Source organism: Bacteroides luti (genome assembly GCF_900128905.1).
GTDB lineage: Bacteria > Bacteroidota > Bacteroidia > Bacteroidales > Bacteroidaceae > Bacteroides > Bacteroides luti.
This window is the reverse complement of the sequence record NZ_FQTV01000019.1, coordinates 1-57,671: the sequence shown is the minus strand read 5'-3', so window position 1 is coordinate 57,671 and position 57,671 is coordinate 1. Positions and strand designations below refer to the sequence as shown.

At 36.2% G+C, this 57,671-nt stretch carries 46 protein-coding genes, 2 tRNA genes and 1 pseudogene (1 of these 49 running past the window's edge); 25 read left to right on the top strand and 24 right to left on the bottom strand.

Annotated features, from left to right (window positions below):
- The 5 genes from BUC21_RS14555 to rsmI all read right to left on the bottom strand — a co-directional run.
- Positions 1–1,124, bottom strand: partial view of a RagB/SusD family nutrient uptake outer membrane protein gene (locus BUC21_RS14555; protein WP_073403736.1) — the 5' portion only. Its footprint begins 463 nt before the window's first position; 1,124 of the gene's 1,587 nt are visible here — the first part of the coding sequence; its start codon is at positions 1,122–1,124; its stop codon lies off the left edge, out of view.
- A gap of 12 nt (positions 1,125–1,136) precedes the next feature.
- The gene (locus tag BUC21_RS14550) at positions 1,137–4,292 is read right to left on the bottom strand and encodes a SusC/RagA family TonB-linked outer membrane protein (RefSeq protein WP_083547720.1); all 3,156 of its coding nucleotides are present in this window, start codon (positions 4,290–4,292) and stop codon (positions 1,137–1,139) included.
- A gap of 396 nt (positions 4,293–4,688) precedes the next feature.
- Positions 4,689–5,378: a YjjG family noncanonical pyrimidine nucleotidase gene (locus BUC21_RS14545; protein ID WP_073403735.1), complete on the bottom strand. Its 690-nt coding sequence runs from the start codon at positions 5,376–5,378 to the stop codon at positions 4,689–4,691.
- Between the two features lie 76 nt (positions 5,379–5,454).
- On the bottom strand, positions 5,455–6,315 hold the full coding sequence (locus BUC21_RS14540; RefSeq protein WP_073403734.1) for a Cbp1 family collagen-binding glycoprotein adhesin: 861 nt from the start codon (positions 6,313–6,315) through the stop codon (positions 5,455–5,457).
- A 40-nt stretch (positions 6,316–6,355) separates the two neighbouring features.
- The gene (gene rsmI, locus BUC21_RS14535) at positions 6,356–7,030 is read right to left on the bottom strand and encodes a 16S rRNA (cytidine(1402)-2'-O)-methyltransferase (protein WP_073403733.1); all 675 of its coding nucleotides are present in this window, start codon (positions 7,028–7,030) and stop codon (positions 6,356–6,358) included.
- Positions 7,031–7,229: 199 nt separating this feature from the next.
- Between rsmI and BUC21_RS14530 the strand changes: the two genes are divergently transcribed.
- The 5 genes from BUC21_RS14530 to BUC21_RS14510 all read left to right on the top strand — a co-directional run bounded on the left by BUC21_RS14530 (position 7,230) and on the right by BUC21_RS14510 (position 11,428).
- Positions 7,230–7,823, top strand: a complete 594-nt coding sequence (locus BUC21_RS14530) for a thymidine kinase (RefSeq protein ID WP_073403732.1) — start codon at positions 7,230–7,232, stop codon at positions 7,821–7,823.
- Between the two features lie 24 nt (positions 7,824–7,847).
- On the top strand, positions 7,848–8,978 hold the full coding sequence (locus BUC21_RS14525) for an AI-2E family transporter (protein WP_073403731.1): 1,131 nt from the start codon (positions 7,848–7,850) through the stop codon (positions 8,976–8,978).
- Between the two features lie 81 nt (positions 8,979–9,059).
- Positions 9,060–9,132, top strand: a tRNA-Lys gene (locus BUC21_RS14520).
- Between the two features lie 1,289 nt (positions 9,133–10,421).
- Positions 10,422–10,754, top strand: a complete 333-nt coding sequence (locus BUC21_RS14515) for a zinc ribbon domain-containing protein YjdM (RefSeq protein WP_073403730.1) — start codon at positions 10,422–10,424, stop codon at positions 10,752–10,754.
- A gap of 101 nt (positions 10,755–10,855) precedes the next feature.
- The gene (locus tag BUC21_RS14510; protein WP_073403715.1) at positions 10,856–11,428 is read left to right on the top strand and encodes a pentapeptide repeat-containing protein; all 573 of its coding nucleotides are present in this window, start codon (positions 10,856–10,858) and stop codon (positions 11,426–11,428) included.
- A gap of 408 nt (positions 11,429–11,836) precedes the next feature.
- Here the strand turns inward: BUC21_RS14510 and BUC21_RS14505 are convergent, their stop codons facing one another.
- Positions 11,837–14,779: a glycoside hydrolase family 2 TIM barrel-domain containing protein gene (locus tag BUC21_RS14505; protein ID WP_073403713.1), complete on the bottom strand. Its 2,943-nt coding sequence runs from the start codon at positions 14,777–14,779 to the stop codon at positions 11,837–11,839.
- A 485-nt stretch (positions 14,780–15,264) separates the two neighbouring features.
- Here BUC21_RS14505 and BUC21_RS14500 point away from each other — a divergent pair, with 485 nt between their 5' ends.
- Positions 15,265–18,531 carry a SusC/RagA family TonB-linked outer membrane protein gene (locus BUC21_RS14500; RefSeq protein ID WP_073403711.1) on the top strand — a complete coding sequence of 1,089 codons (3,267 nt, stop codon included), beginning with the start codon at positions 15,265–15,267 and terminating at the stop codon, positions 18,529–18,531.
- Positions 18,532–18,557: 26 nt separating this feature from the next.
- Positions 18,558–20,696: a RagB/SusD family nutrient uptake outer membrane protein gene (locus BUC21_RS14495; protein WP_073403709.1), complete on the top strand. Its 2,139-nt coding sequence runs from the start codon at positions 18,558–18,560 to the stop codon at positions 20,694–20,696.
- Between the two features lie 220 nt (positions 20,697–20,916).
- On the opposite strand, the gene BUC21_RS14490 is transcribed toward BUC21_RS14495, so the two are convergent.
- Positions 20,917–21,261, bottom strand: a complete 345-nt coding sequence (locus BUC21_RS14490; protein WP_073403707.1) for a cupin domain-containing protein — start codon at positions 21,259–21,261, stop codon at positions 20,917–20,919.
- 154 nt (positions 21,262–21,415) lie between these two features.
- Between BUC21_RS14490 and BUC21_RS14485 the strand changes: the two genes are divergently transcribed.
- From BUC21_RS14485 to BUC21_RS14465, 5 genes and pseudogenes are all read left to right on the top strand, one after another.
- Positions 21,416–22,336 carry a DsbA family protein gene (locus BUC21_RS14485; protein ID WP_073403705.1) on the top strand — a complete coding sequence of 307 codons (921 nt, stop codon included), beginning with the start codon at positions 21,416–21,418 and terminating at the stop codon, positions 22,334–22,336.
- Positions 22,337–22,609: 273 nt separating this feature from the next.
- Positions 22,610–23,563: a methylenetetrahydrofolate reductase [NAD(P)H] gene (gene metF, locus BUC21_RS14480; RefSeq protein WP_073403703.1), complete on the top strand. Its 954-nt coding sequence runs from the start codon at positions 22,610–22,612 to the stop codon at positions 23,561–23,563.
- Between the two features lie 2 nt (positions 23,564–23,565).
- Complete coding sequence (locus BUC21_RS14475) at positions 23,566–24,690, top strand: DNA polymerase III subunit (protein ID WP_073403701.1); 1,125 nt, start codon at positions 23,566–23,568, stop codon at positions 24,688–24,690.
- Positions 24,691–24,701: 11 nt separating this feature from the next.
- Positions 24,702–25,755 (top strand): annotated as a pseudogene (locus tag BUC21_RS14470) (PSP1 domain-containing protein); the annotation flags it as partial.
- Between the two features lie 252 nt (positions 25,756–26,007).
- Positions 26,008–26,541, top strand: coding sequence for a gliding motility lipoprotein GldH (locus BUC21_RS14465; protein WP_394332765.1), 534 nt, complete (start codon positions 26,008–26,010; stop codon positions 26,539–26,541).
- 19 nt (positions 26,542–26,560) lie between these two features.
- On the opposite strand, the gene rodA is transcribed toward BUC21_RS14465, so the two are convergent.
- The 7 genes from rodA to BUC21_RS14430 all read right to left on the bottom strand — a co-directional run bounded on the left by rodA (position 26,561) and on the right by BUC21_RS14430 (position 34,938).
- Entirely contained in the window at positions 26,561–28,018 is a 1,458-nt protein-coding gene (gene rodA, locus BUC21_RS14460) for a rod shape-determining protein RodA (RefSeq protein ID WP_073403695.1), read from the bottom strand.
- Positions 27,999–29,852: a peptidoglycan D,D-transpeptidase FtsI family protein gene (locus tag BUC21_RS14455; protein WP_073403693.1), complete on the bottom strand. Its 1,854-nt coding sequence runs from the start codon at positions 29,850–29,852 to the stop codon at positions 27,999–28,001. Before BUC21_RS14455 ends, rodA begins: the two co-directional genes overlap by 20 nt.
- Positions 29,853–29,854: 2 nt before the next feature.
- Complete coding sequence (gene mreD / locus BUC21_RS14450; RefSeq protein ID WP_073403691.1) at positions 29,855–30,352, bottom strand: rod shape-determining protein MreD; 498 nt, start codon at positions 30,350–30,352, stop codon at positions 29,855–29,857.
- Complete coding sequence (gene mreC, locus BUC21_RS14445; RefSeq protein WP_073403689.1) at positions 30,349–31,200, bottom strand: rod shape-determining protein MreC; 852 nt, start codon at positions 31,198–31,200, stop codon at positions 30,349–30,351. Before mreC ends, mreD begins: the two co-directional genes overlap by 4 nt.
- 88 nt (positions 31,201–31,288) lie before the next feature.
- Positions 31,289–32,308 carry a rod shape-determining protein gene (locus BUC21_RS14440; RefSeq protein WP_073403687.1) on the bottom strand — a complete coding sequence of 340 codons (1,020 nt, stop codon included), beginning with the start codon at positions 32,306–32,308 and terminating at the stop codon, positions 31,289–31,291.
- Positions 32,309–32,314: 6 nt separating this feature from the next.
- The gene (gene purH, locus BUC21_RS14435; RefSeq protein ID WP_073403685.1) at positions 32,315–33,838 is read right to left on the bottom strand and encodes a bifunctional phosphoribosylaminoimidazolecarboxamide formyltransferase/IMP cyclohydrolase; all 1,524 of its coding nucleotides are present in this window, start codon (positions 33,836–33,838) and stop codon (positions 32,315–32,317) included.
- A gap of 422 nt (positions 33,839–34,260) precedes the next feature.
- Positions 34,261–34,938, bottom strand: a complete 678-nt coding sequence (locus tag BUC21_RS14430; protein ID WP_073403683.1) for a DUF554 domain-containing protein — start codon at positions 34,936–34,938, stop codon at positions 34,261–34,263.
- Between the two features lie 288 nt (positions 34,939–35,226).
- Between BUC21_RS14430 and BUC21_RS14425 the strand changes: the two genes are divergently transcribed.
- Entirely contained in the window at positions 35,227–36,543 is a 1,317-nt protein-coding gene (locus BUC21_RS14425; RefSeq protein WP_073403753.1) for a rhamnogalacturonidase, read from the top strand.
- Between the two features lie 191 nt (positions 36,544–36,734).
- On the opposite strand, the gene BUC21_RS14420 is transcribed toward BUC21_RS14425, so the two are convergent.
- Positions 36,735–36,808: transfer RNA gene (locus BUC21_RS14420), tRNA-Met, on the bottom strand.
- A 189-nt stretch (positions 36,809–36,997) separates the two neighbouring features.
- On the opposite strand from BUC21_RS14420, the gene BUC21_RS14415 reads away from it, so the two are divergent.
- The 4 genes from BUC21_RS14415 to BUC21_RS14400 all read left to right on the top strand — a co-directional run bounded on the left by BUC21_RS14415 (position 36,998) and on the right by BUC21_RS14400 (position 41,903).
- Positions 36,998–37,384, top strand: a complete 387-nt coding sequence (locus BUC21_RS14415) for an START-like domain-containing protein (RefSeq protein ID WP_073403681.1) — start codon at positions 36,998–37,000, stop codon at positions 37,382–37,384.
- A gap of 86 nt (positions 37,385–37,470) precedes the next feature.
- The gene (locus BUC21_RS14410; RefSeq protein WP_073403679.1) at positions 37,471–39,372 is read left to right on the top strand and encodes an LptF/LptG family permease; all 1,902 of its coding nucleotides are present in this window, start codon (positions 37,471–37,473) and stop codon (positions 39,370–39,372) included.
- Between the two features lie 3 nt (positions 39,373–39,375).
- Positions 39,376–40,590, top strand: coding sequence for a bifunctional 3,4-dihydroxy-2-butanone-4-phosphate synthase/GTP cyclohydrolase II (locus BUC21_RS14405; protein WP_073403676.1), 1,215 nt, complete (start codon positions 39,376–39,378; stop codon positions 40,588–40,590).
- A 119-nt stretch (positions 40,591–40,709) separates the two neighbouring features.
- Positions 40,710–41,903 (top strand): pyridoxal phosphate-dependent aminotransferase, encoded by a 1,194-nt coding sequence (locus BUC21_RS14400; protein WP_073403674.1) that lies wholly within the window; start codon positions 40,710–40,712, stop codon positions 41,901–41,903.
- 116 nt (positions 41,904–42,019) lie between these two features.
- Here the strand turns inward: BUC21_RS14400 and BUC21_RS14395 are convergent, their stop codons facing one another.
- Positions 42,020–42,190: a DUF362 domain-containing protein gene (locus BUC21_RS14395; RefSeq protein ID WP_073403672.1), complete on the bottom strand. Its 171-nt coding sequence runs from the start codon at positions 42,188–42,190 to the stop codon at positions 42,020–42,022.
- Positions 42,191–42,391: 201 nt separating this feature from the next.
- On the opposite strand from BUC21_RS14395, the gene porT reads away from it, so the two are divergent.
- On the top strand, positions 42,392–43,093 hold the full coding sequence (gene porT / locus BUC21_RS14390; RefSeq protein WP_073403670.1) for a type IX secretion/gliding motility protein PorT/SprT: 702 nt from the start codon (positions 42,392–42,394) through the stop codon (positions 43,091–43,093).
- Between the two features lie 5 nt (positions 43,094–43,098).
- On the opposite strand, the gene BUC21_RS14385 is transcribed toward porT, so the two are convergent.
- From BUC21_RS14385 to BUC21_RS14375, 3 genes are read right to left on the bottom strand one after another with little or no spacing between them, the layout of a single operon-like run.
- Positions 43,099–46,083, bottom strand: a complete 2,985-nt coding sequence (locus BUC21_RS14385; protein ID WP_073403668.1) for a serine hydrolase domain-containing protein — start codon at positions 46,081–46,083, stop codon at positions 43,099–43,101.
- A gap of 3 nt (positions 46,084–46,086) precedes the next feature.
- On the bottom strand, positions 46,087–46,938 hold the full coding sequence (locus tag BUC21_RS14380) for a bifunctional metallophosphatase/5'-nucleotidase (RefSeq protein ID WP_073403666.1): 852 nt from the start codon (positions 46,936–46,938) through the stop codon (positions 46,087–46,089).
- 9 nt (positions 46,939–46,947) lie between these two features.
- The gene (locus tag BUC21_RS14375; RefSeq protein WP_073403664.1) at positions 46,948–47,727 is read right to left on the bottom strand and encodes a 5'-nucleotidase C-terminal domain-containing protein; all 780 of its coding nucleotides are present in this window, start codon (positions 47,725–47,727) and stop codon (positions 46,948–46,950) included.
- A gap of 162 nt (positions 47,728–47,889) precedes the next feature.
- On the opposite strand from BUC21_RS14375, the gene rplS reads away from it, so the two are divergent.
- Positions 47,890–48,252: a 50S ribosomal protein L19 gene (gene rplS, locus BUC21_RS14370; RefSeq protein ID WP_073403662.1), complete on the top strand. Its 363-nt coding sequence runs from the start codon at positions 47,890–47,892 to the stop codon at positions 48,250–48,252.
- 90 nt (positions 48,253–48,342) lie between these two features.
- On the opposite strand, the gene BUC21_RS14365 is transcribed toward rplS, so the two are convergent.
- The 5 genes from BUC21_RS14365 to efp form a co-directional block, all read right to left on the bottom strand.
- The gene (locus tag BUC21_RS14365) at positions 48,343–49,110 is read right to left on the bottom strand and encodes a UDP-2,3-diacylglucosamine diphosphatase (RefSeq protein WP_073403660.1); all 768 of its coding nucleotides are present in this window, start codon (positions 49,108–49,110) and stop codon (positions 48,343–48,345) included.
- A gap of 9 nt (positions 49,111–49,119) precedes the next feature.
- Positions 49,120–49,431: an iron-sulfur cluster assembly protein gene (locus BUC21_RS14360; protein WP_073403658.1), complete on the bottom strand. Its 312-nt coding sequence runs from the start codon at positions 49,429–49,431 to the stop codon at positions 49,120–49,122.
- A 51-nt stretch (positions 49,432–49,482) separates the two neighbouring features.
- Complete coding sequence (gene radC / locus BUC21_RS14355) at positions 49,483–50,172, bottom strand: RadC family protein (RefSeq protein ID WP_073403656.1); 690 nt, start codon at positions 50,170–50,172, stop codon at positions 49,483–49,485.
- An 86-nt stretch (positions 50,173–50,258) separates the two neighbouring features.
- Positions 50,259–51,248, bottom strand: coding sequence for a glycosyltransferase family 2 protein (locus tag BUC21_RS14350; protein ID WP_073403654.1), 990 nt, complete (start codon positions 51,246–51,248; stop codon positions 50,259–50,261).
- Between the two features lie 67 nt (positions 51,249–51,315).
- Positions 51,316–51,882, bottom strand: coding sequence for an elongation factor P (gene efp / locus BUC21_RS14345; RefSeq protein ID WP_073403652.1), 567 nt, complete (start codon positions 51,880–51,882; stop codon positions 51,316–51,318).
- A gap of 196 nt (positions 51,883–52,078) precedes the next feature.
- Between efp and rpmH the strand changes: the two genes are divergently transcribed.
- The 6 genes from rpmH (at position 52,079) to BUC21_RS14315 (ending at position 56,904) form a co-directional block, all read left to right on the top strand.
- On the top strand, positions 52,079–52,234 hold the full coding sequence (rpmH, locus tag BUC21_RS14340) for a 50S ribosomal protein L34 (RefSeq protein WP_073403650.1): 156 nt from the start codon (positions 52,079–52,081) through the stop codon (positions 52,232–52,234).
- Positions 52,235–52,352: 118 nt separating this feature from the next.
- Positions 52,353–53,012, top strand: coding sequence for a PASTA domain-containing protein (locus BUC21_RS14335; protein WP_073403648.1), 660 nt, complete (start codon positions 52,353–52,355; stop codon positions 53,010–53,012).
- An 11-nt stretch (positions 53,013–53,023) separates the two neighbouring features.
- Positions 53,024–54,106: an RluA family pseudouridine synthase gene (locus BUC21_RS14330; RefSeq protein WP_394332764.1), complete on the top strand. Its 1,083-nt coding sequence runs from the start codon at positions 53,024–53,026 to the stop codon at positions 54,104–54,106.
- Positions 54,103–55,077 (top strand): D-alanine--D-alanine ligase, encoded by a 975-nt coding sequence (locus tag BUC21_RS14325; RefSeq protein WP_073403644.1) that lies wholly within the window; start codon positions 54,103–54,105, stop codon positions 55,075–55,077. Before BUC21_RS14330 ends, BUC21_RS14325 begins: the two co-directional genes overlap by 4 nt.
- A 4-nt stretch (positions 55,078–55,081) precedes the next feature.
- Positions 55,082–56,239 carry a 1-acyl-sn-glycerol-3-phosphate acyltransferase gene (locus BUC21_RS14320; protein ID WP_073403642.1) on the top strand — a complete coding sequence of 386 codons (1,158 nt, stop codon included), beginning with the start codon at positions 55,082–55,084 and terminating at the stop codon, positions 56,237–56,239.
- Positions 56,230–56,904, top strand: coding sequence for a NigD1/NigD2 family lipoprotein (locus tag BUC21_RS14315; RefSeq protein ID WP_073403640.1), 675 nt, complete (start codon positions 56,230–56,232; stop codon positions 56,902–56,904). The genes BUC21_RS14320 and BUC21_RS14315 overlap by 10 nt, the downstream gene beginning before the upstream one ends.
- Positions 56,905–57,671: the final 767 nt, after the last annotated feature.

Below are 57,671 nucleotides of genomic sequence, written 5' to 3'. Positions count from 1 at the left end.
GTTTTAAGATCAGAGAACAAAAACTTTTTCTGACAATAGCTAAAATTAGGTCCTGTTGCTTCATTAGTTGTCAGTTTACCATTCCACCAACTGTCATGACGGAAGTCTGTAACTGGTATTTGTTTATATAACCAGGCACTAATACATTTACGAGATTTCGCTCCATACATACTACCTGTTGTGGGGTCCATGTGTGAAAAGAATGAAGCATAAGCCGTAGATTGATCTGCAATTATCTTAGCGCCCCATAGTACAGAAGAAATTTCGGTACTATTCATACCTTTACTCAAGTCACCTGCAGATGCTAAAGTAAGATTTGGTTTCGTCAACGCAAGTTTAGCCGCTTCGGCAGCATCGGCCCATTTATTTTGAACCAAAGCAACTTTAGCTTTTATGCCGTATGATACATACAAATCAATATTAGAAATAGCCTTTTGCGAAACGCCTCCTTTTTCAGCCTCTTTAAACAATTCAATAGCTTTATTTATATCTGAATTAATCTGGGTATAAACATCTTCAACGGTACCTCTACCCTTTCCTTCAGTAGTGGCTTCTGTTGGTTCTGTATATAAAGGAACTCCCGGAGATTGTTCATGTCCTACATAAGTCTGCTGAAATAATTGGATCAAATTGAAATAACAAAATGCACGCATTGCATAAGCTTGTGCAAACAAATTTGCTTTTTGTTCCGCAAGACCAGATAATGTAGATTCTTTAGCAAGAATGTAATTTACATTACTTATTAATGTATAGTAATAATTCCAAGTTGCATATGATCTCCAATTCTTACTAGTATAGCGGGTACGTGCACTATGATTATAATCATAATAAAACCAACCGCTGCCCATTTCATTTTGAACCATATCATCACCCATCAAGTCTGCAAATAATGCAGTTGACATATTCCCAAAGTTTTGATGCGTGTTGCCATCACTCCATCCAGATGTATAAGTTGCCCGATAAATCCCGTTCATTGCTACTTCACCACCCTGAACACTACTAAAAATTACATTTCCAGAAACAGAATCTGTAGGAGATGTTTCCAAATCATCGCTACTGCATGACGCGAAACCAGTAAGGAGTCCGAGAAACGCAAATGTATTTATTATTATTCTTTTTTTCATAATAATCAAAATTTAAAATTTAACATCAATGCCAATAGATATCGCTTTAGATGGTGTATACACATAATTAGTTGTACCAGACAATGAATATTGAGGATCCATACCATCAAGATGAGAAAAAACTGCAAGATTATCGGCTGTACCAAATATACGTATACTCTCAAAGCCAATCTTTTTCAACAAAGATTTTGGTAAAGTATATCCAACAGTGATATTCTTTATTGAAAAATACGAAGCGTCAAGCATATCTTTATTCGTAACATTAATATTATTATCCCAAGCTAATTTAGGGACGTCAGTAATATCACCAGGGTTTTGCCATCTACGTAACAAGTTCTTATGAAAAGTTGTTCCTTTATATAGAATACCTTTTCCCATAAGGACATTGTAATTTGAATCATAGATTTTACCTCCGATTGAATAAGTGGTAAGAAGAGAGAGATCAAAACCTTTATATTTAAATTCATTATTAAAGCTACCATAAAGATCTGGTATACGATTACCTGCAATCTCACGGTTACTTAGCGCCAATGAGTAGTTTGAAGACTTATATTCTTTAGTAACATTGCCATCAGCATCTTTTTCCTTAATTAAATACAGCTGATTACCAGTAAGAGGGTCAACACCAGCAGAAGTAGGCAGATAGAAAGAATTTATAGCCTCACCTTCTTTCAAAATAATATTTCCACTAATTATTTCTGGTTTATCAGCAAGTTTAATGATCTTATTTTTCACATGGCTGCCCATTGCTGTAAAACTCCATTTAAGCGGAGTATTTTTTAAGACATCAACTTTTACAGAAAGTTCAACACCCGTATTTCTCACTTTACCAATATTATTCCAGTAGCTATCAAATCCTGTTGAAGTAGCTTTAGGCATCTTCATTAATAAATCTTTGGTATTCTTATTAAAATATTCAAAAGTTAAGTATAAACGATCAAAAAGTGTGGCTTCGACTCCAATATTTAAATTGGCATTCTTTTCCCATTTCAATTTTTTGTTTTCTAAAGAAGAAATCATCGCGCCACTAGCACTAGCATTAGGATAGCCAAGGCTATATAAGCTCTGATATGGATAATAACTTGACAGAGCATCATTACCTTGAATACCATAACTAGCTTTCAAAGTTAAATTATTAATCCAGTTTACATCAGAAAGAAAACTCTCTCGGCTGATTCTCCATGAGCCACCAACAGACCAGAAAGTACCCCAACGCTGATCTTCATAAAAGCGAGAAGAACCGTCAGTACGAAAACTTCCACTTAAATAATATTTTTCTTTATAATTATAATTCAAACGACTCAAATAAGAATCTATTGAATAATTATCTTCATAAGAAGTACCATCTGTCAATGTACTTGCAGCTGCCAATTCATAAAGGCCACCAAATGGGAAACCTGTTTTTTGAGCTGATAAGTAATTTGTTTTAAGTGCATAATATTCATGACCAATTAATATATCGAAGGAATGATCATTAAATGTACGGTTATAAGTAAGTAATTGATTGAAAGTATAGCTTAACATTCTGGAAGATTCTTTTGTTAATCGACCACTAACTCCCACAGCATTACCATTATATGGATTTGCATACTCTGCCCCTCTAGCTGAATAGTAATCAAGCCCAAAATTAGTTGTGAAATTAAATCCTTTCAAGAAACCATATTTATCATCATCTGCATGTAATGTTATATAAGTTCTTGCACTCATATTATCAACCAAGGTTTCTGCCTTATCATCATACAATGTTGCAATTGGGTTCCAATTACTCTGATTAACACGATTTGATCCATAATCAAATTGCTTATTTCCATCTGAATTCAAAGCTAAGCCACCATCAGCACTATGCATATATACTGGATAAATTGGAGCCATGAACTGAGCAGAATACCAAACATTACTATTTTGTGTTGTGCCCGCACCAGCTGCATAATTTGATTTATACTGAGCAAATGAAGAGCTTAACCCAGATTTTAACCAATCTTTTGCTTCTGAGTCTACATTCAATCTTCCTGAATAACGTTCAAAGCTTGTTGTTTTCAACAGTCCTCCTTCATTCAAATAGCCCATTGAAGCTAGATATTTTGTTTTCTTGCTGCCGCCTGTAAATGCCAATTGGTATTCTTGTCTTAAAGGACTATCTGCTTGCAATTCATCCATCCAGTTTTCATGATATTTCAAATTTGCACTAGAGTTCAATTTACCTGTACTAGGATCTATTAATTGCGCGATAGGTGAATCATAAGGATTATATTCCTCATTAACGCCAAGAATACCTTCACCACCTGCCATTTTAGCCAAAGCTTGCGTTCCTGCAACAGAAGGAGCAACACCATTGGTATTAATCAGTTCATTTTTATATGCTTCAAATGCCAACTCTAAATATTCCTTCTCGTTTACTGTATTATATCTTTTCAGCGAACGGGAAGTAACACCCCAATTGGCTTTCAAATTCACATCGATTTTATCTCCTTCATTTTTCCCTCTTTTTGTGGTAATCATCACTACGCCATTAGCTCCACGAGCGCCATAAAGTGCACCAGCAGAAGCATCTTTCAACACAGTCATAGACTCTATATCATTAGGATTTATAGAGCTAATATTACCATCAAAAGGAATACCATCTACAACATAAAGAGGATTATTTGAAGCATTAATAGATCCAAATCCACGAATTACAACAGAAGCACCAGATCCAGGTTGTCCAGATCCTGCAGTACTTTGTACACCAGCAACAACTCCATCTAAGGCTTTAGATACGTTGGCCACCACTCGCTTTTCAATTTGATCGTTCTTAATAACCTGAGCCGAACCTGTAAAAGAAGATTTTTTCGCAGTTCCATATGCAACAACAACAACTTCATCTGTTACTTGAGCATTTGATTTTAGTACAATCTTCACATTTTGTTTAATTGCAACTTCTTGAGTAACCATTCCTATATAAGAAATGACTAAGGTTTTAGCAGAGCTGGGGATATTCGATATAGAAAATCTTCCATCTATATCAGATATAGCACCAACAGATGTACCTTTAACTGAAACAGATGCTCCAATAATCGGTTGCCCATCTTCTTCCGAAACAACTATACCCGTAACTCTCTGATTCTGGGCAGTTACCAGACCTATACTTATAAAAATATAAGTCAACAACAACATTAATTTTTTCTTCATAAAATTCTTCTTAATGTTTGATTCAATATTAATATATTTTCACTTTAAAAGTTTACAAATATATTAATAATATATAAACAAACAAGCTATAATTATAAAAAAAGTTTAAATATTTACATTTTAATACTATTACTGATAATAAAAGGCCATTAAAAGATATTAAATCAGCTAATATTTGCAAAACAAGACCACAAGTCTTACTTTTTGAAAGTTATAAAAATAGAATAATTATTATTATAAGGATATTATAAAATTAATATGCACCTAAGTATGGCTTTTTACAAATAAAAGAAGTATAATCAATTCAAAAAAAGATTGCATAAAAAAAAATATGCATAAAAAAAATCCTTCTTTTAAAAAGAAGGATAGTAACAAGTATAAATAATAAATTTGTGATTATATGAATAGAGGAATCTCAGACAGTGAATTTATCAAATAGGTGGGCTGAAAAGGATATTCATCTTTATGAATATTATTATAAAACATCTGATGCATACCAATCCCTTTTGCACCAACAATATCAGCATCCCAGCTATCTCCTATCATCAGTGATTCCTCGAGTTGAGATTGGGTGGAAGACAATGCAAAATTAAAAATCTCGGGATACGGTTTATGAACATGAATGTCTTCTGAAAGGATGACTTTCTCAAAATAATGAAAAATACCGGATGATCGCATCTTCTGAAACTGAAGCTCACGAAATCCATTTGAAAGAATAAAGAGACGATACCTGGACGACAAATAGTCAAGAGTTTCTTTTGCATAAGGAACCAGCCCGCTCTTAGTAGGTATTACAGAAAAGAAATCGTCAGAATACTTTTTAGCAAGTTTTTCATCGGGTACACCAACTGCTTCGAGGGGAAAAAGGAAACGCTGACGGTTTAACTCCTCCTTACTTATTTTACCATCACCATACTCAATCCAGAGTTCACTGTTCCTTTTTTGGTATAGTTCATAAAAATGATCGAAAGAATCAAAATAACGTTCAAATCCATACTTATCATACATCTCTTGAAAAGTATCGTTGGCATTGGCCTTAAAATTCCAAAGTGTATCGTCTAAATCAATAAATATACTTTTATACATAAAATAATGGGTGATTCAAAAAAAGGGGATTGTGCAATAACACAGTCCCCTAAATATTCTGTTTAAACTGAAGATATTACTTTACCTGAATTACCAGATACTTAGATACACTCCAGAATTCTTTTGGATTAGTAATTTGCAAAGTCAACTGTCCTTTTTCATCTTTTACTAATGAATAAGAGTTTGCTGGGTGATTAGTCAGAAGGTCTGCACGTTTTGAATAAAGCTTAATTTCTTTTGTAGTACGGATGTCTATTTCAGTAAAGTAGTCTTTATTAAAATCAGCAGTTTTAAGAACTTCGCCACTCTTAAGAATCTTCTGAGCTTTTAATTCTGATTTAGTACCAAATACAAACCAAGCTGTATTGATTGTTTTATCTTGTTCAGAAAGAGTCTTGGTCTTAGCTGTAGTTTCTTCAGTAAGAGTCTGAACGTTAGCGCTCAATCCGGTAACAGCTTCATCCAGTTCCTGAATACGAATGTTTTTAGCTGCAAGTTCTGTTTGCAGTTCTTCAATTTGCTTTGTTTTTTGTTCTAATTCTGCTGTCAATCCTTCAACTGCTTTCTTCAACTGAGCAGAGCTATATTTACTGTTCTTTAGTTGAGATTGAAGTTTTGCGATCTGAGCTCTGCTAGCTTCCATTGTCTTTGATATAAACTGAATATCAGAAGCAATTTGTTCTTTTGCAGAAGCAGGATTTTCCGAGAGTTTTCCCTTTTGTAAGTCTACGCGGTTTTCAGCTGCATTAATCTGACGAAAGCCTTCCTGAATTTCATTAAAAGTTCCCATCATCTCATCCAACTCATTATTACGCTGAGTCAATTGCATTAAAAGAGAATCATTTTCAGACTTAAGCTTGTCATTTTCTACATTTTTTTTGCCATCACAAGAAGCCAACATGGCTACGCATAAAGATAAAAATAATAGTTTTTTCATACGTCTTTTGTTTTTTAGTGAAGCTATTTTATTTAAATTTCTAATCGTCAAGACCTGCTAGCACAATAACTATTTCGCCACGAGGGTCAACGTTTGTAAAGTGTTCAATTAATTCGGCCAATGTTCCACGAACTGTTTCTTCATGTAATTTAGATATTTCTCTCGAAACAGAAGCTTTTCTCTCTATTCCAAAATATTCTCCAAACTGCGTTAGTGTTTTGAGCAGGCGATGTGGCGATTCATAAAAAATCATTGTACGAGTTTCACTCTGCAAAGACTTTAATCTGGTCATTCGCCCTTTCTTCTGAGGAAGAAATCCTTCAAAGCAAAAACGCTCATTGGGAAGTCCTGAAGAAACAACTGCCGGAACAAAAGCTGTTGCTCCGGGAAGACATTGAACTTCTATATCATTTTTAATACATTCCCTGACTACTAAAAAGCCAGGATCGGATATACCTGGAGTTCCTGCATCGGAAATCAACGCAACAGTTTCTCCACCCTTTATTCTATTAACAACGCTTTCCACCATTTTATGTTCATTAAACTTATGGTGAGACTGCATGGCGTTCTTTATTTCAAAGTGTTTAAGTAATATACCTGAGGTACGTGTATCCTCGGCTAAAATCAGATCTGCTTCTTTCAAGACTTTAATCGCTCTGAAAGTCATATCCTCTAAATTACCGACTGGTGTTGGTACAACATACAATTTTGCCATGTTCAAATATATATGATTACATTTTTCACTCCTCAATTAATAACAAGAGAAGTCAATCTTAATTTTATCATTTGCATATCAGCACAAATGTTCGATTGTCTCGCAAATGTAGAAAAAATAATATGCAAAACACAAAAAATGTATTATTTTTGTAGACAATTAGTAAACTAACACTAAAATTTTAATAAGTCAAGGCAAAATGGTAATATTTTCCGAAGATCATATATTAGAAACACGAAAGAGAGGCCGGATTGAGGTTATTTGCGGTTCAATGTTCTCTGGCAAAACAGAAGAATTAATCCGCAGATTAAAAAGAGCCAAATTTGCCAGACAAAGAGTTGAGATTTACAAGCCAGCAATCGACATCCGATATTCTGAAGAAGATGTAGTTTCTCACGACAGTAATTCTATATCCTCCACTCCTATTGAATCTTCTGCCAGCATTTTACTTTTTTCTTCAGACATTGACGTAGTAGGTATTGATGAAGCACAATTCTTTGATAAAGGGCTTGCTGATGTTTGCAGTAAATTAGCGGATAGTGGCGTAAGAGTTATCATCGCAGGATTAGATATGGATTATAAAGGAGTACCATTTGGTCCGATGCCCGATTTGTGCGCCATTGCCGACGAAGTTACAAAAGTGCACGCTATCTGTGTAAAATGCGGCCAGCTTGCATACATATCACACCGTATCGTTAAAAACGACAAACGTGTTTTATTAGGGGAAAAAGATGAATATGAACCTCTTTGCAGGGAATGTTACAATAAAGCTCTGAAGGAAAGTACAGATTAGACCTTAAATTTAATAACTTAAGATATGCTTGAAAAGAAAATCACATTCGATAGTTTTATTCGTTTTATCTTTGGGGTAGCCATAGTTGTTGGAATCTTTTATTTGCTCGATAAATTGAGTGCAGTATTACTTCCTTTCTTTATAGCTTGGCTTATAGCGTACTTCATGTATCCGTTAGTGAGATTCTTTCAATACAAGTTAAAACTAAAATACAGGGTTTTAGCTATTATATGTGCCTTATTGACTGTAGCTTCCGTTATAACAGGCATCATTACTTTGCTTGTACCGCCAATGATAGAAGAATTCGGGAAAGCAAACAACCTGATTATGACTTACATATCCAATGAATCGAACATTAATGTCTTTCCGCAGAGAATCGCTGATTTTATAAATGAGAATCTTGATGTTAAGGAGCTTAATAAAATATTCAGTACGGAGAACATTACCAACCTTACAAAGAATGCACTTCCCAAACTTTGGAATTTATTATCTGAATCATTGGATATTCTGTTCAGCGTTATCGCTTCTTTTATTATTCTTCTATATACGGTCTTTATACTTCTTGATTATGAAGCAATAGCAGAAGGCTGGATAGAATTTATACCAAGCAGATACAGACGATTTGCATCCAGTGTAATTACTGACCTTAAAAATGGTATGAACCGTTACTTCAGAGGACAGGCTTTGGTTGCTATGTGTGTTATGATACTCTCCGGAATAGGATTTCTTATTATTGGGTATCCATTAGCATTGGGGCTTGCTCTTTTAATTGGCGTGTTATCTATGGTGCCTTACATGAAGGTTATTGCGCTGTTCCCGGCACTTATACTAGGATTACTGAAAGTAGCAGATACGGGAGAAAGTATCTGGGTTGTTTTAGGATCGGCATTATTAGTTTTTGCAATTGTGCAGGCTGTAGAAGATTCTTTTATCGTTCCTAAAGTTATGGGAAGAGTTACAGGACTTAATCCTGCTGTTATTTTACTCTCTCTTTCCATTTGGGGATCATTGCTGGGAATACTAGGTATGATCATTGCATTGCCAACAACATCTCTTATACTATCGTATTATAAAAGATTCGTAATACACCGTGAAAAAATTATCAACCCTGAAAGCTCTGATAATCAGAACAAAAAGGAAAACATCAAAAAATAACTAGAAAATTAATACACGAAAAGTTTGGAGCGTAAAGAAAAAGCCGTATCTTTGCACCCGCTAAAGAGAACTAAACGAAATGATTCGCTAGCTCAGCTGGTAGAGCACAACACTTTTAATGTTGGGGTCTTGGGTTCGAGCCCCAAGCGGATCACAAGAAAGAACGAAAGTTCATCTCGATGTAGGAAACTCCTTGAATCATTGATTCAGGGAGTTTTTATTTTATACCTACCCCCCTATCCTGCTTATACAACTATCTAACTTTTTAAAACAAAAGTTATCAATGAAATTTTAACAGGTTACACAAAATAAAAACCTTCTCAAGAAAATTAAAAATCCACAAATTGATCTAGCAATCTAGCACCACCCAAATAACAAACTAACTATAAACATATTACCACCGCTAGATCAAACCAAATTGATCTAGCAGTGATCTAGCGATCTAGCGCTTTGGCGGTTAAATCATATACAATCCAAACAACCTATCACAGAAAAACAATTGATAAACAGCACTTTAGACAACCAATATTAGGATCAACAATAAACGCAGTCAACCAGAATAAGGACGAGACAAACTGCTAGATTGCTAGATCAGCGCTAGATCAAATTATTTTGATCTAGCACTTCTATCGCACTTATAAACAACAACTTAAAAGCTTACTGCTAGATTGCTAGATCAATTTCGCAAAATTGAAATTTATGTAGTGGTTTTGCAGGTTATCAAATGCCACTTCGGTTTTCCGGAAAGATGCAGCGGGAGGTTACTTAAACTCCCGAATGGCTTTTTATATCTCAGGCGGGAGGTTGATGTAATGTTGTACAAAACAATTATATCTTCTGTACAAAAGAATTAATTGTTTTGTACAGAAGAATACATTCTTTTGTACAAGAACACACAAACATCCGGAATAGTTTTTAAAAAGACAAACCGGAGTTTTACCAAACTCCGGCGAGTCATATCTTAAAACAACATGTAAACTCGCACCCGTGATTCTATAAATACACCAACTATTCGGTAAATGCTTCTCCATGAAAAAACGGCAAAGGCGACGTTATTGCAAAACTCCGCAAGGCGTGTGATGAGTATGGGCTGAAACCAGGTCTTTATCTTTCTCCTTGGGATAATTAGTAATAGCGGTTTCAGAAGTGTTATTTTGCTTTCAATGTACAAGACTACACCTACATTAGGGCTCCCATATTACACTAAGAAACCTCTTTTAATTATATAAGTTTGGCTAATTGAAAGGAATGTTGTAGTTTTGAACCCGAAATGCCAAGCAGACAAAATTATTTTTTAGTAGTTTAGAAAGCAACCCATAGTCAAAGGCATAAACCCTTCAAGCAAGAATTCCAAACGGATTGCTCGGTGGAAGAGACAACAGAGGCTGTCTCTTTTTTTTAATCCGCATTTTAATTTTAATATATAAATTCAATCAAAAACAGATGAACGAAATTCCAAATTGTCCGAACTGCCAGGGTGAAAACACCTACTTTGACGGTTCCCTTTACGTATGTCCCGACTGTTCCCACGAGTTCAACGCAGAAAGCGCTGCGACGGAAACAACTCCCGATGTACCCCGCGACAGCAATGGGGCCGAACTGATGGATGGCGATTCTGTAACTGTAATCAAGGATCTTAAAGTAAAAGGATCATCAATGGTCATTAAAAGAGGGACAAAAGTTAAAAGCATTCGCCTGACAGAAATCCCTGAAGAAGTTGACTGTAAAATAGATGGAAGCAGTATTGTACTAAAGACTTGCTTCCTGAAAAAATAAGCGACAACTTACAAAAGTATCAAACGACTATCAAGACGCAAGTATCTGATAGTCGTTTTTCTTTATTACCTTTGTGCACTTAGGTATTTAACTAAAGATTTATGGCAAACCTGATTTTTGAGAACAAAGAGTTCAAAGGTATTAACGGCCTGAATGAACAGCTGGCAATAGGAGAATATTCAGATTGCAACTTTATTAATTGCATTTTCGCCAATGCCGATTTATCAAATATTGCTTTTATTGATTGTCAGTTCAGTAATTGCGATCTCAGTATGGCAACCATCAGAAACACGATATTCAGAGATGTAAAGTTTTTAAATAGTAAGCTGGTTGGATTAAACTTTGAAGAGTGCAACAACTTTCTGATCTCCTTTTCTTTTGAAGAATGCATCCTTCATTTAGCCTCTTTTTACAAACTAAAGTTGAAAGCTACAAATTTTATAAATTGCGATTTACAGGAGGTAGATTTTACCGAGACTGAGCTGAGCAATTCTATTTTCAAGAACTGCAACCTCAGCAGAACAATCTTTTCCAGAACTAATCTTGAAAGGGCCGACTTCCGCACATCTTATAATTATTCCATTGACCCTGAAATAAACCGAATACGAAAAGCAAAGTTCTCCAGAATGGAAGTTATCGGATTACTTGATAAGTATAATCTGGATATAGAGTAAAGCGATAAATAACTAAACTACGTTTTACACTCTTGTACAAAAGAAATATTTGTTTTATACAAGATAACACAAACATTATACCAGAGAAATAAAAAAGGCTCAGCAGATATTTGTATATTATATCTTCATAAAATTTAGGTGCTAGACTGCTAGATTGCCGCTAGACTTTTCCGAAGAAGTCTAGCGCCTATATTCGATTGATTCACAATATATTAAATAAACACTGCTAGACTGCAAGACTTTTTTTTGCGAAAATTAAATTTTATGAGTAGAGGTTGAATTCTAATTATTAATGAAGTTGATATTCATATAGCTAAATTTATACATAAAGAGACCTAGACATTATATATAAATATGAAAGCCGACAATTCTTTATTTGCCGGCTTTCATTTATATAATAAAGGAAATCTATTTCTGACGGAAGTCAAACATCAGATTGATTCTTACACCTTCATCACCTTTTTTAATCCGGATATTACCCGGCTGACTCTGCGGTCCTTGCTGTTTGATTGGTTTAAAAGAACAGATAGCAGGAATATCTAGCAAGAAAGATATATCTCCTTGTGGAAACTCTGGCATTGTTGGTTTACCATCGGCACGCCCTTTTGGTTCTTCGGGAGTAAATACCCGGAAATAGATTCCATCATTATGTGCATAGACTGTAAACGGTGTTGTTTTACTCTCCAGTGTAGCCCAATAGAGATTTGCATGATAACCTTTAAACTCGGGATATATAAGATTCTCGAAACTTTCGCCGGTAATGGTATTATTGTAATCTTTGTGCCATACACCGTAGTTGGTTCCTGGCAAACGGTTTTTCCATACACGGTAAGGACCTTTGCCAAACCATTTCATACCCGAGCAGTTTGCTTCGGGATAAGAGAATGTAAGCCCCAGGTTGTAAACCTCGTCATCGGTAAAGGCATCATCGAAACCGCCACCACCTGAAGCACGGTTCAAAAGAACAGCATCCATGTAAAGTAAGCCATCATTTGTTAATGTCCATACAATAGAATCGGCAGCACCGAGATATTTTGCACAGTAAACTGCTGCATTGCAATTATAAGTAGCACCTGCCGTCAGTCTCTCTCTTTTGTCGGCATCTTTAATTGTTACAGTGTTTATATAACTCTTTGCTGCATCATATTTCATCTTCATACCAACAGGAACAGGACCGTTATTAAACGGTATCTCCTTCTCTTCTGAAAGAATTTTCTTTATCATACCATTTTCTGCATTAAAAGTAACAGTCATATTCCCTCCTTTTAATACAATCTCAGAATCATTCTTTGTTGCATCAGCCATGTTGTTTTGCGCAGCACCTACGCTTCCGGCAACTACACCTTTGCTTATTGACTTATCAAAGTATTTTTCTACCAGATGAATTGGGTATGACCAATTACAAATGCTTTCGCCATTTTTATTGAATGCTTCAAGAGCTAATACATCTCCTTGCTGTAAAGCAGACGGAACATCAAAGTGCGCCTTACCTGTTTCACCCGGAGCAATAGATGGCAATTTAACATCTCCGGCAGCTATTTCCTTATTCTCGGTATTACCGCTTAAAGGAGCACCGCAAGAGAGTACTTTGTATTTCATAGTGCATTCACTTAAGTTGGTAAACAGATATTCGTTGGTTACAAAGAAATCACCAATGAAATTAGAAGTAACGTGCATTGGTTTAATCTGGATAGGCGACCAGCTTTCGCGCACTGCATAAAAGCTTCCCTCCTTTTCACGATGCGGACCTAAAAGTCCGTCGGGCGCATTAGAGTTATCAGAATCAAGGATTCCTTTCTTATCGGTACGAGCTATAGCCTCATCACAGAAAGCCCAGATAAATCCACCTGCAAAATACGGACTCGTCATCCAACGTTCCCAGAAATCTCTCAAGCCTGCACCTCCGCCCTGATCGTACATTGCATGCATAAACTCTGTTGGCATGAATACCTTATAACCATTAACGAAACGTCCTACCCCAGTAAGGTATGCAGGATAATGGTGGGTATCCAGTTCGTTGAAGTCAGCCCAGGGGTGCACCACATGTCGTTGTTGCAGATAATCATATTTAGCAAAAAGCTTATCGAGACTATTATTCCATCCACCTTCATTTCCATTGCTCCAGATCATAATACAAGGATGATTAACATCACGTTTAATCATCTCCTCAACCAATTTAGGACCAATATTGGAATCGTAGCTATTTTGCCATCCGGCCAATTCATCCATATATAGAATACCTATCGAGTCGCATACATCCAGAAAATGTTCATCGGGCGGATAATGAGAACGGATAGCATTCATATTCATCTCCTTAACCAGTTTGGCATCTTGAAGACTTAAAGCATGGCTGGTAGTGCGGCCACCTTCCGGCCAAAATGTATGACGGTTTACACCTTTTACAATAAGTCGGGTACCATTGAGATAAAGACCATCTTTTTCAAAGAACTCTAAAGTTCGGAAGGCTGTACGTATCTCTTTTGTTTGTACTATCTCATTATTTGCATCTTTAAGTACCAGTTTAACAACATAAAGATTTGGATGTTCCGGATCCCACGTTTTTGGCTTATCCCAGGAAGTTTTCCAAATCAGTCTTTCGTTGGATTTTACACTGGTAGATACAGTTGAGCCTGCATTACTGCTAAGAACTTTGCCATCCGCTAAAGATTTCACGGATGCAGACAAAGAATATCCTTTAACATCACCTGCAAAATCTACTCCAACAGTCATCTTACCATCTGCTTTGGCACTCACAACCACATAATCCATTGCATTTTGAGGAGTAGTCTCTAGCCATACTGGACGATAGATTCCGGAATATAACCACCAATCCGCCTTACGTTCGGCTGCATTAACAGATTTATTGGCCGATTCTTTGGCTACATGTACTTCCAACTCGTTAGTTTTCTTATAATCAACTAAATCGGTTATATCATAAGAAAAACGATAGAAGCCACCCTGATGCATCTCTCCGGCAGATTTGCCATTGATTGTTACTTTGGTATCAGTCATCACACCATCAAATACGATTTTAACTTTCTGACCTTTCCAGGCTGTCGGTACTTTAAAAGAGTAGCGGTAGGTTCCCTCTTCGTTGCTGGCTACGCCTCCTTTGGTTTTATAATAACGGCCATAAGTATAATCGCCGTATCCCTGAAGTTCCCAGTTACATGGCACCTGAATTTTTCCCCATTTTCCACTATGCTGACCTTTGGTACAGTAGAATTTCCAGGTTTTGGTATTTTCAAGACCTGTACCCGAAAGATAATAGCGTTCAGGATGCGGTTGTTGTGCCATTAATAACAAAGTGGCGGCCGTCATACACATTAGTGTATATAGTCTTCTCATCATATATAAATTAATTTAGTGATATTATTAACCGTTTTTTTATATAGTAAACACAATATCTGTGCAAGATTCTAAAAAAATCTTGGAATATGCAAAGACAAATACATTTTTTTAGCGGCGAATCGATAATCAGAAATTGCTATATAAATCAGATTAAAACGACAAAACAGACAGTTAAAAACACTTTCTCTGAATTTTAAAATATCTATTCTCAGCAATAGCAAAACCTAATCTACTTTAAGTTAATTTTATTCAATGATAACCTAAATTAAGCATGCGTCATTTCTTCTACATTAAGAATCAATTATTTTAAGGTACATCTACAACCCTTATTAAAAGGGTTATTCATACATTAAATCAATATTTCCACATAATGAATCAATATATAACACTGTTTTCTTGCAATAAAATATAAATTTGCAAACAATGTAAAAATGTTAAAAACAAAACCTTTGCACATAAATTTCTAACTATTAAAAATACAAATTATGATTCGAAAAATGCTTGCCAGGAAAGCACTTGCTACTCTATTTCTGAGTATGCTTTGCCTTACCTCATTTGCACAAGGTCATTTAGTCACAGGTGCAGTTACAGACACAAATGGTGAACTAATGATTGGAGTAAACGTATCAGTAATAGGTACAACAAACGGAACTATTACAGATATCAATGGTCAATATTCTATTTCGGCACCAGCCAATAGTAAACTCCAGTTCTCTTTTATAGGTTACAATACAAAAGTTGTTCCTGTAAACAATCAGAATAAAATTGATGTTAAGTTGGTGGAAGATGCCAAAACACTCGATGAAGTAGTTGTTATTGGTTACGGTACAGTTAAAAAACGCGATTTAACAGGTTCTGTTGCTTCTGTTAATAATGAAGCACTTATTGCCAATCCGGTTTCAAACGTTAGTCAGGCATTACAAGGCCGACTTCCGGGTGTATCTGTAACAGCTCAGGATGGACGTCCGGGTGCAGAAGTTTCAATCCGCGTTCGTGGTGGTGGTTCTATTACACAATCAAACGATCCGCTGTTCATTGTTGATGGATTCCCTGTAGGTTCTATTTCTGATATTCCATCAGATCAGATTGAAAGTATCGATGTCTTGAAAGACGCATCTTCTACTGCTATCTATGGTGCACGTGGTGCCAATGGTGTAATCCTTGTAACAACAAAGGGTGCCAAAGCTGAAAAAGTATCTGTATCATATAGCTCTTACATGCAGGTTAAAACGGTAGCTAAAACACTCGATGTGCTGGATGCACAGGATTATGTTCTTCATACATGGAGTTATGCTACAGCATTGGGTAGTGCTTATGGTAACTCAGTTGCACAATATTTTGGTGTAGGTAGCGCTAACGGTAACAATTATGCTAAATATGCAGGTGTAAAGAGTCATGATTACACTGATGATATTCTTCGTACTGCAATTGGACAAAATCATAACCTGAACATAGCAGGTGGTAACGAAAAAACTAAGATTGCCTTTGCAGCTAACTATCTGGATGATGCCGGTATTAAAATTAACTCTGGCTACAGTCGCTTTAACGGTTCATTGAAAGTTCAACAACAATTACTTCCTAACCTGAAAGTAGATTTCGATATCAGATATTCTGAAATTAAAACTGATGGTAAAGAAGATAGTGCTACAAACGGTAAAGGTTCATTGCTTTCAAATGCATACTCATTCCGCCCAATCGACGAACCTTTTGGAACTGGTAACTTTGCCGGATTTGGTAATGGTGACTCAAACGTAGACCAGACATATAATGTTGTTGATTTAGTAAATGATGTGATTCAAAAAAACACCAAGAATAATCTTCGTGGAATAGCATCTGTTTCATGGGATATAATTAAAGGACTTACTGCACGTACTGAATTAGGTTTAGGCCGTACCACAAGCGAAAACAAATATTACGAAAACGGTCTTACCAATAGCTACAAATATGCAAAACTGACTAAGGGAGACAGCTGGAACGTTCGTTCTGCTACAACATTGAATTATGAAGTTCAAGGATTAGGAAAGGATCACAACCTATCATTCCTTTTAGGTAATGAAATTTTAGCATCAAAATCTAATTCTTCACAGATTACCGGTGCCGGATATTCTGCCAGCTTTGATTTCAACCAAGCTTTTGGTAAGATAAACATGACAAATCCTGCTCTTGGAAAAGATTCTTACTCAAACACTATTGGAACTCCCAGCAAAACTCTTTCATTCTTTGGACGTGCTAACTATTCATTCAAAGGACGTTATCTGTTAACCGGTACATTACGTGCTGATGGTTCTTCTAAATTCTCTCCAAACAATCACTGGGGATATTTCCCAGCAGGTGCATTTGCATGGCGTATCTCTGATGAACCATTCCTTGAAAGTTCAAAAGGTTGGTTAGATAACCTTAAGCTTCGTTTATCTTATGGTACTTCCGGTGCCGACAACATTGACCCTAGTTTATGGAAAGAAACATGGACTACTTCAACCATTACTACTGATGGCAAAACATCTACTGTATATAAACCAGCTGGTATGCTTTCAAATCCTGACTTAAAATGGGAAACAACAGTTTCAAGAAATATCGGTGTTGATTTCGGTTTCTGGAATAACCGCCTTTATGGTTCTTTGGATGCTTATTGGAATTCTACTAAAGATTTGCTTATGGAAGTTCCAATTGATGAGACTACCGGATATTCTTATCAGTTCCAAAATATTGGAAAGACTTCAAACAAAGGGTTTGAACTTTCTCTTGGAGCTGATATTATCCGAAATAAAGATTTCACTTTGAATGTTAGTGCTACATACAACTTTAATAAAAACAATATTGAAGAGTTAAGAGATGATGTTACAGCAGAATATGGTTCTCAATGGGCTTCAACAGCAACACAACCTAATTATGACTATTTATTCAGAGTTGGATCATCAGTAGGATTAATTCGCGGATATAAATGCGACGGTTTCTATAAAGCCGATGACTTTGATTACAATAGTTCAACAGGCGTTTATACCTTAAAAAGTGGTGTTGCTGATCTTCCTACTATTACTGGTAATTATCCAACCCCTATTAAGAAAGCAACAGGACAAAACGCTTTCCCTGGTGCTATAAAACTTCATGATGCAGACGGTAACGGTGTTGTTGATACCAAAGATGTAACAGATCTTGGTGAAGTGACTCCACAACATACCGGAGGTTTCAACCTTAACATGAACTATAAGGGATTTGATTTAAGTGCAGGTTTTGCATGGGCCATTGGTGGCAAAGTTTACAATGCTAATGCAATGGCTAATATGTATGGAAACAAAGACGTTTCTATAGGTGCCAACCGTCTTGCATTTGTAAAAGACTGGTATAAAGTGTATGATATAAACACATCTGGTGATTTAGTTGCTGTTACTGATCCAACAGCTTTGAATACATTAAATGCTAATGCAAAATATGGATTGCCATATTATGAAAACGGTGTTGTTCTTTCAACATTTGTAGAAGATGCATCTTACCTGCGTATGAATACTTTAACTTTAGGATATACACTTCCTAAGAACTTAACAAAGAAAGCAAGTATTCAACGTCTACGTGTTTACGTAACAGGTGGTAACCTATTCACTATTACCGGATATTCTGGCTTAGATCCAGAAGTTAATACTTTCTCAAACAAATCAACCGCAGCGAACTCAGGTAAGTTCCCTACACTCGGATTAGATTGGGGTAGCTATCCTCGTGCCAGAACATTTACTGTTGGCCTTAACCTTGAATTCTAATATGGTACAATTTAAAAAGTAACAAAATGAAAAAGATATTATATACAATGTTTGGTGCTGGTATGCTTTTCCTTACCACATCATGTAATGACTTTCTGGAAACAACATCTCCATCTGACGCAGACGTTAATTTTGTATTTTCAGATCCATCAAGTACTCGTGCAGCTTTAAATAATGCATATGAGTTATGGAGAAGTAAAGCGTTTGTTCATGCTAATGGATTATTTTATGATTTATGTGTTGTAGGTTCTGACTCAGAACGTCACCCTGAAAAATATTCAGCTCAAACCCGTCATATTCCAGAAAATTTATATTCAAATGGAGATGCTGTATCAAGTTTCGACATCAGTTTCAGCGATGGAAGTACAGCATGGACAAATCTTTATTCAATAATAGCTACAACTAATACACTCATAAACTTGTTTGAAACATCTTCGTCTTTCAATACATACATGAGTGCAGGAAAACCAAGTGAATTATCTCAGCTTTATGGTGAAGCTGTAGCGTTACGTGCAACTTGTTATTTTGAATTATGTCGTTTCTTCGGAGATGTTCCTCATCAATTAGTTCCTGGTGTTCAGGCAGAAGGGCTAACTTCACGTGATGAAATATACGAATACCACATCAAAAAACTTATGCAAGTTGAACCGTTAATGTATCATGTAGGAGAAAATGCAAATGCAATAGTAACATACATGACTCGTACATACGTTCAGGGCTTAATTGGCCGTATGTGTCTATATGCAGGTGGATATGCAACCCGCAGAACAGACCTTGGAGCTGATTTTTATAAAAATATTGATGGCAAAACTATTTCATTTACAAAGATTGGCTCTGAAAAGAACGGGGCCGTTTATAACAGACGAACAGACTATCTTGATTTCTACAAAATTGCAAAAACTTATTTGGAAGCTTGTGTTGCTAATCACGGTTCAGTTAAATTAATCACAAAAGACAGCAGATCCAACAGTAAAGCCGGACAAGTATTTGGCAATCCTTTCCAGCTTGTATTCCAGGAAACAATGAATGGTGATGCATTATATTCAGAAGAATCTGTTTATGAAATACCTGAAACACGTGGTCAATCATCTGAACGTCCTTATGCTTTCGGACGTCCTTCTGATGGTGGTGGTTCTAATGCATATCCAGGAAAGAGCTATGGTCAATCTCGTTTCCATCCAACTTACTATTATGGAGATTTCGATCCAAATGATATGCGTCGTGACGTAACGGCAACAGTTACTGCAAGCTCAGGAAAAGGAGCCGAAGTTATGATTAGCTTTCTACCAAGTTCTAAATCACAGGGTGGTATCTCAAATAATAAGTGGGACGAAAACAGAATGACTAGTCCTTATACTGCAAAACAACGTAATTCAGGCATTAACAATCCTTATATGCGTTTCTCAGATGTAATTTTAATGTTAGCTGAAGTTTATGCAGAATTAGGTGAAGACGGAAAAGCTAAAGAAGAATTACGTAAAGTTCATGAACGTGCTTTTGCAAATGCAACACTTGCTAATCTTGACGGTTTTATCACTAAATGTGGTAGTTTGAAAGAAGCTATTGCACAAGAACGTAAACTTGAATTTGGTGGAGAAGGATTACGTCGTTATGACTTGATTCGCACAGGTAAGTTACCAGAAGCTATTACTAAATTAAAGACTCAATTAACTAATATGGTCAATGGTCTTGAGACAAAAGGATATTATACTTTTGAAAATGGTAATACTATATCAAACTATATTTGGACAAAATCAGTTAATGCTAAAAGTACATACGGATTTAGATTAACAACTCAATGTACAGATAATAACGATCCTGTTCTATTTCCAGGATGGAGAGGCCAAAACGATGACTGGGCAACTGTAGCAAGTCAGAATGTTACTACAGGTTTTACAGAAATAGCCAATACCAACCTTGCAATCAAAGGACTGTTCAATTATATTGATCCAAACGGAGCTGAAGCTGCAGCTTTAGTTGCTAATGGTTATAAAAGAGTAGACTGGGGTAAAACAATTGTTGATAACAAAGCTGAATATCTGGCAAATGTATTCCTCAATTATACAGAAGGAACTCCTCCAATCTATCTTGTACCTATGAATGCAAATACAATTTCAAGTTCAAACGGTAAGATTACTAACGGATATGGATTTGCTCAGAAATAAAATAGTTTAATAGCTATAAACTAGTTTTAAATTTTAAGTGGAGGGTACCAAATATGTATTGGTATCCTCTTTCTTTCTATTATTGACTAGTCAATTTACAGACCAAGACTTAAAAATCAATTAAAAATAAAGATGAGAAAACTCAAGATATTCTTAATAAAAAAGTGCGCATAATTTTAAAATCATACGCACTCAAAATATCCATTTATTAATAGAATGATTATTTTGAAATAAAGTCAGCTCTCATTGGACTAAAACAATCAATAAGTATGCCGGCTTCAATACATGTACATTCATGTTCAGCATCTGGGGCAATATAAATTCCATCACCAGCCTCAACAATCTGCATTTCACCATCTACTGAAAATTCAAATTTTCCACTTGCCACATAAGTAGTCTGAGTATGATAGTGAGTATGAAGCACACCTTTTGCTCCTTTTTCAAACTTAACTTTAACAAGCATCAGTTGTCCATCATATCCCATAATCTGTCGAGCCACTCCTTCACCGGCTGGCTCCCACTCATTCTCTTTTTCAAAAATAAATTTCTTGCTACAAGTTTTCATTATCAAATCTTTTATCTTAGTAATATTAATGCTCAAAATTATGTAATTCTTTTCTAATACACTATCATGCTAATAAATTAAAAAGTACCAGAGAACAAAAATAGAGATTAGCTGTTACTAAATTAGTAGTTTACAAATTAATAAATCTATTAATATGAGCGACATTATAAATATAAATCCTCTGATTTATACCCATCAGACCGAGGTTAATGAGAATCCGGAAACTAAAACAGAAACCAGTCACGCAGAAATTTCTTCTCCCAAGAGGCCTGTACATATTCTATATTATACAGACCCTATATGCTCTGCATGTTGGGGGATAGAGCCTCAATTAAGGAAATTAAAACTGGAGTATGGGGAGAACTATCAAATAGAATATAAAATGGGAGGACTTCTTTCCAATTGGGAAAATGAGAGCAATAGTAAAATCAACAAACCAGCAGATGTAGCACATCATTGGGAAGAAGTTGGCAATTATTATGGGATGCCTATTGATGGAGATGTTTGGCTGGAAGATCCTTTATCTTCTTCATACCCACCTTCAATTGCCTTCAAAGCTGCGCAAATACAGGATAATGAAATTTCACTCGTATTTCTCAGGAGAATAAAAGAAATGCTTTTTCTTGAAAAGAAAAACATCTCAAAGTGGAAATGGATAGAAGAAGCTGCATTATATGCTGAATTAAATATTGATCAATTGAAAAAAGATTTTGAAGGTGATGCCCAACATACATTTAAAGAAGATTTAGACATAAGTAAACAAATGGGCGTAAGAGGGTTTCCTACATTATTTTTCACGAATGCTGATGGCATGAAAGTAGAACTATATGGCGTACGGCCATATAAAGATTTTGAAGAGGCTTTGCTTAAATTGTGTCCTGAAGCTATAAAACACCTAATTTTCAAAACTCATGAAGGATTATTTGATTACTACCCAACTCTTACAACTCATGAATTTGCTGTAATTACAGACAGGCATGATAGTGATGCTTTGGATATTTTAAATAGCTTATATAATTCAAAGTTCATAGATAAATACATATCCAAAAAGGGAATACTCTGGATCAAGATATAAAATAACAAAGCCTCAAATAATGCAAAGATGACATATAAAATAATCTCTAATATTACTGCATTATTTCTAAAACAATAGATTCTGCACAGATTATGCCATAAGACTTTCACTTTTTCAAGAAGCCTTATGGCATAAAATATAAAAAAGCACTAATGAAATATTTAGTCTATAAATGTAAAAAGCTTAAATTTGACTCAAAAATATGTTTTTTTTGCTATTTTTGCAACAATATGCATATTTAGCGGCATCAATGTCGCAATAGAAATTAGGCCAATGAAAGTTATAGAATTAATAAAGAGTAATGACAAAACAGCTTTTTCGTTTGAGATATTGCCTCCTTTAAAGGGAACTGGCATTGAAAAGCTATATGAAACTATAGATACATTAAAGGAATTCGACCCTAAATACATCAACATAACCACACATCGTAGTGAGTATATTTATAAGGAATTAGGCAATGGATTGTTCCAACGCAGCAACGTTCGTCGCCGTCCCGGCACAGTAGCTGTGGCTGCTGCGATTAAAAACAAATACAATATAACAGCTGTGCCGCACATTTTATGTAGTGGATTCACTCAGGAAGAAACCGAATATGTACTACTTGATTTGCAGTTTCTTGGCATTACCGATTTATTAGTTCTTCGTGGTGACAAAGCCAAACATGAACCTGTTTTCAAGCCAGTAGGCAATGGCTATTATCATGCAATTGAACTTCAAGAACAAATAAACAAATTCAATAAAGGAGTATTCGTTGATGGTGAACAAATGAAAGTTTCCTTGCAACCATTTTCTTATGGAGTTGCTTGCTACCCTGAAAAGCATGAAGAAGCGCCTAATATTGATACAGATATTTACTGGTTAAAAAAGAAGATGGAAGCTGGCGCTGAATATGCAGTTACTCAATTATTTTACGATAACAAAAAGTTCTTTGAGTTTGTAGACCGTGCCAGAAAAGCAGGAGTTACAATTCCAATAATTCCAGGAATTAAGCCTTTTTCCAAATTATCTCAGCTAAGTATGGTTCCAAAAACCTTTAAAGTTGATATTCCAGAAGACTTGGCAAATGAGGCTATGAAATGCAAAAATGATGCAGATGCAAAACAATTGGGTATTGAATGGTGCGTGGAGCAGTGCCGTGAACTAATGGCACACGGACTACCAAGCATTCATTTCTATTCTGTGGGCGCTGTAGACAGTATTAAAGAAGTAGCTAAGCTAATATATTAATTATGTTCTTCAGAGAGGTAATAGGACAAGAAGAAGTTAAAAAGAAATTTCTTTTAGAAGTGAAGGAAAACCGTATCCCTCACGCACAGCTTATTTGTGGACCAGAAGGCGTAGGCAAATTACCATTGGCTATTGCTTATGCCAGATACCTCCTCTGCCCAAACCATACTGAAGAAGATGCTTGTGGTATCTGCCCTTCATGTGTAAAGATGAACAAATTGGCTCATCCTGATTTACATTTTGTCTTCCCAATTGTGAAGAAAAAAAATCAAAAAGAGGTTGTTTGTGATGACTACATTAAAGATTGGCGGAATTTTGTGATAAACAACCCATATTTTAATCTAAATCATTGGTTAAAAGAAATGGATGCAGAAAATTCCCAAGCCATGATTTACACAAAAGAGAGCGATGAGATTCTTAGGAAACTAAGCTTGAAGAGCAGTGAAGGCGGTTATAAAGTAATGATTATCTGGCTACCAGAGAAAATGAATGAAGCTTGCTCTAACAAGCTACTAAAGTTACTTGAAGAGCCTCCTGCAAAGACAGTATTCCTGCTTGTATCTGAGCAACCCGACCTAATGCTTACAACAATATTAAGTCGTACTCAAAGGGTAAATGTGCGCCACATTAAAGAAGAAAGCATCATTGAAAAGCTAAAAAACAGCTATGGGTTAACAGATCAGGATGCACAAATCACTGCTCACCTTGCTAACGGTAATTTTATCCGTGCAATGGAACAGATTCATCTTAATGAAGAAAAAAAACTTTTCTTCGATTTGTTCGTCAGCCTGATGCGCCTCTCCTATCAACGAAAAATAAAAGAAATGAAAGCATGGAGTGAGTTACTTGCAGGAATAGGGCGTGAAAGACAAAAAGACTTTCTTGAATATGCACAACGAATGATCCGTGAGAATTTTATTCTAAACTTTCATCATAACGAGCTTACATACATGAACAGAGATGAATATAATTTTTCTGTTCGATTTGCACCGTTTGTAAATGAACGAAATGCTATGGGAATAATGGATGAACTTACAATGGCTCAACAACATATTGAACAAAATGTGAATGCTAAAATGGTATTTTTTGATTTTTCATTAAAAATGATCGTTTTGCTGAAACAATAAATAATATAAAAATGGATTATAAATTACATAACGGAAGCGGGAAGCTATGCTGCAAAGGCTGCTCCCGACAAGATAATAAATTAAATACTTACGATTGGCTAGCTGATATTCCTGGGAGTAGTGACGAAAGTGACCTTGTTGAAATACAGTTTAAAAATACACGCAAAGGATACTATCGGAACAGTAACGGATTAAAGCTGGAAAAAGGAGATGTGGTAGCCGTGGAATCAACTCCCGGACACGACATTGGTACTGTTACATTGACAGGAAGATTAGTTCCTTTACAAATGCAGAAAACAGGATTCAAGCCAAATACTGAAATCAAACGTGTTTATCGCAAAGTTAAAGCTGTAGACATTGAAAAGTTTGAAGAAGCTAAGGCTAAAGAACACGATACAATGATCCGTTCAAGGCAAATAGCTGCAAATCTTAATCTCAATATGAAAATCGGTGATGTTGAGTATCAGGGTGATGGTAATAAAGCCATATTTTATTATATCGCTGATGAACGAGTTGACTTCCGACAATTAATTAAGGTTTTAGCAGAAACGTTCCGTGTACGAATTGAAATGAAACAAATTGGTGCCCGACAAGAAGCTGGAAGAATTGGTGGTATTGGTCCTTGCGGTAGAGAGCTTTGCTGCGCAACCTGGATGACTAATTTTGTATCAGTATCTACCAGTGCAGCTAGGTTACAAGATATCTCCCTCAATCCACAGAAGCTCGCTGGTCAATGTGCTAAGCTTAAATGTTGCATGAATTATGAGGTAGACTGTTATGTTGAGGCTCAAAAGAGATTGCCTTCAAGAGAAATAGAACTTGAAACAAAAGACGGTACATTCTATTTCTTTAAAGCTGATATATTGAGAAATGAAATCTCATATTCAACAGATAAGAACTTTGCTGCAAACTTGGTTACCATCTCTGGGAGAAGAGCTTTTGAAGTTATCAATCTTAATCGCAAAGGAATCAAGCCTGATAACCTTCACGAATCAGAGAAAAAGCCTGAGCCACAGAAGCCTGTAGATTTAGTTGAGCAGGAAAGCCTTACTCGTTTTGATAAGCGTAAATCAGGCAATGAGAATAAAAACACCAAAAGAAATGACAACGGAAACAGAAACAAACAAGAAAACAGAAACCGTAATGAGAATCCAAATAGAAATAACAACGAAGTTGCAAATAGAAATGAAGGCGGAAACCGTAATGAGAGTAGAAGAAGGGTTGAGATCAAAAATAAAAATGAGAATATAAATAAGGTTTCTATTGAAAACACCAATAAAAGCACTAACGAAAACTATAAAGGAAGTGAAGGTGGAAATGCGAATAGAAACAGACGAAGAAAAAGACCAAACAATAGACCTCAACAACGAGATGATAAGCCTCAATCAGAAAAAGAATAAATTAATACTGCTGTTATCAGTTATCCTGCTGTCAGCATGTGATTCCGATACAATGTATCACTCTTTTCTTCATGTTTCCAAAGAAGGATGGAAGAAGAGTGATACACTCACTTTTAAGGCACCAATAACAGATTCACTTGCAACTTATCGTATATCTGTAGAAGTACGCAATAGAATAGATTACCCCTATCGTAATTTATGCCTGTTCATATCACATAATACACAAGATAGTACTGTTTTTGTGACTGATACTATTCAATATTCACTTGCCGACGAATCTGGAAAATGGTTAGGAACAGGAGTTGGCAACCTTTACCAATCGGCATGTAGCTATACATTTATTGCTCCAAAACGTTCTGGCAATCTTACATTCAAGTTAAGTCACGGAATGATGGACAATGTTCTAATTGGAATTAACGATGTTGGTATAGAGATAAAACGGAAAAAATAAATTCCTTTATCTCTATTGTCTAGTGTTTCTCAGACCTTCCGGCATCAATCCTTAAAAAAATAAATAAAAGGATTGTAAAGCCCCATAACGAAGATCCTCCATAACTAAAGAAAGGAAGAGGAATACCAATAACAGGTGTAAGACCTAACACCATCCCAATATTTATAAATAAGTGGAAAAGGAATATACTGACCACAGAGTAGCCATAGACTCGTCCAAAAGCTGAGTATTGCCGTTCTGAAAGTACTACAAGTCGTATTATAAGAATTAGGAACAGCAATAAAACAATAGATGATCCAACAAATCCTTGCTCCTCACCTACTGTACAAAATATAAAGTCTGTATCTTGTTCTGGCACATACTTAAGCTTAGTCTGCGTTCCATTAAGAAAACCTTTGCCATATAAGCCTCCTGACCCAATTGCTATCTTCGATTGATTCACATTATATCCTGCTCCGGTAAGATCTTCTTCCATCCCCAAAACAACTTTAATACGAATTTGCTGGTGTGGTTCTAGTATATTATCAAATACATAATTACTTGAATAAAGAAATCCCACAGAAGAAACAGCAAACAAAGCAATTAACATATAGCCTTTATTCATACCCGTTAATGAAAGGAAAAACATATATCCGGCAAGGATTATACACATAGGAAGTAAAACCCAAACAAGATTAAACGGAACTACGAATTTAGAGAAAAGAAAGGCTAGCAACAAAATAGGTACGCAGACAATAATAATATTACGGATTGGTACCCATTGTTTCATATAGACCCAAACCATTCCAGCAACAAATATTATAATCATCAGTAATACTGAGAACTGACCAATAGGAGTTGGACTTTGTCCTATCATTATATCACCAAAACGTATACCTACAATAAAGTAAATTACGGCACATACACCAGAAAACAAAATAGCACCGGGCATTCCTTCTCTATAAAGCATCAGGAAGAAAGACAGATATACAAGAGCAGATCCTGTTTCTCTCTGCAAAATAATCAATCCTAAAGGTAGCAATATTAGCAGGGCCAATAACGAAGCACTCTTAAACTTTCTCATATTAAATGAATAAGAGCTCATATATTTCGCTAAAACGAGAGCCGTAGCAGACTTGGCAAACTCTGCGGGCTGAAGACTAACTGGACCGAGGCTTAACCAGGAATGAGATCCTTTTACATCTCTGGCTATAAATATCGTAACAAAAAGCAGGAACAGCATCCCTATATAAAGAATATAAGAGAACATATCGTATATTCTTTCTTCTATCATTAACAGTACAAATCCTAAACCGAATGAGCACAGTATCCACATTAATTGCTTTCCACCTCTTGTACCAAAACTGAGGAAGTCAGTATCTCCATAGTTATAACTGGCTCCACATACACTGAACCAACCACAAGTGATCAGTATCAAATATATTATTATAGTTGTCCAATCAACAGACTTCCATAAACTAACGCGTCTGGGCTCCATAGGATATTACAGCATTACTTAAACTTTCAACTAGCTTTTCTCTCTCTGGAGCAATTTTCCCTTTGAGATAATGCTCCATCATCAATGCACCAATAGGAACGGCATAAGTTGCTCCCCAACCACCATTCTCTACGTAGACACAAATGGCAATTTTAGGCTTGCTCATAGGTGCAAATCCCATAAAAACAGAGTGGTCTTTTCCCCTATTCTGAGCTGTTCCAGTTTTACCGCAAACTTCCATTTCAGGCATATAGTTTGCTCTGGTACAAGTTCCATGTTCAACAGCTCCACGCATACCCTTAATTATATAAGAGTAATACTTTGGATCAATTGTTGTATATTTGGGGTATAGATAAGTGCTATCTAATCTTCCTCCAATAATACTCCTCACAACATGAGGAGTTCTGAAATGTCCTCTATTAGCGATAGTAGCTCCCAGATTAGCTATTTGAAGAGGTGTGAGCAATACTTCACCCTGCCCGATTGCTGTATGAATAATGCGTAAACCTCCCCAGCGTCCTTTGCCATATATTTTATCATAGAACTTAGCATTAGGAATCAAACCTCTCTTTTCTCCGGGAAGGTCAATACCCAATTTGTATCCAAATCCCATTGACACCATATGATCTTTCCATACAGTCAAAGCCGAATCAGAATTCAGATATTTCTTATTATCAATCATCTTATATAACCCCCAACAAAAATAGGAGTTACATGAAGTGGCCAATGCAGGAACCAAAGGCAGCGGCGAGGGATGAGAGTGACATCCTACTCTAAGTCCAGGTACTACAAATCCATGGTAGCATGGAAAGGAAGTAGAAGGAGTTATGATCTTTTCCTGAAGAAAGATTAATGACTGAGCTGGTTTAAAAGTAGATCCCGGAGGATAAGAAGCCATTAAAGCTCTATTAAATAGAGGTTTTCTTGGATCTCGTTCCAACTCCATATGCATTTTCCCTCGCTGACGTCCAACCATATCTGCCGGATTAAATGTTGGCGTAGAGACCAGACAAAGTATTTCCCCAGTTTCAGGTTCAATAGCTACTATAGCTCCAATTTTAGATCCCATAAGCTTTTCACCAAACTTTTGCAGTTCAATGTCAATGGAAAGTCGCAAGTTCTTTCCAGGTATAGGTCTTTTATCTAGTTTACCATTCAAATATTTACCTTGAATACGTCCATGAGCATCTCTTAGAAGAATTTCAACTCCTTTATGTCCACGCAGTTGCTTTTCATAAAACTTCTCAACGCCCTGCTTTCCTATATAGTCTCCACGCACATAGTAATCGTCATCTTCTATATTTGCCATTGACGCCTCACCTAAATCACCTAATATATGTGCTGCAGAATTATATGAATACTGTCGTATAGAACGTTGCTGAACATAAAATCCTCGAAATTTGAATAACTTTTCCTGCAAAACACTACTTTCTTCTGCCGAAAGTTGTACCATAAACAGCTGATTTGTGAAACGAGAATAGCCAGGGTTTTTAGATCTGTCTTTTATATCAGCCATTCGCTTTATAAAATATTCTTTTGTAATATTTAAAGTCTGACATAAATCAAGAGTATCAAGATGTTCAATCTCTTTCATCACTACAGTCACATCATATGCTGGCTGGTTATAAACAAGCAATTTATTATTTCGGTCGTAGATAATACCTCTTGAAGGATATTGAATCTTATTTAGAAAGGCATTACTATCTGCATTTTTTTTGTAATCATCAGACATAATCTGAAGAACAAAAAGGCGTGTAATATAGAGAAGCACAACCGTAATGGCAATACCCACTATAACATATCTTCTTTTTTCTAAATTAAAATCCCTAGCCACGTTTATTTTCTTAATCCTTCAATACCCATTATACATAAGACAGTAACTACTGTACTAGTTCCTATTTTTATCAGCAAAGTGCTCAGATCGAATAAAGAGAAAGATTCAATCATCAATAATGCAGTATGATGAAGCAACACACACAATATTACATACTTTACAAAAGGAGAAACACCAATAGCTTTTATTGCAGGAACATACTCGTCTGTACTATCCCGCATAGAGAAAAGACGCAAGAAGAGCGGACGGATAAAAGCTATAAAAGTTGTAGCTGCAGCATTCATTCCAGGGGTATCAGAAAACATATCAATTGTCAGTCCGAGAAAGAATCCCCATAACATCATCTCACTTCTGGAAGTCCCAGAAGACATCTTCAATATCAGATATATGTATATATATGGAGTAGCAAATCCTGCAATATGCACATTATTAAGCACCAATACCTGAATTAAAACAAGTGCTATAAACCACTTTATTCGCCTTAAATATGTTATTATCATTGTTCCTGCTTGTTTGCCGATTCTTCAAGAAGTTTCTGTTCCATTTGTGTTGCTTTAGGCAAAACCCTCACACTATTAAGTTTGCCAAAGTCTGTAGCTAAACGAACTTTCAACTGATAAGAAAGTCCATCTTTAGAATTACCTATATGATCAACAGTTCCAACCATAATTCCTGCCGGAAAAACATCCGAGTAACCACTTGTCACAATAGTATCTCCCAAACCAAATTTAGCATGTCTGGGCAGATCATCTAAATATGCATAACGAGAATCTCTTCCCTCCCACTTTATTGTACCAAAATAGCCACTACCTAATATCTTACAACCTATTCTGCATTTTGTATTTAGCATAGATATAACGACTGAATATTTAGGTGTTGTCATATACACAATACCAACAACTCCATTTCTGTCAATAACTCCCATTTCACTATGAACGCCATCATTAGATCCCTTATCCAAAGTTATATAGTTATCGGCTTTTATTAATGAGCTATTAATAACATTAGCTTTTATTAGATTGGAATTCTTGGCTATCTGATCATTCATGCCATTAATATCCAAGGAATCCACCCCACGTCCTTGTAATTCCTTCCTTAAATTAGCAAGTTGTTGTTCAAGCAGCATGTTACGATCCAGCAAATCTTCATTAGCTTCTTTAAGATAGAAATATGAAGTTACATCTCCTTTTATCTTGTATATTTCACCAGCAACAGCATTACTGGATGTAAAGAAAGAGCTTTTCTGATAGTGATTAAAGCGAAACAATAAAGTAAAACTGATAATCTCTAGCAGAAAGAAAAGAAACCAGTAGTAATATTTAATCAGGAAGTTTAGTAGGTTCCGCATATAATTCCAAAGTAGTAACTAGCCGATATGCAGATATCCAGATCTCAAAATATGTAGATCTGTATATCTGCACACCGGCATATTATATTTATCGCATCAGGAATGAGAATTTATCTACATTCTTCAATGCTACTCCTGTTCCTTTTGCTACAGCATGAAGAGGATCTTCAGCTATATGGAAAGGTATATTAATTTTATCTGTTAAACGTTTGTCTAGTCCTCTCAATAGAGCACCTCCACCAGCTAAATAGATACCGTTGTGTACAATATCAGCATACAATTCAGGCGGAGTTTGTTCCAATGCACTAAGAATAGCTGTTTCCATTTTAGCAATGGATTTTTCCAAGCAATGAGCTATTTCCTGGTAGCATACAGGAACTTCCATTGGAAGAGCTGTCATTCTGTTAGGACCGTGAACAATAAAATCTTCCGGTGCATCTTCAAGTTCAGTCAAAGCAGCACCAACATGAATCTTAATCTGTTCAGCTGTACGCTCACCTATTTTCAGGTTGTGCTGACGACCCATATATTCCTGAATGTCCGATGTTAAATCATCACCTGCAATACGGATAGATTTGTTTGAGACGATACCTCCCAATGAAATAACTGCAATTTCGGTAGACCCACCACCTATATCAACAATCATATTTCCTTCCGGCGCCTCTACATCAATACCAATACCAATTGCAGCAGCCATTGGTTCGAATATTAAATAGACGTCACGTCCTCCGGCATGTTCGGCAGAATCACGTACTGCACGCAATTCAACTTCGGTACTTCCAGAAGGAACGCAGATAACCATTCTCAAAGAAGGAGAGAACAATCTGTGATGAGTATTCATCATCTTAATCATACCTCTCATCATTTGCTCACATGCATAGAAGTCAGCAATCACACCGTCACGAAGTGGACGGATAGTTCTGATATTTTCATGTGTTTTGCCATGCATCTGGCGTGCTTTTTCACCTACAGCGATCATTTTATCTGTACGTCTGTCTAAAGCAACTACAGATGGCTCATCAACTACAATTTTACCGTTACTGATGATGATGGTATTGGCAGTACCCAAGTCCATCGCTATTTCTTGAGTGAAAGAAAATAATCCCATTTTTTATTAATGTTTAAAGTGTCTGATTCCGGTTGTAACCATTGCTACACCATTCTCATTACAATAATCAAAAGATTCTTGATCTCTAACAGAACCTCCAGGCTGGATTACAGAAGTTATACCTGCTTTATGTGCAATCTCAACACAATCAGGGAATGGGAAGAATGCATCACTTGCCATCACTGCTCCTTGCAAATCAAATCCGAAAGCTTTAGCTTTTTCGATTGCTTGTTTCAAGGCATCAACACGAGATGTCTGACCGACACCACTTGCACATAATTGTTTTCCTTTAGCCAGAACAATAGAATTAGATTTACTGTTCTTCACTATTTTATTAGCAAACAGCATATCTTCAATTTCTTGTTCAGTTGGAGCTTTTACAGTTACAGTCTTCAAATCTGAAGAAGTTTCTATGTTTAAGTCTCTATCTTGTACTAATACACCGTTCAATAATGAGCGGAATTGTTTCTTTGGGAATTTAGCTTCCTTACGAACCAATATAATACGATTTTTCTTTTGTGTCAATATTTCCAGAGCATCAACATCATAATCCGGAGCAATAATAACCTCAAAGAAAATCTTAGTTATTTCTTCTGCTGCAGCTTTGTCTATTACAGAATTTGTGATTAGAACACCTCCGAAAGCTGAAACCGGATCGCCAGCCAAAGCATCTTTCCAAGCTTCAACCACAGTAGGACGAGAAGCCAATCCGCATGCATTGTTATGTTTCAAAACAGCAAATGTTGTTTCATCGAATTCATCAATCAAATCAACTGCTGCATTTATATCAAGTAAATTATTATATGAAATTTCTTTTCCGTGAATCTGATCAAAAACTGCATCCAAATCACCAAAGAAAACACCTTTCTGATGAGGATTTTCGCCATATCTAAGTGGCTTCTGCTCGTTTACTGAACAGCGGAATCCAGAACAATCTTCGCCATCAAAATAGTTAAAGATAGCAGAATCGTAGTGTGAAGAAACCGCAAAAGCTTCTTTAGCAAACCAACGACGTTCTTCGATTGTACTAGTTGCTCCATGCTCCATCAACATATCTGCCAATGGTTTGTATTGAGTTTGCGAAGCTACAATAACAACATCTTTATAATTCTTAGCGGCTGCACGAATTAATGAAATACCACCTATATCAATTTTTTCAACGATAGCAGCTTCACCAGCTCCTGAAGCAACAGTTGCTTCGAATGGATATAAGTCAACAATGACTAAATCTATTTCTGGAATCTCGTATTTTTCTATTTGTTGAAGATCTTGTTCTACCTCTCTACGGCATAAAATACCACCAAATACCTTTGGATGGAGAGTCTTTACTCTACCGCCTAAAATTGATGGGTAAGTAGTAAGGTCTTCTACAGCCTTACAAGGGAAACCTAGAGATTCAATAAACTGACGTGTACCTCCTGTAGACAGGAATTCAACTCCTTCCTCGTGGAGTTTGGTGATTAAATCATCCAATCCTTCCTTATGGTAAACCGACACGAGAGCGGTTTTAATTTTTTTTGTTTCAGACATTTAATTGCATATTAGGTGTTTCAATGCGCAAAGGTACAAATTATTGTTTTATACCACATATAAAATTGGCTGGTTTTATGAATATTTTCACAGTTTTTTTAATGATCTAATAAATAGAACTTCATGCAATAAGATTTTAAGGTATACAAAAACACCCAGCTAAAAAGATTTTCAAGCCTGGGTTCACAAAGGAAAATACAAAAAGTAGATTTTAAAGATCTCATTAGTTTTAGTTTTCTTAAACATCAGTTACTATCTTTCACACTAAAACAAATATCTATAAAACAAACAAAAGTAAACCAACAAGCTTTATCTTATTACCCATTTAATAACAAAGATGAAAGGATTGGGCAATCACCAAAATTTATTGGCCAATAAATTCCAGGCATTCGCCAATAAATAAATTTTATTGGCGAATAAAATTATTTAAATAACCAAAGCATTAGCACAACAACTACAAGGGCGGGCAACATATTCATTATGCGCAGTTTCTTTATTTCTAATATGTTTATCCCAAGCCCCATTAGCATAATTCCACCAACACTTGTTAGCCCAAGAATTATATGCGGAGTAAATAGGGAACCGGCATACATCGCCAGCAAAGTTAACGCACCTTGAAAAATAAACAACGGAACAGCCGCAGCAACAACTCCAAGACCAAAAGCTGAAGCAAGTAACATTGCCGAAAAGAAATCCATCAATGATTTAGTAAATAATAAATCGGAAGAACCTCCCGTACCTTCCTGAATTGCTCCCAACACAGTCATCGATCCTATACAAAATAATAAGAATGCAGTTATCAGCCCTTCTGAAAATTTATCGCTTCCAATACGGAACTTCCTTTTCAGAACTCCGCTCATCAGCTCTGCACCCTTCTCTACATTTATCCACTCACCCAGCAACGAGCCTATAGCTAAACTTCCCACTATTATCAAAATGTCTTCCATTTTAACTACCATAGTAATACCTATAGCCAGCGTAAACAGCCCAACTGCCTGAAAATAAATAGAAGTAACTCGCTCTGGCATATTTTTTTTCAGCAATAGTCCAATAGTTCCGCCTGCAACAACTGCAGCTGTATTTACGATAGTTCCAATCATATTATGAGGTGATTATTTATAAATTTACAGAAATAGAGCTTTACCTAATTATAAAGTTGCGAAAATAACATCTTTTTTGCAAATCACCCGAAGAATATAGCAAATATAATAACAGATTAGTTTAATAATCCTCATGAGTTTAACTAAAAAATCAATTCAACGCAGCATCTTGCAACTAAATAAATAATTAGGATAAAGACTTAATTTGCATATAAACAAAAAACGAAATATATTTGCTTATATTTCATTAATAAACACTCTAAAAAGATCAAAATGAATAAAAAAAGCATCAAATTGATAATATTTTTATTTGCCATTTTTATTAACACACAAGTATTTTCTCAAGAAAAGTTTCCCGATGGAACACCTATCCCCGACTGGTTTAGAAAGAATGAAGTGGTTAATATTAATTCTTTAGGAAAAATATATCGGATTACCGATTACGGAGTTATAAACGACAGCACCATTCTGCAAACAGAAAAAATACAAGCAGTTATAGATCGTGCAGAACAAAACGGTGGTGGCGTAATAGTAATTCCTCAAGGAACTTTTCTAAGCAGCTCTATCTTTTTCAAACCTAAAACGCATCTATATCTAGAAAAGAATGCCGTATTAAAAGGTAGTGATGATATAAGCAATTTCCCTATTGTTGAAACACGCATGGAAGGACAGACACTGAAATATTTCCCTGCATTGGTAAATGCCGACCATGTGAACGGTTTCACAATATCGGGCGAAGGAACACTCAATGGAAACGGTATGCGTTATTGGAAATCTTTCTGGAAACGTCGTGCTGTTAACAGCAAATGTACCAACATGGACGAACTACGACCTCGATTACTTTACGTATCTAATAGCAACGATGTACAAATATCGGGGATTCATCTTATCAATTCTCCCTTTTGGACGACACACTTTTACAGATGTAATAACGTAAAGATGCTTAATCTATATATATTTTCGCCAGCAGAACCAGTTAAAGCACCTAGCACTGATGGTATAGACATAGACGCCTGCAACAATTTCCTTGTTAAGAATTGCTTTATCTCTGCAAACGACGATGGAATTGCACTTAAAGGAGGAAAAGGAACCTGGGCCGATAAAGACCCAACCAACGGAAGCAATACTAATATAATAATAGAAGATTGCACATACGGCTTCTGCCACAGCGCACTTACTTGCGGCAGTGAATCCATTCACGACCGAAATATAATCCTCCGCCGCTGCACAGTAGACAAAGCAAACCGTTTATTATGGCTTAAGATGCGCCCCGATACTCCTCAAAAATATGAATATATCTTGGTGGAAAATATTAAAGGTAATGCCAATAGCTTTCTTTTCATAAAGCCCTGGAGTCAATTCTTCGACCTAAAAGACAGAAAAGATATGCCGCTTTCCTATTCTGCTAATGTAACAATGCGCAATATCAACTTAGAATGCGAAGTTTTCTTTAACGTGAAAGAGTCTGATAAATACAAACTCACAAACTTCACTTTTGAGAATCTAAATATAAAAGCGAAGGATGGCAAAATAAACCAGAATGCCATAAAACCATTCATCTTGAAGAACGTTATTGTAAACAACGTGAAGATTAAAAACAATTAATAAAGAAACCTCCATAAAGCAGTTTAATCAACTTTATGGAGGTTTCTTTTTAAACAGACTTCTATTCAAAAAACCACAGATCAAATCTTTGGTTTTAATAAACTAAAAATCTTCAACCCAAATTAAGTTTCAAACAAAAAGAAAAAGGCACCCAAGAGTGGAAGCCTCTCAAATGCCTTATTCCTAAAATGTAGCGGGACCCAGGATTGAACTGGGGACCTCATGATTATGAATCATGCGCTCTAACCGGCTGAGCTATCCCGCCATTTCTTAAATGCGGTGCAAAGGTATAGAAATCTTTGAAACCTGCAAAATTTTGCCATACTTTTTTCGATTTTAACCCCAAAAAGAGTGATTTTATTTAAAAAGCAAGAGAAAAAACGCATAATTTAGTATCATATACTTCAAATTTCAAAAAAAGTCTTTATCTTGGCGCACAGAAAACACAAGCACTATGAAAAAAGAAAAGATTCATATAGAATACCTTTTAAACGCATCCACACGAAGCATTATATGGAATGCAATAAGCACTCCTATCGGTCTGGAAGACTGGTTTGCCGATAAAGTTCAAATGAAAGATAAAACATTCACTTTCTGCTGGGGTAAATCAGAAGTTAGAAAAGCCGAATTGATTGGAACAAGAATTAATTCTTTCGTCAGATTCCATTGGCTGGATGATGAAGATGAAAAAAGCTATTTTGAGTTCAAAATGAACTTTAATGAACTAACAAGTGACTACGTACTGGAAATTACTGATTTCGTTGACCCGGAAGAGAAAGATGACCAGTTTGAACTATGGAACTCTCAGATTGATACGCTTAAAAGAGCATGTGGAATGTAGCATCAAATTTATAAAAATAATCAAAAGTATGCGTGAACATCTTTTTTTATACTAATTTTGTCGGATAATCGTACAAATAAAAAAAGATGCTACGCATAAAGAAATTAGATATATTCGTTATCAAGAGTTTTACACTCCTTTTCTTTGGAACGTTCTTCATTTGTCTCTTCATATTTATGATGCAGTTTTTATGGAGATACGTCGACGATTTAGTTGGTAAAGGATTAGCTATAAGCGTATTATCAGAGTTTTTCTTTTACGCCATATTAACTTTGGTACCTACTGCGCTTCCTCTTGCTATCTTACTTGCTTCATTAATGACTTTCGGTAATTTTGGCGAAAGGTATGAGCTACTCGCTATAAAAGCTGCCGGAATTTCATTGATCAGAGTAATGGCGCCTCTTATTGTCTTTACAGTATTTCTGTGTTCCACTTCCTTTTATTTTCAAAATGTTGTAGCACCCAAGGCCCAGGTAAAACTATTCACTTTGCTTTTTTCCATGAAGCAAAAATCACCTGAATTAGAAATTCCGGAAGGGGTATTTTATGATGAAATCGAAGGTTATAATCTTTATGTTAAGCATAAAAACAAAGAGACTGGAGCATTATATAATATAATGATCTACAATTTTTCTGATGGATTTGACAATGCACATATCATTGTTGCCGACTCAGGCAAACTGGAAATGACAGCCGACAAAAAATATTTGAGACTACATCTGTATAGCGGAGAAATGTTTGAGAATCTTAAGTCGCAGAGCAGCTCCATGCAAAATGTTCCATATCGGCGAGAAAGTTTTAGCGAAAAACACACTATAATAGATTTCAATTCAAACTTTAATATGATTGACGAAAGTTTCATGAACAATCAGTATCAAAGTAAGAATATGACAGAGCTTCAAACGGCAGTCGATTCAATGAATCATTTGGTTGACAGCGTTGGAAAAACATTCTATAAAGAAGCTGTAACAAGTACTTATCGTTTCAGAGATAATTTTAGTAAAGAAGATACACTCAAAATAAGAAAAGCAAAATTGGCTGCTATAAATACAGATAGCGTATTTAATAATCTTTCTTTATCAGACAAGCAGAAGGCTGTGGCAAACGCATTAAGCACGTCACAAAGTATAGGTAATGACTGGAAATTTAAGAGTTTCAACACCGTTGACACAGACAAGCGTATCCGCAGACACGAAATGGAATGGCATAAAAAAATTGCTCTTTCTATCTCCTGCTTAATATTCTTCTTCATTGGTGCTCCTTTAGGGGGTATCATAAGAAAAGGAGGCTTAGGCATGCCAGTTGTAATCTCTATCTTAATCTTCCTCATCTATTATATTATAGATACAACCGGAGCTAAAATGGCCAGAAATGGTACATGGGTTATTTGGACGGCAATGTGGATAAGTACTTTTATCTTAGCTCCAGTAGGTATATTCCTCAGTTATAAATCGAATAATGATTCCGTTGTACTGAATGTAGATACATATATTAATTGGCTAAGGAAAGTTATAGGTATACGTGACACTAGGCATTTGGCTAAAAAAGAAGTAATCATTGAAGATCCCGACTACCTGCAAGAAGATAAGAATATGGAACTGCTAAATGATATGTGTGAAGAATACATATCAAATAATAGACTAAAACGTGCGCCAAACTATTTCACTATCTGGACAAAAAATGAAAAAGATGAAGAAATTGTGGCTATCAACGAGCAGTTGGAAGTTATTATTGAAAAGTTGGCCAATACCAAAAATACGAAAATTCTAGGAACACTGAACAACTACCCTATCTTGTCTGTTCATGCTCATAGATGCCCTTTCAATATGCCTTCGCTCAACAAAATAACTGGTATAATACTACCAATAGGGTTAATCTATTATTTTAGAATATGGGCTTTCAGGGTTAGGTTATATAAAGATCTGAAATTAATAAATAAGGTAAACAGAGATTTACAAGATATAATAAGAACAATTTGTAACAAGTAAGATATGGAAAATATAAAGCTAAATTCAATCGAAGAAGCAATAGAAGACTTTCGTGAGGGTAAATTTATAATTGTCGTAGATGATGAAGACCGTGAAAATGAAGGCGATTTTATTATTGCAGCGGAAAAAATAACTCCGGAAAAAGTAAATTTCATGTTGACTTACGGACGCGGGGTTTTGTGTGCTCCTATTACTGAAGAGCGTTGTGAAGAGTTAGACCTGGAAATGCAGGTTTCTACAAACACTTCAATATATGAAACACCATTTACTGTTACAGTAGACTTACTAGATGGATGTACTACAGGAGTTTCAATGCACGACAGAGCAGCCACTATCAAAGCATTGGCCGATCCTAACACAAAACCAGTTAGTTTTGGTCGTCCCGGACATGTCAACCCACTAAGAGCAAAATCGCGTGGGGTACTTCGCCGTTCAGGACATACAGAAGCAACAGTTGACATGGCACGTTTAGCAGGTCTTTATCCAGCCGGAGCTTTAATTGAAATTATCAATGAAGATGGAACAATGGCTCGCTTACCAGAACTGCTGGAAGTTTCTAAAAAATTCGACATAAAAATCATTTCTATTAAAGATCTTATAGCATATCGCTTAAAGATGGAGTCGATTGTAGAAAAAGGAGATGAAGTTGACATGCCTACTGAATTCGGACATTTCCGCCTTATCCCTTTCCGTCAAAAATCAAACGGGCTGGAACATATTGCTTTAATAAAAGGCGAATGGGCAGAAAACGAGCCTATTTTGGTAAGAATGCACTCATCTTGTATGACTGGTGACATATTTGCATCCAACCGTTGCGATTGTGGAGAGCAGTTGCATAAAGCAATGTCTGAGATAGAAAAAGCAGGCAAAGGTGTTGTTGTTTATATGAATCAGGAAGGCCGAGGTATTGGACTTATGAATAAAATAAGAGCATATAAATTGCAGGAAGAAGGACTTGATACGGTTGATGCAAATCTTCACTTAGGCTTTAAGGCAGATGAACGTGATTATGGTGTAGGTGCAGAAATATTACGGGAAATAGGTGTGCATAAAATGAGATTACTAACTAATAACCCTGTTAAACGTATTGGTCTAGAAGCTTATGGCCTGGAAATAGTAGAAAATGTAGCTATCGAAGTCACCCCCAATGAGTATAATTTACGATATCTGAAAACAAAAAAAGATCGTATGGGACACGCTTTGCATTTTACAAAGTGATATAAAAATAAGACCTATTGAAGTACAAAGTTCAATAATATCATTTATTTGCTTTCTTATTTCAATTATTTTATCTTATTTTGCATCGTGATATAGACCAACAATAAATAAGTTAAATTATGAATCAACTTTCAGACCGTTTGAACAGCCTTTCTCCTTCAGAAACATTAGCTATGTCTCAGAAGAGTAGTGAGTTAAAAGCTCAAGGCATTGATGTCATCAATCTTAGTGTAGGGGAACCCGACTTCTTTACTCCCGACCACATTAAGGCTGCTGCTAAAAAAGCAATTGATGATAACTTCTCTTTTTATTCTCCTGTACCAGGCTACATGCCCCTTCGTAAGGCTATTGCAGCTAAATTAAAGAATGAAAATGGCCTGGATTATAAACCTGAACAGATTGTTTGTTCCAATGGAGCAAAACAGTCAGTTTGTAATACCTTATTGTGTATTATTGGCCCGGAAGATGAAGTAATTATCCCAGCTCCATATTGGGTGAGCTACATTGAAATGGTAAAACTAGCAGAAGGAAAAAGTGTTATTATCCCTGCTGGCCTTGAACAAAATTTCAAAATTACACCTGCTCAACTGGAAGCTGCTATTACTCCTAAAACTAAAGCAATAATCCTTTGCTCTCCTTCAAATCCAACAGGAAGTGTATACAGTAAAGAAGAATTAAAAGGATTAGTAGATGTTTTGGTTAAGTATCCTAATATCATCGTTATTGCCGACGAGATTTACGAACATATCAACTATATCGGTAAACATGAAAGTATTGCTCAGTTTCCTGAAATCAAAGAACGTGTAGCCCTTATCAATGGTGTTTCTAAAGCATATGCTATGACTGGTTGGAGACTTGGATTCGTTGCTGCTCCAGAATGGTTGGCAAAAGCTAGCAATAAGCTTCAAGGACAATATACTTCAGGCCCATCTTCAATTGCTCAAAAAGCAGCAGAAGCTGCATTTGCAGGAGATCAGGCACCAGTTGAAGAGATGCGTAAAGCCTTCGAACGTCGTCGCAATCTTGTTATTGAATTAGTTAAAGATATCCCAGGATTAGAATGCAATGTTCCTGATGGTGCATTTTATGTATTCCCAAAATGTGATTCATATTTCGGTAAATCTTTTGGCGATCGTAAAATTAATGATTCTGCAGATTTGGCAATGTATCTTTTGGAAGAAGGACACGTAGCATGTGTTGGAGGTGTAGCTTTCGGAGCCCCTGAATGTATCCGTATGTCTTATGCTACATCTGATGAAAATCTGGTTGAAGCATTCAATAGAATCAAGCAAACGTTGGCTAAACTTAAATAAGCAACAATATAAATAGTCTGGAAATAAGATCATAAGATTAATTTCCAGACCTATATATAAGTAAAAAGGCTGTTTCGATTGAAACAGCCTTTTTATTTTTTACCCGAAGGAATTTTTTAGTTTCCCGGATGTATTGCTTCAGAAGGACAAACATCTGCGCAAGTTCCACATTCTGTACAAACCTCTGGATTGATTGAATAGATATCACCTTCAGAGATAGCTCCTACTGGACACTCGTCAATACAAGTTCCGCAAGCAATACAATCATCATTAATTACGTAAGCCATTTTCTTAAATTTTAATTATTAGTACTAATTTGCTCAACAAAAATAGAGATTAATTCTAATTGTAGCATATTTCCTTTCATATTTTATGTTAATTTGGATTTTATCTAAATAACAAAAATCCTAATAAGCTTTTATTTGTCTTAACGTTGCAATAAGAAGCGTAATTTGCCGTTATAATAAGCATAAAATAATTATCAGGACTTGAAACGTATATTCATCATATTACTATCATTTGTATTTTCATTGGGCGTAAATGCACAGATAAAGAAGATACAAAATAGACCATATATTGACCAAAGAAGGCTACATTATGGTTTTTTAATTGGTTTGCATACTCAAGATCTGAAATTTGAGAACAACGGATACATTACTAAGGATGGAGAATCCTGGTTTGCCGATGTTGCCAGTTATTCTCCCGGATTCAGTGTTGGTGTTTTAGGTGAACTCTACTTAACGAAAGATCTGGCACTCCGGCTTATTCCTACTTTGCATTTCGGTGACAAAACCGTAATTTTCAAAGAGCAAAATAGCAAAGAAGAGACCAGGCAGCAGATAAAATCCACATACTTGTCTCTTCCTTTTGATTTAAAGTTCAGTGCAGAACGCTTTAATAACTATCGGCCATACGTAATGGCCGGAGTTAATCCCATGGCCGACCTCAGTATAAAAAAGAATGGAGTCTTATTACTTAAAAGTGCCGATTGCTATATAGAAGCTGGCATCGGTTGTGACTTTTATCTCCCATTCTTCAAGCTTATTCCTGAACTTAAGTTCTGCTTTGGATTAAGTAATTTACTTAAAACAGACCGTTCTGATTTAAATGATAAAACACTCTTAAAATATACGCAATCAGTCAACCAGATAAACTCACGCATGATTGTGCTATCATTCTATTTTGAATAGAGAAACTATTTCATTGATTGATAGATTACTTCCTGAATGTTCGTACGTATATTCATCTTCGACAATTTAAAATTCCAACGATCCGGATATGTACGGTTGCTCAAGAACACATAAACCAGTCCGTTTACCGGATCTACCCAACAACATGTCCCAGTCCACCCTGTATGGCCGTAAACAGCAGCAGGAGCAGAAATACAACAAGGACTATTTTGTGGATTAGCAGGTACAGGCTTATCATATCCCAAGCCTCGTCTGCCACTCTTGGAAGTAGTTGTGGTAAATAGCTTGCAGGTTGATTTGCTTAAATAACGTTTCCCATCTATTTCACCTCCATTAAGCAGCATCTGATATACCTTTGCAACATCCTTTGCAGAAGCAAACAAGCCTGCGTTACCTGATATACCACCTAAATATGCCGCAGCCTCATCATTCACAAATCCCTGAATCAGTTCGCCTCGAAAACAATCATTTTTCACCGTAGGAACAACCTCATCTTTTTTATGCGTACGTAAAGGCAGATAACAAATATGATATAGTCTCATTGGTCCATAATACTCACGATTCAGGAACTCATCCATTGGGATTCCGCTAACAGTTTCGGCAATCTCTTTTAGAAGGATAAAGTTAACGCAACTATAGTTATACTTCTTTGCTCCTAATTTAGTCTGAGCAATCATCTGCATAGCTGCTTCATGAAATTTCTTATTCATAAAGAGACTATCAGTTACCTGCATCGTAAATTCATCGGAAGGCTTAGTCGAAGCCCATCCTTCTTTATATTTAAAAGAAGTACAAGCATAAGTATTCTCTTCAGTCTGTATGGTATGTTTAGAATCTTTCTTATTCACAAAGAAAGGAGCTTCATAGCTTGTTTCATCTATAGCCAGTCGATAGAACGGAAGCGAAGGTGGCAACCCAGACTCATGAAACAACAATTCTTTAATCGTTATATTCTCTTTGTCAGTACCACGAAGAAAAGCTAGATATTTAGATGCTTTATCAGTAAGGTTCAACAAGCATTTATCGTATAACTTCATGATAGCAAGTAATGTTCCTGTTGTTTTTGACAAAGAAGCAAGATCATACATACTATTTGATGTTACTTTCTGATCTCCTTCATAAGTATATTTTCCAAAATTCTTGCTATACACAGTCTTTCCATCCTTCATAACCAAAACCTGACATCCAGGAAAAGCACGAGCTTCAATTCCTTCCTTAACAATTGAATCAATGCGTGCTAATGTAACAGAACTCATTCCAAAGTCTTCTGGTACAGAGCGAAACACCGTATTAGGGGTAATCGTCACTCCATCTCCCGGAGAGAAAAGCGTTCCTATACTTACTGATAAACGCCCGTCAGCTGTGGCTTTAGCAAAAAGAACATCACCTATTTGATTTTGAACATCATTATCAGCAGAATGTCCTAAAACTACTGCAGAAGCAACAGATAAGGGTATCTGAAGTTGTTCCATTACTGAAAAAGGAGTAAAGAACACATAGACTGCCGGTTGACTGATTGATAGAGCTGAAAAGAAATGAAGATAAGGTTTCAGGTCTTGAGCGGTTATACTAACAACAACCCTCTTATGTAATGACAACTCATGCTTCATGGCTTGCGTCAATGAATCATTCATCTGGTATGTTAAATGATAGCATTTAACCGGAGCATATTTCTTCATTGTTTCTATAAACACAGAGTCAGCAGATCTGCCACCTACACTTACCAATGCAATTTCATCAGCAGAAGCCCGGAAAGGAAGTTCCTGTTCTCTATTTCCAAGAACGGTTATAGCAGCTGTTCTCAGTTTATGTATTAAAGCTTCGGAATTTGCCGTATTAATTCGTTCTTCCAAACCCGACAAACGAATTTCAGGGGCTCTTGTCAGCCCTAAAATATATTTGTATAACAATACTTTTCTACACTTACGATCAATTTCCTCTTTACTTATTTCTCCATTCTGAAGGGCTTTAAGTACACTTTGAACTTCTGTTTCTACATCTGCCGGAGCCAACACCATATCATTTCCAGCCTGCAAAGCCAGCAAGCAGACTCTATCTGCAGAAGCAACACCTTTCATCGCTAAGGCATCAGTAAAGATCAATCCCTGAAAGCGAAGTTCATCGGCAAGCAAACCATATACAACATTACGTGAAAGAGAAGAAGGAAATAGCTTGTTTGGCTCTATTATAGGCACCTGAAGATGTCCAACCATAATGCCTCCCAAACCAGCTTTTATATATTGTTTAAAAGGATAGAGTTCAACGCTATCCAGTCGTTCTCTTGTAAAAGCCAACACCGGTAAAGCAAAATGAGAATCAACATCTGTATCTCCATGCCCCGGAAAGTGTTTTGCTACAGAAAGTACCCCTTTGCTTTCAAGTCCTTGGGCATAGGCAATAACTTTATCTGCTACTTCATGAGGTTCTTCACCAAATGAGCGGACATTGATAACAGGATTATTAGGATTACGATTTACATCGGCAACAGGTGCAAAATTTACTGTAACTCCCATCTCCTTACACTGCCTGGCTACCTCCTGACCATATTCGTAAATAAGCTGATCATTCTGAATGCATCCCAAAACTACATTTTTTGGAAAAACAGGAGTACTTTTCAGTCTCATAGACAATCCCCATTCACCATCGAAAGTAATCATCAATGGAATTTTAGCCTGCGACTGAGCAAAATTAGTTAATAAGGCCTGATCCTGCAGTTTTCCACCAGAGAACAGCAACCCACCAATTTTGCTGTCACGAACAGCCTTTCGAATCATCTTCTTATTCTTTTTATCGATATCGGGGTTCACTGTATGAATAAAAAGCTGACCAATTCTTTCTTTCATCGTCATTTTAGACAATGTATTTTCAACCCATTTCTGACAAGACTCTTGTTGTGAAACCTTATACGCCAAAAGAGGTTCAACCTGTGCTTTGGTTGCTACAGGTAATAAAAGAGCCAGAACTAATGTAAATACAAATACCCTTTTCATCACTTATTTCCTTTCAAACTTTAGATTTATTTTTCCCACATAGACTCCATTTCTCCACATCTGTGTTACAGGAACCTCCTTACCATCTAAATTTTTGTAATATACAGGAGTTTCAATAAACGAATGAGAATGTCCTCCTAATATTAAATCAATATTATGTGTTTTTGCTGCTAATACTTCATCACAAACCGGATTATTTTCTGAAGCTTTCCACCCCAAATGAGAAAGACAAACCACCACATCACAACGTTCATTCTTTTTCAAATATGTTGCGACCTCATTTGCTACATCATAAGGTTCAAAGTAAACCACCCCTTTGCACTTATCGGCCTGAACCAATCCTTCCATTTTGGGACTTAATCCAAACACTCCAATTTTCAGGCCTTTACGTTTAATAATTATATAAGGTTTAACCAAGCCATCAAGCACAGTACCCGTAAACTTGTAGTTAGAACAAACAAATGGAAATTTCGCCATTTTAAAAAGACGAGCCATATTCTCAAGTCCAAAATCAAACTCATGATTTCCAATCGTTGCTGCATCATATTTCATTTCGTTCATCAACTTGATTTCCACCTCTCCTTTAAACATATTGTAATATGGAGTTCCCTGAGAAAAATCACCGCAGTCGAACAACAAAACATCCTTATCCTCTGCTCGAGCCTGCTTTATATAAGAAGCTCGCCTAACAAACCCACCTTTATCTGCCTGAGATTTATTAGCATCGTTTTTGCTTATAGGTTCAACACGACTGTGAGTATCATTGGTATGCAATATAGTAAGCACCTTTACACGCTGAGCAGAAAGGTTAATGCATAAGATTAGCGATATTATTATAAAAAATGTTCGTTTCATTGTATTCCTTTATTTCTTAATCTGAATTCTACCATCCAGACTGGATGTAATTACTTCACTTTTTACCGTTTTTTTCTTCACATAATCAAGAACAATATGACGAAGAACTGCCCCTTCAGGACAAACACGTTTTTCGGCTTTCAGGAAAGACCCTAAACCATCATTCCCCTCTGCTAAGTAATCAATAGTTGCCACAGTATAAATTTTATCCTTATCAATTTTTTCACCTCCAACTGTAGCATCAATTAATTCGGCATTAGATGGAGCAGAAATCAGAAGCTTCACATTGCTAACCCCCTGTCCTCCTACTTTTGCAATATCGCTAAATAATGAAATCAGATCTGTTCCTTTTAGACTAACAAGACAAAGAGAATTCTCAAAAGGCAGAATTTCATAGATAGTACCAAATGTTATATCACCTTTTGGAAGATTACTTCTTAGCCCTCCAAAGTTAATAACAGCAAGATCAGTTTTTTGTCCGGGTAAAGTATTTGCATATTCACGAAGAACATCTGCCACCAGGTTAGAGAGAAGACTCTCAGGACGTCCAGAGGTCATATCCACTTCACAGGTTCCAATCACCGGCGACATAATACTATCTACTTTTGCTTTATAAGGAGCAAAAACAGCAACAGCCGCATTATCTTGCTTTGTGTCGTATTCAGAATTAATTTCAACACTATTACTTTGTATGCTTGCCAACTGATAAACTGAATGGCATGACGAAAAAAAGAGTAGCCCTGACAAGCAGAGCATTCCTATAGATTTATTTATCCCTAAATATCTCATAATAAACATTATTTATACCGTCAAATATATATAATTTTTCTTAGATATTTGGCTATCCAACAAATAATTCGCATCTTTGCACCGCTTTCGCGCAATCGCTGTCAAAGAAGAGTTACTTGATATGTTGCGTTGTAACGATAAAACATTTTAAAAAACAAAACAATGGATTTTATTAAAATTGCAGAAGAAGCATTTGCTACTGGAAAACAGCACCCAAGCTTCAAAGCTGGAGACACTGTAACTGTAGCTTATCGTATTACTGAAGGTAACAAAGAACGTGTACAGTTGTACCGTGGTGTTGTTATCAAGATTTCAGGTCACGGAGAAAAGAAACGCTTTACTGTTCGCAAAATGTCTGGAACAGTTGGTGTAGAAAGAATCTTCCCAATCGAATCACCATTCATCGATAGCATCGAAGTGAACAAAGTTGGTAAAGTTCGTAGAGCTAAATTATATTACCTTCGTGCTCTTACTGGTAAAAAAGCTAGAATCAAAGAAAAAAGAGTTATCACTACAAACGCTTAATTCTCTGTTTCGAAATAAAAAAGAAGAGGAATTTGCTTTTGCAGATTCCTCTCTTTTTTTTATCATTCCAATGAATAAATTCAGGTAGTTTTAAGCAATTTCTTCGCCTTCTACGTATTCATCCAGAAACAAGTTATCTCCATCAAATACAGCGTACGAATAAAAGTTTATCCAGTCGCCCAGAATTGTTACGCGTGCAGAAGACGATAACATCAAATCAAGCATGATATGGCGGTGCCCATAGATAAAGTAGTTAATTGTGGGATGAGATTTAAGATACTCTTTGGTATAAAGAACCAGGAACTCTTTGTCCTCACCCATATAATCAGGTTCTTTACCATCTATACGTTTCAAACGGCTCTTTTTTGCCCAGCTCAATCCCAATTCAACACTCCATCGGGGGTGCAAAGCCGAAAACATTGTTTGTAAAGTATGATTGTGAAACATTTTCCGGAGCAATTTAAACGACTTATCAGGATCACCAAGTCCATCTCCATGCGCCAGATAAAACTCTTTTCCAAGTATTTCTGTAGTTATGGCTTTACGATGAAGAATCACGCCGCATTCTTTTTCCAGATAATCACCGCACCAAATATCATGATTACCAGTAAAGTAATGTATTTCTATCCCGGCATCAGTCAATTCCGATATTTTTCCCAGAAAACGTGTATATCCTTTTGGTACGACTAATTTAAACTCGTACCAAAAGTCAAACATATCCCCCATCAGATAAATTGCAGCAGCATCGTGGCGAATACTCTCAAGGAAGTTCACCAAACGACGCTCTTGTGTACGGCTATGTTCTATAGCACGTGATCCAAGGTGAGCATCCGAAAGGAAATAAACTCTTTTCTTCATCACACTTATTTAAAGAAATCCTAATTCCAGTTTAGCTTCTTCGCTCATCATATCTTTGTCCCATTCCGGTTCAAAAACAATGTTAACCGTAGCAGAAGTTACTCCTTCTACAGATTCCACTTTTTGGCGAACATCTTCTACTATAAAATCCACAGCCGGACAATTTGGAGCAGTAAGCGTCATATCGATAACAGTATCACCATTATCAGCTACATCAATCTTATAAATCAAACCGAGATCATAGATATTAACCGGAATTTCCGGGTCATATACAGTCTTAATCATCTCGACAATCTTTTCTTCTATTTCAAACTTCGTCATAATCAGTTATTTTAGTACTGCAAAGATAAATATTAAGAATTAATCTCCAAATTAAAAACGACCTTCGTCAACATAGCTGTAATAATGCCCATCACAAACTATAAGATGATCGGCCAGATTTATATTCATATACTCACCGGCTTGTCTCATCTTTGATGTAAGTTTATCATCCTCCTTACTAGGACGAGTATTACCAGATGGGTGGTTATGGCAAAGAATAATGGAAACAGCACGTTTAATCAAGGCTTCCCTAAGCACACATCTCACATCAACAGAAGTTTCACTTATACCACCCGAACTGATTTTCACTTTATCAATCACTTTGTTCGACTGGTTCAGTAATAACACCCAGCACTCTTCAGTAGGTAAATCGCACATTAACGGATGCATCAGATTGTAAACATCAGTAGAGCAAGTTACCTGATTACGTTCCGTTATTTCTGAAAGTTTTCTTCGTTTTCCAAGCTCAGAAGCCGCGCAAATAGAAATTGCTTTCGCCGGACCTATACCTTTAAAAGTGCATAAATCTTCAACCGTCAACTTTCCCAGTTCGTTTAAATTATGATTGCATGAGGCCAGCACTCTGCGCATCAGTTCCACAGCTGTCTCCTCTGTATTACCAGAACCTATAAGAATAGCCAGAAGTTCGGCATCGGTCAAAGCCCCTATACCTTTTTCCAGCATTTTTTCTCTGGGACGATCTTCTTCTGCCCATTGATTAATCGTTAGTTTTTCTTTCATTGTTTTTCATAGAGATAAAAAAAGCACGGATTCAACAAGGAAACTTCCTACCTGAATTCGTGCTTCTTTAAAATAGGTTTGTATTTTTATTTATAAAAGTTCTTTTCAAATGCAGAAAACTCATCTTTCTTCAGCACTACTCTTTTCCACCATGCTCTGATAAAACCAGAACCATATCCTGTAAGCTGAATAAAAGAGGCTATAATAGAAATTGCCCCAATCTTTATGCTCTTATTCTGAAAAGAAGAGTCAAGCAAAATAATCAATGCATAAAAAAGAATTGGAATTAATCCCCAGAAGGAAAAGCAGCAAACAGCCAGCAAAAATAAAAGTCCTGCTGTAAAAGCTGCAGGCAAAAGATGAACCAGTTTTAATGATTCGGGATATTTTTTAAATAAGTTAATGCGGGCTATACCTGAATTATGCACCTGTTTAAAGAATTTCTTCAAATCGGTGCGTCGTTTATGATAAACCCACGCATCCGGAAATAACCGGCATTTATAATTGTTCTTGAAAATGCGAATGCTAAAATCAATATCTTCTCCAAAACGCATTTTAGAAAATCCCTCCAAATTCATATAAACATCCCGCTTTACTCCCATGTTAAAGCTGCGAGGATAGAATTTATCGAGCTTCTTTTTCCCGCCACGTATACCACCAGTCGTAAAGAAAGAGGTCATAGCGTAATTTATCGCTTTTTGCATATCCGAGAAAGATGCATCTGCACGGTCGGGACCACCAAAAGCATCAGCATGGTCCTTTTTCAGTTCAGCTTCAACAGCATCAAAATAACCTTCAGGTATTATGCAATCCGAATCAAGAATAATCAGATAATCACCTTTACTACGTTCCGCACCAAAATTACGAGTCTGGCCGGGACCGGAATTTGGTTTAAAGAAATATTTAATATCCAGACTTTCCCTAAACTTGTTTACTATTTCTTCACAAGGCACAGTAGATCCATCCTCTACAACCAACACTTCAAAATTAGTAAAATGCTGCTTCGTGAGACTAACCAAAAGTTCGTTCACTTCATCGGGACGATTGTATACGGGAATTATTACGGAGTAGAACATAGTTAGATTTGTATATAACAAAATCCCCTCAAAAAGAGGGGATTAAAAAATATTATTTGCTTAAAGATTAAGCCTTAACACGACCTTGGTAAGAACCGTCACGAGTATCGATTTCGATTATTTCACCTTCGTTGATAAATAAAGGAACGCGAACTTCAGCACCAGTTTCAACAGTAGCAGGTTTTGTTGCGTTTGTTGCAGTATCGCCCTTAAGTCCTGGTTCTGTGTAAGTTACCAAAAGCTGAACTTTTACAGGAACTTCTGCAAAAAGAACTGTTTCAGTTGAAGCATCAGAAACAACTTCTACGATCATACCTTCTTTCATGAAATCAACACCTGTGATTAAGTCATGAGCGATAGGAGCCTGATCATAAGTTTCCTGGTTCATAAAAATATAGTCGTTACCTTCTTTATATAAGAATTGGAAAGGACGACGTTCCACACGAACATCTTCAAGCTTTTCACCGATATTAAAACGGCGCTCAAGAACACGACCAGATACAACGTCTTTCAACTTTGTACGCATAATAGTGTTTCCTTTTCCTGGTTTTACATGTAGAAATTCGATACAGAAATAGAGCTTTCCGTCCATACGGATACAAGTTCCGTTTTTGATGTCTTGTGAATTGATCATACTTTTATTTTTTAGCTATTTATATATTTATTATTTTGTTCTTTTATTCATTTCGGGTGCAAAAGTAATCTAAATAGATAAAAAACACAAAATGTTTTGACTAAAAAAGGTTTATCTCTTGGTTAATATAAAAAAAGTCTCTATTTTTGCATCCCGATTCAGACTATCAGAATAATAACAATAAAATATATAAGTAATGAAAAGAACATTCCAACCCTCTAACAGAAAGAGAAAGAACAAACATGGTTTCCGTGAAAGAATGGCTTCTGCTAATGGTCGCAGAGTTTTGGCTTCACGTCGTGCTAAGGGAAGAAAGAAATTAACCGTTTCTGACGAATACAACGGAAAATAATTAGAATCTTCAAATAAGAGATTAATAAAAGAAGTAAAGGTTTGCGTTAGAACCTTTACTTCTTTTGTTTTTTATATTATCTTTGAGCCGCAATTTAAAGACAATATATAAATAGCATATGACGATAAAACAATTCTTTTCTTTCAAAGAGAATAAATACCTATGGTGGAATGTGATAGCAATGATTGTTCTTGCCGGCCTGCTAATATTTCTTGTCCTAAAAGGTATTGACATCTATACCCAACATGGAAAATCGGTTCTGGTTCCCAATCTGAAAGGATTAAATGAACAAGAGGCACAAATGATGCTAAGAAACCGCGGGTTGGATTGTATAGTAGTAGACTCAAGCTATGATAAAAATAAAGTCTCTGGTTGTATTCTGGAGCAAAACCCATCAGAGGGTCAACATGTTAAAGAAGGACGAGTAATTTACCTCACCGTTAATTCTTTAACAATGCCTATGCAAACTATTCCCGACGTAGCAGATAACAGTTCTGTTCGTCAGGCCACTGCAAAATTAATTTCCGCAGGATTTATACTAACTGCCAATGAATCTGTAACAGGAGAACGCGACTGGGTTTATGGAGTTAAATATAACGGCCGACAATTAATGCTTGGTGAAAAAGTACCAACCGGAGCAACTCTTACATTAATGGTAGGAAATGGTACTAAAGAGACTATACAAGAAGACACCATAAATATGGATGATGAGTTTAGTAACCCCGAAGCAACTACAGAACCGGGAAAAGAACCTACTACCGAAGATTCATGGTTCTAAAGAATAAGCTAATGAAAGATTTTCTGGACGAAATAGAAGATATTGACGAGATTGAAGATGTAGAACAGACTGAATCGGAAATTGGTTCCGGCGAGCTCTATGAACATTTTCGTGTTATTGTAGATAAAGGTCAGGCACTTACCCGAATAGACAAATATTTGTTTGAACGGATTGTAAATGCTTCGCGCAACCGTATACAGCAGGCTGCTGAAGCCGGATGTGTAATGGCTAACGGAAAACCGGTAAAAAGCAACTATCGGGTAAAGCCATTCGATGTGATTACGGTAATGATGGATCGTCCTCGTTATGAAAACGAGATTATTCCAGAAGATATTCCTATTGATATTGTTTACGAAGATAATGACCTTATGGTTGTAAACAAACCGGCTGGACTGGTTGTACATCCCGGTCATGGAAATTATCATGGCACCTTGGTTAATGCAATAGCATGGCACCTTAAAGATAATCCGCAATATGATGCCAACGATCCACAGGTTGGATTAGTTCACCGTATTGATAAAGATACTTCCGGACTTCTTGTTGTTGCAAAAACACCGGATGCAAAGACTAATTTAGGTTTGCAGTTTTATAATAAAACAACTAAACGTAAATATAATGCGCTGGTTTGGGGAACTGTGGAACAAGATGAAGGCACTATTGAAGGCAACATTGCCCGCAATCCTAAAGACAGGATGCAGATGGCTTTCTTTACAGACCCTAACATAGGTAAACATGCAGTGACTCATTATCGGGTAATTGAACGTCTGGGATACGTAACACTTGTAGAATGTGTGCTCGAAACTGGCAGAACGCACCAGATTCGTGTTCACATGAAACACATTGGTCATGTTCTTTTCAATGATACACGATATGGAGGACATGAAATTTTAAAAGGAACTCACTTTAGCAAATATAAACAATTTGTAAACAACTGCTTCGATATTTGTCCACGTCAGGCTTTACATGCAATGACTCTGGGCTTTGTTCACCCTAGTACGGGCGAAGAAATGTTTTTCACAACAGAACTGCCTAAGGACATGACTATGCTGATTGACAAATGGAGAGGCTATATTTCAAACCGAGAATTAGAATGAAACGTACTATTGCAATAGTAGCTGGTGGAGATTCTTCAGAACTCCCCGTTTCCCTTCGCAGTGCCCAGGGAATCTATTCCTTCATGGATAAGGAAAAGTATAATCTGTATATTGTTGAGATGCAAGGTCTTCGCTGGGAAGTTCAACTTCCTGACGGGAATAAAGCTCCAATAGATCGCAATGACTTTAGCTTTTTGCTGAATGGCGAAAAGATTAATTTCGATTTTGCTTATATTACCATTCACGGTACCCCAGGTGAAGATGGAAAATTGCAAGGTTATTTTGATTTGTTACAAATCCCCTACTCTTCTTGCAACGTACTTGTTTCGGCACTTACTTTCAACAAATTTTCATGCAACCAATATCTCAAAGGATTTGGGGTGAAAGTTTCAGAATCTGTAATGCTAAGAGAAGGACAATCAATTACAGACGATGCTGTTGTTGAGAAAATAGGTTTACCATGCTTTATCAAGCCTAATCTGGGAGGTTCAAGCTTCGGCGTAACAAAAGTAAAGGCTAAAGAGCAAATTCAACCGGCTATAAAAAAAGCATTCGATGAAGCTAAGGAAGTAATCATTGAAGCTTTTATGCAAGGAACTGAAATTACTTGTGGATGTTATAAAACAAAAAACAAGGAACAAGTGTTTCCTATAACAGAAGTTGTAACTACCAATGAATTCTTTGATTATGACGCCAAATATAACGGACAGGTTGACGAAATTACTCCGGCGCGTTTATCTGAAGAATTGACTAAAAGAGTACAAACATTGACTTCTGCCATATACGATATTTTGGGTTGCTCTGGAATAATACGTATTGATTACATTATCACTAAAGGTGATAAGATTAATCTTCTGGAGATTAATACAACTCCGGGAATGACGGCCACAAGCTTTATACCTCAACAGGTTAGAGCTGCAGGTTTAGACATCAAAGATGTAATGACTGATATTATTGAGAATAAGTTTTAAGAATATGGAAATCACTACTGAGTTTGACGAGATTCGTCCATACAATAGCGAAGAGCTGCCTCAAATATATGAGGAGCTGATTGCTGACCCAGCTTTTCAGAATGCAATAGCTTATGCTATACCAGGCGTTCCGTTCGAAGCTGTGGCAAATAAAATGCGTAGCTGCAAAACATCTTTGGAATTTCAGAAAGCATTTTCCGCTGAATTCTTATGGGGGATTGCAAGGAAGCACACAGACGGACTGACCTTTGACAATTCGGCCCTGACCAATCAGAATCTATCTTATACATATATTTCCAATCATCGGGATATTATTCTCGATTCAGGGTTTCTTTCTATCTTGCTTTTAGATCAAGGGAAAAGTACTGTTGAGATTGCTATTGGCGACAATTTACTAATTTATCCATGGATTAAAAAACTGGTTAGAGTAAACAAATCGTTTATAGTGCAACGCGGATTAAGTATGAGGCAAATGCTTGAGTCGTCTGCCCGCATGTCCCGCTATATGCATTACGCCATTTCCGAGAAAAAAGAATCTATCTGGATTGCTCAACGTGAAGGACGCGCAAAAGATTCTAACGACCGCACACAAGACAGTGTTTTAAAGATGCTGGCTATGGGTGGAGAAGGAGATATTATTGAAAGATTGAAGTCACTGAATATTGCTCCATTGTCTATCTCTTATGAATACGACCCTTGCGATTATCTGAAAGCAAAAGAGTTTCAATTGAAAAGAGACATTGAAGGTTACAAGAAATCTACTCAGGATGATCTTAAAAACATGGAAACCGGACTTTTTGGATTTAAAGGCAAAGTTCATTTCCAGACAGCTCCTTGTTTAAATGAGAAACTAAAACAGTTGGATTCTTCATTACCGAAATGTGAACTGTTCACTCAGATATCAACAGTAATTGATAAGGAGATATACCGTAACTACAAACTATATCCGGGAAATTATGTTGCACACGATTTACTCTCGGGAGAGAATAAGTTTGCCGATCAATATACCACTGAAGAAAAGAACCGTTTTGAGGAATATATTGCCAATCAGCTAGAAAAAATTGATTTGCCAAATAAGGATATTCCTTATCTTAAAGAAAAGCTGCTGATTATGTATGCCAATCCACTGATCAATTCTTTAGTTGCTAATCAATGCGATTAAAAGCCTTATATATTATATTAATTTTCCTCTCCTTTATTTCATGTACAGGAGAGGAAAATTCTTATGTATATCCTTCTGTTAAATTAGAATTTATATCTGCTCAAACAAATGCCTCAGGAAAGATAATTTCTTTAACTACCGATAAAGATGCGACCTATACGGTTGAGAAAGATCGGACAGACAGCAAATTAAGCGCTAATGCCTTACAGCGAATAGTATGTAACTATATTGCAACAGAACCTGCTGATAACTCTCAAAATGCTTCTGCTGTAATTTATTCGTTGATTAAAGCGGTATCTCCCACTCCTGTTAAGCTTGCTTCTGGTGCCCAAATGAAGACTGACCCAGTAGACATTCAAAGCGTTTGGTTAAGCGGTCGCTACATAAATATGACTTTGCAAGTAATGCTGCAAAGCAAAACTCATTTATTTCATTTTATAGAGACCAATACAACGATTAAAAATGGAGTTCCTTCTATTAATCTAACTCTTTACCATGATAAGAACGACGATGTTGAAGCATACACAAAAATAGCTTATCTATCGGTTCCATTAGATAAATACATCCAGCAATATCCTAATGGCTTTAACGTTTCGATGTCCATTCAGACTTTCAATGATGGAGTGAAAACTTATACTTTTACTTACCCCTCTTCTATTATTTAATCTATTAAAAGCCTCTATACTTCTTAGGCCTTTCTTGCTCAGAAACTAATTCTTTTATAAGGTTATCTTTTTCCAAACATGTACATGTTTGGTTCCAATCTTGTACATGATCGGTAGCGAACATGTACATGTTTACTTCAACCTCCCGCCAATAAATGGTTAATGTTTGCCGGGAAATACATTAAACTGATTCCAGCTGACTGCTAATGTTCCTAAGCCTATAATCAGTTGACCGATTAATTCATTAAAGCTGGTATGGGTTGATTTTTGGGGTTTAAAGCCTAAAAGAGATCAGCCACCTTTCCACACAATAAATACATCTGGTTATCAGTAAGATACATTTTTAGATGGTGTACATGGTGTAGATAAATCGTCCTTTTTTAGTTCAGAGAAATAAAGATTTGAAAATTCTGCAATTTGCTGAATTCTTGAAATTTAATCTGTGGAAAGCTAAAATAGTCTTTTTATGTACACCATGTACACCACTTTTTGTGTTAATTAATTCTAATCAAAAATATAACCACCTGATAATATGAGACATATAAAACGACAGGTGGCAGAGGTGGCAGTAAAAAACAATATATTTCGATTCCAGAAATCTTTTTTTGAAAATTCCGCAATTTGCAGAATTTTCAAAATTAATTTTTCAGAAAGGAAAAAAGTATTATTTTACTGCCACCTCTTCTATGTTGTAATCCAAATTATAAGAGTATTATTAATATTTATTATACTTTTTATTAGCTTTGTAATCAGGCAGTTGAAGAGGA

Coding starts and splice junctions, on each gene's coding strand:
- BUC21_RS14550 (WP_083547720.1), bottom strand. CDS start 4,292: ATGAAGAAAAAATTAATGTTGTTGTTGACTTATATTTTTATAAGTATA.
- BUC21_RS14545 (WP_073403735.1), bottom strand. CDS start 5,378: ATGTATAAAAGTATATTTATTGATTTAGACGATACACTTTGGAATTTT.
- BUC21_RS14540 (WP_073403734.1), bottom strand. CDS start 6,315: ATGAAAAAACTATTATTTTTATCTTTATGCGTAGCCATGTTGGCTTCT.
- rsmI (WP_073403733.1), bottom strand. CDS start 7,030: ATGGCAAAATTGTATGTTGTACCAACACCAGTCGGTAATTTAGAGGAT.
- BUC21_RS14530 (WP_073403732.1), top strand. CDS start 7,230: ATGGTAATATTTTCCGAAGATCATATATTAGAAACACGAAAGAGAGGC.
- BUC21_RS14525 (WP_073403731.1), top strand. CDS start 7,848: ATGCTTGAAAAGAAAATCACATTCGATAGTTTTATTCGTTTTATCTTT.
- BUC21_RS14515 (WP_073403730.1), top strand. CDS start 10,422: ATGAACGAAATTCCAAATTGTCCGAACTGCCAGGGTGAAAACACCTAC.
- BUC21_RS14510 (WP_073403715.1), top strand. CDS start 10,856: ATGGCAAACCTGATTTTTGAGAACAAAGAGTTCAAAGGTATTAACGGC.
- BUC21_RS14505 (WP_073403713.1), bottom strand. CDS start 14,779: ATGATGAGAAGACTATATACACTAATGTGTATGACGGCCGCCACTTTG.
- BUC21_RS14500 (WP_073403711.1), top strand. CDS start 15,265: ATGATTCGAAAAATGCTTGCCAGGAAAGCACTTGCTACTCTATTTCTG.
- BUC21_RS14495 (WP_073403709.1), top strand. CDS start 18,558: ATGAAAAAGATATTATATACAATGTTTGGTGCTGGTATGCTTTTCCTT.
- BUC21_RS14490 (WP_073403707.1), bottom strand. CDS start 21,261: ATGAAAACTTGTAGCAAGAAATTTATTTTTGAAAAAGAGAATGAGTGG.
- BUC21_RS14485 (WP_073403705.1), top strand. CDS start 21,416: ATGAGCGACATTATAAATATAAATCCTCTGATTTATACCCATCAGACC.
- metF (WP_073403703.1), top strand. CDS start 22,610: ATGAAAGTTATAGAATTAATAAAGAGTAATGACAAAACAGCTTTTTCG.
- BUC21_RS14475 (WP_073403701.1), top strand. CDS start 23,566: ATGTTCTTCAGAGAGGTAATAGGACAAGAAGAAGTTAAAAAGAAATTT.
- BUC21_RS14465 (WP_394332765.1), top strand. CDS start 26,008: ATGCGAATAGAAACAGACGAAGAAAAAGACCAAACAATAGACCTCAAC.
- rodA (WP_073403695.1), bottom strand. CDS start 28,018: ATGGAGCCCAGACGCGTTAGTTTATGGAAGTCTGTTGATTGGACAACT.
- mreD (WP_073403691.1), bottom strand. CDS start 30,352: ATGATAATAACATATTTAAGGCGAATAAAGTGGTTTATAGCACTTGTT.
- mreC (WP_073403689.1), bottom strand. CDS start 31,200: ATGCGGAACCTACTAAACTTCCTGATTAAATATTACTACTGGTTTCTT.
- BUC21_RS14440 (WP_073403687.1), bottom strand. CDS start 32,308: ATGGGATTATTTTCTTTCACTCAAGAAATAGCGATGGACTTGGGTACT.
- purH (WP_073403685.1), bottom strand. CDS start 33,838: ATGTCTGAAACAAAAAAAATTAAAACCGCTCTCGTGTCGGTTTACCAT.
- BUC21_RS14430 (WP_073403683.1), bottom strand. CDS start 34,938: ATGATTGGAACTATCGTAAATACAGCTGCAGTTGTTGCAGGCGGAACT.
- BUC21_RS14415 (WP_073403681.1), top strand. CDS start 36,998: ATGAAAAAAGAAAAGATTCATATAGAATACCTTTTAAACGCATCCACA.
- BUC21_RS14410 (WP_073403679.1), top strand. CDS start 37,471: ATGCTACGCATAAAGAAATTAGATATATTCGTTATCAAGAGTTTTACA.
- BUC21_RS14405 (WP_073403676.1), top strand. CDS start 39,376: ATGGAAAATATAAAGCTAAATTCAATCGAAGAAGCAATAGAAGACTTT.
- BUC21_RS14400 (WP_073403674.1), top strand. CDS start 40,710: ATGAATCAACTTTCAGACCGTTTGAACAGCCTTTCTCCTTCAGAAACA.
- BUC21_RS14395 (WP_073403672.1), bottom strand. CDS start 42,190: ATGGCTTACGTAATTAATGATGATTGTATTGCTTGCGGAACTTGTATT.
- BUC21_RS14385 (WP_073403668.1), bottom strand. CDS start 46,083: ATGAAAAGGGTATTTGTATTTACATTAGTTCTGGCTCTTTTATTACCT.
- BUC21_RS14380 (WP_073403666.1), bottom strand. CDS start 46,938: ATGAAACGAACATTTTTTATAATAATATCGCTAATCTTATGCATTAAC.
- BUC21_RS14375 (WP_073403664.1), bottom strand. CDS start 47,727: ATGAGATATTTAGGGATAAATAAATCTATAGGAATGCTCTGCTTGTCA.
- rplS (WP_073403662.1), top strand. CDS start 47,890: ATGGATTTTATTAAAATTGCAGAAGAAGCATTTGCTACTGGAAAACAG.
- BUC21_RS14365 (WP_073403660.1), bottom strand. CDS start 49,110: ATGAAGAAAAGAGTTTATTTCCTTTCGGATGCTCACCTTGGATCACGT.
- BUC21_RS14360 (WP_073403658.1), bottom strand. CDS start 49,431: ATGACGAAGTTTGAAATAGAAGAAAAGATTGTCGAGATGATTAAGACT.
- radC (WP_073403656.1), bottom strand. CDS start 50,172: ATGAAAGAAAAACTAACGATTAATCAATGGGCAGAAGAAGATCGTCCC.
- BUC21_RS14350 (WP_073403654.1), bottom strand. CDS start 51,248: ATGTTCTACTCCGTAATAATTCCCGTATACAATCGTCCCGATGAAGTG.
- efp (WP_073403652.1), bottom strand. CDS start 51,882: ATGATCAATTCACAAGACATCAAAAACGGAACTTGTATCCGTATGGAC.
- rpmH (WP_073403650.1), top strand. CDS start 52,079: ATGAAAAGAACATTCCAACCCTCTAACAGAAAGAGAAAGAACAAACAT.
- BUC21_RS14335 (WP_073403648.1), top strand. CDS start 52,353: ATGACGATAAAACAATTCTTTTCTTTCAAAGAGAATAAATACCTATGG.
- BUC21_RS14330 (WP_394332764.1), top strand. CDS start 53,024: ATGAAAGATTTTCTGGACGAAATAGAAGATATTGACGAGATTGAAGAT.
- BUC21_RS14325 (WP_073403644.1), top strand. CDS start 54,103: ATGAAACGTACTATTGCAATAGTAGCTGGTGGAGATTCTTCAGAACTC.
- BUC21_RS14320 (WP_073403642.1), top strand. CDS start 55,082: ATGGAAATCACTACTGAGTTTGACGAGATTCGTCCATACAATAGCGAA.
- BUC21_RS14315 (WP_073403640.1), top strand. CDS start 56,230: ATGCGATTAAAAGCCTTATATATTATATTAATTTTCCTCTCCTTTATT.